Annotated in this window: 55 protein-coding genes and 1 other RNA gene (1 of these 56 cut by a window edge); 19 read left to right on the top strand and 37 right to left on the bottom strand. The window is 63.5% G+C overall.

Annotated features, from left to right (window positions below; all coding sequences use genetic code 11):
- Positions 1 to 195 precede the first annotated feature (195 nt).
- From lpxC to rsmI, 17 genes are all read right to left on the bottom strand, one after another.
- Entirely contained in the window at positions 196 to 1,107 is a 912-nt protein-coding gene (gene lpxC / locus U0O11_RS03660) for a UDP-3-O-acyl-N-acetylglucosamine deacetylase (protein ID WP_054555085.1), read from the bottom strand.
- Between the two features lie 450 nt (positions 1,108 to 1,557).
- Complete coding sequence (gene ftsZ, locus U0O11_RS03655) at positions 1,558 to 2,724, bottom strand: cell division protein FtsZ (RefSeq protein ID WP_043332494.1); 1,167 nt, start codon at positions 2,722 to 2,724, stop codon at positions 1,558 to 1,560.
- Between the two features lie 40 nt (positions 2,725 to 2,764).
- Positions 2,765 to 4,045: a cell division protein FtsA gene (gene ftsA, locus U0O11_RS03650; RefSeq protein ID WP_043332496.1), complete on the bottom strand. Its 1,281-nt coding sequence runs from the start codon at positions 4,043 to 4,045 to the stop codon at positions 2,765 to 2,767.
- A gap of 289 nt (positions 4,046 to 4,334) precedes the next feature.
- A complete protein-coding gene (locus U0O11_RS03645) occupies positions 4,335 to 5,063 on the bottom strand; it encodes a cell division protein FtsQ/DivIB (protein ID WP_043332498.1) in 729 nt (242 codons plus the stop codon).
- A 3-nt stretch (positions 5,064 to 5,066) separates the two neighbouring features.
- Positions 5,067 to 6,068 (bottom strand): D-alanine--D-alanine ligase, encoded by a 1,002-nt coding sequence (locus tag U0O11_RS03640; protein ID WP_324691708.1) that lies wholly within the window; start codon positions 6,066 to 6,068, stop codon positions 5,067 to 5,069.
- Positions 6,065 to 7,477: a UDP-N-acetylmuramate--L-alanine ligase gene (gene murC, locus U0O11_RS03635; protein WP_216059803.1), complete on the bottom strand. Its 1,413-nt coding sequence runs from the start codon at positions 7,475 to 7,477 to the stop codon at positions 6,065 to 6,067. Before murC ends, U0O11_RS03640 begins: the two co-directional genes overlap by 4 nt.
- Positions 7,478 to 7,499: 22 nt before the next feature.
- Positions 7,500 to 8,576: an undecaprenyldiphospho-muramoylpentapeptide beta-N-acetylglucosaminyltransferase gene (gene murG, locus U0O11_RS03630; protein WP_324692491.1), complete on the bottom strand. Its 1,077-nt coding sequence runs from the start codon at positions 8,574 to 8,576 to the stop codon at positions 7,500 to 7,502.
- A 77-nt stretch (positions 8,577 to 8,653) separates the two neighbouring features.
- Positions 8,654 to 9,883: a putative lipid II flippase FtsW gene (ftsW, locus tag U0O11_RS03625; protein WP_054555086.1), complete on the bottom strand. Its 1,230-nt coding sequence runs from the start codon at positions 9,881 to 9,883 to the stop codon at positions 8,654 to 8,656.
- Positions 9,876 to 11,387, bottom strand: a complete 1,512-nt coding sequence (murD, locus tag U0O11_RS03620; RefSeq protein WP_324691705.1) for a UDP-N-acetylmuramoyl-L-alanine--D-glutamate ligase — start codon at positions 11,385 to 11,387, stop codon at positions 9,876 to 9,878. The genes ftsW and murD overlap by 8 nt, the downstream gene beginning before the upstream one ends.
- Positions 11,388 to 11,400: 13 nt before the next feature.
- A complete protein-coding gene (gene mraY / locus U0O11_RS03615; protein ID WP_043332504.1) occupies positions 11,401 to 12,483 on the bottom strand; it encodes a phospho-N-acetylmuramoyl-pentapeptide-transferase in 1,083 nt (360 codons plus the stop codon).
- Positions 12,484 to 12,492: 9 nt separating this feature from the next.
- A complete protein-coding gene (locus U0O11_RS03610; protein ID WP_324691703.1) occupies positions 12,493 to 13,956 on the bottom strand; it encodes a UDP-N-acetylmuramoyl-tripeptide--D-alanyl-D-alanine ligase in 1,464 nt (487 codons plus the stop codon).
- Positions 13,953 to 15,551 carry a UDP-N-acetylmuramoyl-L-alanyl-D-glutamate--2,6-diaminopimelate ligase gene (locus U0O11_RS03605; RefSeq protein WP_324691701.1) on the bottom strand — a complete coding sequence of 533 codons (1,599 nt, stop codon included), beginning with the start codon at positions 15,549 to 15,551 and terminating at the stop codon, positions 13,953 to 13,955. The genes U0O11_RS03610 and U0O11_RS03605 overlap by 4 nt, the downstream gene beginning before the upstream one ends.
- Positions 15,552 to 15,656: 105 nt before the next feature.
- Positions 15,657 to 17,318, bottom strand: a complete 1,662-nt coding sequence (locus U0O11_RS03600) for a peptidoglycan D,D-transpeptidase FtsI family protein (protein WP_054555193.1) — start codon at positions 17,316 to 17,318, stop codon at positions 15,657 to 15,659.
- Between the two features lie 116 nt (positions 17,319 to 17,434).
- Entirely contained in the window at positions 17,435 to 17,755 is a 321-nt protein-coding gene (ftsL, locus tag U0O11_RS03595) for a cell division protein FtsL (protein ID WP_043332508.1), read from the bottom strand.
- A 250-nt stretch (positions 17,756 to 18,005) separates the two neighbouring features.
- Complete coding sequence (gene rsmH, locus U0O11_RS03590; protein ID WP_324691698.1) at positions 18,006 to 18,992, bottom strand: 16S rRNA (cytosine(1402)-N(4))-methyltransferase RsmH; 987 nt, start codon at positions 18,990 to 18,992, stop codon at positions 18,006 to 18,008.
- A 285-nt stretch (positions 18,993 to 19,277) separates the two neighbouring features.
- Positions 19,278 to 19,630: RNase P RNA component class A (gene rnpB / locus U0O11_RS03585), an RNA gene on the bottom strand.
- A gap of 102 nt (positions 19,631 to 19,732) precedes the next feature.
- Entirely contained in the window at positions 19,733 to 20,596 is an 864-nt protein-coding gene (rsmI, locus tag U0O11_RS03580; protein WP_043332510.1) for a 16S rRNA (cytidine(1402)-2'-O)-methyltransferase, read from the bottom strand.
- 196 nt (positions 20,597 to 20,792) lie between these two features.
- Here rsmI and U0O11_RS03575 point away from each other — a divergent pair, with 196 nt between their 5' ends.
- Genes U0O11_RS03575 through U0O11_RS03560 form a run of 4 tightly spaced genes read left to right on the top strand, consistent with a single transcriptional unit; the run spans position 20,793 to position 24,328 of the window.
- Positions 20,793 to 22,694: a penicillin-binding protein activator gene (locus U0O11_RS03575; protein WP_082388134.1), complete on the top strand. Its 1,902-nt coding sequence runs from the start codon at positions 20,793 to 20,795 to the stop codon at positions 22,692 to 22,694.
- Between the two features lies 1 nt (position 22,695).
- Positions 22,696 to 23,097: a YraN family protein gene (locus U0O11_RS03570; protein WP_052384397.1), complete on the top strand. Its 402-nt coding sequence runs from the start codon at positions 22,696 to 22,698 to the stop codon at positions 23,095 to 23,097.
- A gap of 21 nt (positions 23,098 to 23,118) precedes the next feature.
- Positions 23,119 to 23,712, top strand: a complete 594-nt coding sequence (locus U0O11_RS03565) for a phosphoheptose isomerase (RefSeq protein WP_043332512.1) — start codon at positions 23,119 to 23,121, stop codon at positions 23,710 to 23,712.
- A gap of 37 nt (positions 23,713 to 23,749) precedes the next feature.
- Positions 23,750 to 24,328, top strand: coding sequence for a BON domain-containing protein (locus tag U0O11_RS03560; protein ID WP_054555092.1), 579 nt, complete (start codon positions 23,750 to 23,752; stop codon positions 24,326 to 24,328).
- 199 nt (positions 24,329 to 24,527) lie between these two features.
- On the opposite strand, the gene U0O11_RS03555 is transcribed toward U0O11_RS03560, so the two are convergent.
- From U0O11_RS03555 to zapE, 8 genes are all read right to left on the bottom strand, one after another.
- A complete protein-coding gene (locus U0O11_RS03555; RefSeq protein ID WP_131431375.1) occupies positions 24,528 to 25,124 on the bottom strand; it encodes a ClpXP protease specificity-enhancing factor in 597 nt (198 codons plus the stop codon).
- 167 nt (positions 25,125 to 25,291) lie between these two features.
- Positions 25,292 to 25,918 carry a stringent starvation protein SspA gene (gene sspA / locus U0O11_RS03550; RefSeq protein WP_043332516.1) on the bottom strand — a complete coding sequence of 209 codons (627 nt, stop codon included), beginning with the start codon at positions 25,916 to 25,918 and terminating at the stop codon, positions 25,292 to 25,294.
- 215 nt (positions 25,919 to 26,133) lie between these two features.
- Entirely contained in the window at positions 26,134 to 26,934 is an 801-nt protein-coding gene (locus U0O11_RS03545; protein ID WP_324691695.1) for a cytochrome c1, read from the bottom strand.
- Positions 26,935 to 26,942: 8 nt separating this feature from the next.
- Positions 26,943 to 28,205: a cytochrome b gene (locus U0O11_RS03540; RefSeq protein ID WP_324691693.1), complete on the bottom strand. Its 1,263-nt coding sequence runs from the start codon at positions 28,203 to 28,205 to the stop codon at positions 26,943 to 26,945.
- Positions 28,205 to 28,801 (bottom strand): ubiquinol-cytochrome c reductase iron-sulfur subunit, encoded by a 597-nt coding sequence (gene petA / locus U0O11_RS03535; protein ID WP_043332520.1) that lies wholly within the window; start codon positions 28,799 to 28,801, stop codon positions 28,205 to 28,207. The genes U0O11_RS03540 and petA overlap by 1 nt, the downstream gene beginning before the upstream one ends.
- Before the next feature lie 217 nt (positions 28,802 to 29,018).
- Complete coding sequence (rpsI, locus tag U0O11_RS03530) at positions 29,019 to 29,408, bottom strand: 30S ribosomal protein S9 (RefSeq protein WP_043332522.1); 390 nt, start codon at positions 29,406 to 29,408, stop codon at positions 29,019 to 29,021.
- A 13-nt stretch (positions 29,409 to 29,421) separates the two neighbouring features.
- A complete protein-coding gene (gene rplM / locus U0O11_RS03525) occupies positions 29,422 to 29,850 on the bottom strand; it encodes a 50S ribosomal protein L13 (RefSeq protein WP_043332524.1) in 429 nt (142 codons plus the stop codon).
- Positions 29,851 to 30,101: 251 nt separating this feature from the next.
- A complete protein-coding gene (gene zapE, locus U0O11_RS03520; RefSeq protein ID WP_324691690.1) occupies positions 30,102 to 31,259 on the bottom strand; it encodes a cell division protein ZapE in 1,158 nt (385 codons plus the stop codon).
- Between the two features lie 498 nt (positions 31,260 to 31,757).
- Between zapE and U0O11_RS03515 the strand changes: the two genes are divergently transcribed.
- Positions 31,758 to 32,210, top strand: coding sequence for a YhcB family protein (locus tag U0O11_RS03515; RefSeq protein ID WP_043332529.1), 453 nt, complete (start codon positions 31,758 to 31,760; stop codon positions 32,208 to 32,210).
- A 100-nt stretch (positions 32,211 to 32,310) separates the two neighbouring features.
- On the opposite strand, the gene U0O11_RS03510 is transcribed toward U0O11_RS03515, so the two are convergent.
- On the bottom strand, positions 32,311 to 33,078 hold the full coding sequence (locus U0O11_RS03510; protein ID WP_248379510.1) for a Nif3-like dinuclear metal center hexameric protein: 768 nt from the start codon (positions 33,076 to 33,078) through the stop codon (positions 32,311 to 32,313).
- Between the two features lie 186 nt (positions 33,079 to 33,264).
- On the opposite strand from U0O11_RS03510, the gene U0O11_RS03505 reads away from it, so the two are divergent.
- On the top strand, positions 33,265 to 34,581 hold the full coding sequence (locus tag U0O11_RS03505; RefSeq protein WP_324691686.1) for a S1C family serine protease: 1,317 nt from the start codon (positions 33,265 to 33,267) through the stop codon (positions 34,579 to 34,581).
- A 141-nt stretch (positions 34,582 to 34,722) separates the two neighbouring features.
- On the opposite strand, the gene hisD is transcribed toward U0O11_RS03505, so the two are convergent.
- From hisD to U0O11_RS03460, 9 genes are all read right to left on the bottom strand, one after another.
- Positions 34,723 to 36,027: a histidinol dehydrogenase gene (gene hisD, locus U0O11_RS03500; protein ID WP_324691685.1), complete on the bottom strand. Its 1,305-nt coding sequence runs from the start codon at positions 36,025 to 36,027 to the stop codon at positions 34,723 to 34,725.
- A 191-nt stretch (positions 36,028 to 36,218) separates the two neighbouring features.
- The gene (gene hisG / locus U0O11_RS03495) at positions 36,219 to 36,863 is read right to left on the bottom strand and encodes an ATP phosphoribosyltransferase (RefSeq protein ID WP_131431369.1); all 645 of its coding nucleotides are present in this window, start codon (positions 36,861 to 36,863) and stop codon (positions 36,219 to 36,221) included.
- 83 nt (positions 36,864 to 36,946) lie between these two features.
- Entirely contained in the window at positions 36,947 to 38,212 is a 1,266-nt protein-coding gene (gene murA, locus U0O11_RS03490) for a UDP-N-acetylglucosamine 1-carboxyvinyltransferase (protein ID WP_043332539.1), read from the bottom strand.
- Between the two features lie 12 nt (positions 38,213 to 38,224).
- Positions 38,225 to 38,479 carry a BolA family protein gene (locus tag U0O11_RS03485; RefSeq protein ID WP_043332541.1) on the bottom strand — a complete coding sequence of 85 codons (255 nt, stop codon included), beginning with the start codon at positions 38,477 to 38,479 and terminating at the stop codon, positions 38,225 to 38,227.
- 223 nt (positions 38,480 to 38,702) lie between these two features.
- The gene (locus U0O11_RS03480) at positions 38,703 to 39,074 is read right to left on the bottom strand and encodes an STAS domain-containing protein (protein WP_166019174.1); all 372 of its coding nucleotides are present in this window, start codon (positions 39,072 to 39,074) and stop codon (positions 38,703 to 38,705) included.
- A 14-nt stretch (positions 39,075 to 39,088) separates the two neighbouring features.
- Complete coding sequence (locus U0O11_RS03475) at positions 39,089 to 39,751, bottom strand: MlaC/ttg2D family ABC transporter substrate-binding protein (protein ID WP_043332543.1); 663 nt, start codon at positions 39,749 to 39,751, stop codon at positions 39,089 to 39,091.
- 139 nt (positions 39,752 to 39,890) lie between these two features.
- Positions 39,891 to 40,355: an outer membrane lipid asymmetry maintenance protein MlaD gene (gene mlaD / locus U0O11_RS03470; protein ID WP_043332545.1), complete on the bottom strand. Its 465-nt coding sequence runs from the start codon at positions 40,353 to 40,355 to the stop codon at positions 39,891 to 39,893.
- Positions 40,355 to 41,155, bottom strand: a complete 801-nt coding sequence (gene mlaE / locus U0O11_RS03465) for a lipid asymmetry maintenance ABC transporter permease subunit MlaE (RefSeq protein ID WP_043332547.1) — start codon at positions 41,153 to 41,155, stop codon at positions 40,355 to 40,357. The genes mlaD and mlaE overlap by 1 nt, the downstream gene beginning before the upstream one ends.
- On the bottom strand, positions 41,152 to 42,072 hold the full coding sequence (locus tag U0O11_RS03460; protein WP_082388135.1) for an ABC transporter ATP-binding protein: 921 nt from the start codon (positions 42,070 to 42,072) through the stop codon (positions 41,152 to 41,154). The genes mlaE and U0O11_RS03460 overlap by 4 nt, the downstream gene beginning before the upstream one ends.
- Before the next feature lie 315 nt (positions 42,073 to 42,387).
- On the opposite strand from U0O11_RS03460, the gene U0O11_RS03455 reads away from it, so the two are divergent.
- From U0O11_RS03455 to mgtE, 12 genes are all read left to right on the top strand, one after another.
- Positions 42,388 to 43,332 carry a calcium/sodium antiporter gene (locus tag U0O11_RS03455; protein WP_043332549.1) on the top strand — a complete coding sequence of 315 codons (945 nt, stop codon included), beginning with the start codon at positions 42,388 to 42,390 and terminating at the stop codon, positions 43,330 to 43,332.
- A 99-nt stretch (positions 43,333 to 43,431) separates the two neighbouring features.
- A complete protein-coding gene (locus U0O11_RS03450; protein ID WP_324691679.1) occupies positions 43,432 to 44,499 on the top strand; it encodes a KpsF/GutQ family sugar-phosphate isomerase in 1,068 nt (355 codons plus the stop codon).
- A 126-nt stretch (positions 44,500 to 44,625) separates the two neighbouring features.
- A complete protein-coding gene (locus U0O11_RS03445; protein ID WP_052384400.1) occupies positions 44,626 to 45,195 on the top strand; it encodes a KdsC family phosphatase in 570 nt (189 codons plus the stop codon).
- Positions 45,195 to 45,878, top strand: coding sequence for an LPS export ABC transporter periplasmic protein LptC (gene lptC / locus U0O11_RS03440; protein ID WP_324691677.1), 684 nt, complete (start codon positions 45,195 to 45,197; stop codon positions 45,876 to 45,878). The genes U0O11_RS03445 and lptC overlap by 1 nt, the downstream gene beginning before the upstream one ends.
- A 108-nt stretch (positions 45,879 to 45,986) precedes the next feature.
- Positions 45,987 to 46,565: a lipopolysaccharide transport periplasmic protein LptA gene (gene lptA / locus U0O11_RS03435; protein WP_225347607.1), complete on the top strand. Its 579-nt coding sequence runs from the start codon at positions 45,987 to 45,989 to the stop codon at positions 46,563 to 46,565.
- Between the two features lie 3 nt (positions 46,566 to 46,568).
- Positions 46,569 to 47,306, top strand: a complete 738-nt coding sequence (gene lptB, locus U0O11_RS03430; protein WP_225347606.1) for an LPS export ABC transporter ATP-binding protein — start codon at positions 46,569 to 46,571, stop codon at positions 47,304 to 47,306.
- Between the two features lie 233 nt (positions 47,307 to 47,539).
- On the top strand, positions 47,540 to 48,988 hold the full coding sequence (locus tag U0O11_RS03425; protein ID WP_054555105.1) for an RNA polymerase factor sigma-54: 1,449 nt from the start codon (positions 47,540 to 47,542) through the stop codon (positions 48,986 to 48,988).
- 662 nt (positions 48,989 to 49,650) lie between these two features.
- A complete protein-coding gene (hpf, locus tag U0O11_RS03420; RefSeq protein ID WP_043332555.1) occupies positions 49,651 to 49,959 on the top strand; it encodes a ribosome hibernation-promoting factor, HPF/YfiA family in 309 nt (102 codons plus the stop codon).
- A gap of 9 nt (positions 49,960 to 49,968) precedes the next feature.
- Positions 49,969 to 50,439 (top strand): PTS sugar transporter subunit IIA, encoded by a 471-nt coding sequence (locus tag U0O11_RS03415; protein WP_043332557.1) that lies wholly within the window; start codon positions 49,969 to 49,971, stop codon positions 50,437 to 50,439.
- Positions 50,440 to 50,576: 137 nt separating this feature from the next.
- Positions 50,577 to 51,512, top strand: coding sequence for an RNase adapter RapZ (gene rapZ, locus U0O11_RS03410; RefSeq protein WP_324691674.1), 936 nt, complete (start codon positions 50,577 to 50,579; stop codon positions 51,510 to 51,512).
- Positions 51,499 to 51,768, top strand: a complete 270-nt coding sequence (locus U0O11_RS03405) for an HPr family phosphocarrier protein (RefSeq protein WP_043332560.1) — start codon at positions 51,499 to 51,501, stop codon at positions 51,766 to 51,768. The genes rapZ and U0O11_RS03405 overlap by 14 nt, the downstream gene beginning before the upstream one ends.
- 383 nt (positions 51,769 to 52,151) lie before the next feature.
- Entirely contained in the window at positions 52,152 to 53,507 is a 1,356-nt protein-coding gene (mgtE, locus tag U0O11_RS03400) for a magnesium transporter (RefSeq protein WP_324691672.1), read from the top strand.
- A 105-nt stretch (positions 53,508 to 53,612) separates the two neighbouring features.
- Here the strand turns inward: mgtE and pmbA are convergent, their stop codons facing one another.
- Positions 53,613 to 54,983, bottom strand: coding sequence for a metalloprotease PmbA (pmbA, locus tag U0O11_RS03395; protein WP_279831714.1), 1,371 nt, complete (start codon positions 54,981 to 54,983; stop codon positions 53,613 to 53,615).
- 76 nt (positions 54,984 to 55,059) lie between these two features.
- On the opposite strand from pmbA, the gene yjgA reads away from it, so the two are divergent.
- Positions 55,060 to 55,563 carry a ribosome biogenesis factor YjgA gene (gene yjgA / locus U0O11_RS03390; protein WP_043332563.1) on the top strand — a complete coding sequence of 168 codons (504 nt, stop codon included), beginning with the start codon at positions 55,060 to 55,062 and terminating at the stop codon, positions 55,561 to 55,563.
- A gap of 136 nt (positions 55,564 to 55,699) precedes the next feature.
- Here the strand turns inward: yjgA and tldD are convergent, their stop codons facing one another.
- A protein-coding gene (gene tldD, locus U0O11_RS03385) for a metalloprotease TldD (protein ID WP_324691669.1) crosses the window boundary here: on the bottom strand, positions 55,700 to 56,601 show its 3' portion. Its footprint extends 559 nt past the window's final position; the window shows 902 of its 1,461 coding nt (coding positions 560-1,461); the start codon falls outside the window, past its right edge; its stop codon occupies positions 55,700 to 55,702.

Genomic DNA, 56,601 nt, shown 5'->3' with positions numbered 1-56,601 from the left:
CTTGCATGCAAACAGCCGCGCCGCCCAAAAGGGCGGCGCGGCTGTTGTCGTTTCCATCTCCGGCTGGCTAAGGCCGGAGCAGTGCTGTCAGGCTGGACGGGCTAGGTCACAGTGTTCTGCTCGTACTGTCTCTCTGAGTGCTTTTCTTCTGAAATACCTCGTCTTGCAGCTTTCGCAGATGTCATTGGCCTCGACTCAGACGGCAAGCGCCGGAGAGGCATAGGAAATCGGCATCGCATCGGAGTTCTCGAAGGTGACGATCTCGTAGCTGTCGGCATTTTCCAGCAGCGCGCGGCACAGCATGTTGTTGAGGCCATGACCGGACTTGTAGCCACGGAACTCACCGATGATGCTGTGACCCAGCTGGTAGAGGTCACCGATGGCGTCCAGCACCTTGTGCTTGACGAACTCATCGTCGTAACGCAGGCCTTCATCGTTGAGGATGCGATAGTCATCGACGACGATGGCGTTGTCGAGGCTTCCGCCCAGCGCGAGGTTCTGGGAGCGCAGGAACTCGAGATCACGCATGAAACCGAAGGTACGCGCGCGAGACACTTCCTTGACGAAGGAGGTGGTAGAGAAGTCGACCGTGGTGGTCTGCTTCTGCTGCTCGAACACCGGGTGATCGAAGTCGATGGCGAAGGACACCTTGAAACCGTTGTGCGGCAGGAAGGTCGCGACCTTGTCACCATCACGCACTTCGATCTCGCGCTTGATGCGGATGAACTTCTTGAGCGACGACTGCTCCTGGATACCAGCGGACTGGATCAGGAAGACAAACGGACCCGCACTGCCGTCCATAATCGGCACTTCCGGCGCGGACAGCTCGACGAAGCAGTTGTCGATGCCCAGGCCTGCGAAGGCGGACATCAGGTGCTCGACGGTCGTCACCTTGGCTTCACCGTTGGAGACGGCGGTGCACATGGTGGTGTCACGGACGCTCATCGCATCGGCACGGATATGAGCCTGCGGCTCGAGATCGGTACGGATGAAGACGATGCCGGTGTTGACCGGAGCGGGACGCAGCGTCAGGTAAACCTTGTCACCTGAGTGCAGACCAACGCCTGTGGCGCGGATCGTATTCTGGAGTGTTTTTTGTCGAATCATAGGGAGATAGCCAGTCAGCCTGAATTTGGAAACAGTGTTCATGATAACAGCAATGCAGGAATTCAACAAATTGTCACCTGCCGCTGTTAGGGAAATTCAACATTGCCTTTCGAGCACCATTGAGGCTGACCCGCGCGCCTGCTGGCCTCGTGCTGAGTATGAACACGCAATCACCAAACAGTTCTCACTCGCACTGCCATAAAACGATAATCAATGTGCAAGACAGCTTGAAGTCCTCCCTTCCTTACGCGCCCACGGCACTGGCGGATGCACCCGTGACGCACAGGCAGCGCCCCGCGCCGGCGGCAAAAGCCCCTTTTGTCTGCCCCGGAAACGACTTCACCCACCCGGGAAGCCCCGGATGGGTGAAGTCAGACTCATGATGAGCCGTGTCATCTCAGCCTCGTGCCGATTGGCACATGAACGTCAATGACGTGTCAGCAGTGCGCATCAGTCAGCCTGGCGACGCAGGAAGGCCGGGATATCGAGATAGTCATCCATATCACGCGACTTGCGCGGCTCCGACTTCTTGGCTGCCGCTTCCTGCTCTTCCTTGGCCTGACGGGTGACCGTCGGCGTCTGCAGGCTGCGGTAATCCGCCGGCTTCTCGACGGTACGCTTGGCCGGTGCCGTTTCACGCGCCGCCGGCTTCTCGACGCGACCGTCGAGACCCGCCGCCACGACAGTGACACGCAGCTCGTCGGTCATGTCCATGTCGATGGACGTCCCGACCACGATGGTGGCGTCCGGAGAAGCGAACTCCTGCACGGTGGCACCCACATCGTTGAATTCACCGATGGAGAGGTCCGGGCCCGCCGTGATGTTGACCAGGATACCGCGCGCGCCGTGCAGATCGATGTCTTCGAGCAGCGGGCTGCGAATAGCCTTCTCGGCGGCTTCACGAGCACGGTTCTCGCCGATGGCGTCACCGGTCCCCATCATCGCCATGCCCATCTCGGACATGACAGTGCGCACGTCGGCGAAATCGACGTTGATGATGCCCGGGCTGGTGATCAGCTCCGCGATCCCCTGCACGGCACCCAGCAACACGTCGTTGGCGGCGCTGAAGGCGCTCAGCAGGCTGGCGCTTTTGCCCAGCACTGACAGCAGCTTCTCGTTGGGGATGGTGATCAGGGAGTCGACGTGCTCGGAGAGCTCCTTCATGCCCTGCTCTGCCGCCTTCTGACGACGCGGCCCTTCGAACGGGAACGGACGCGTGACGACGGCCACGGTCAGGATGCCCAGCTCCTTGGCGACCTGCGCCACGACAGGAGCACCGCCGGTACCGGTACCGCCCCCCATGCCAGCCGTGATGAAGACCATGTCGGCGCCTTGCAGCAGCTCGACGATACGCTCACGGTCTTCCATCGCCGCCTGGCGGCCCACTTCCGGGTTGGCGCCAGCGCCAAGCCCCTTGGTGATTTCACTGCCCAGCTGCAGGACAGTCTTGGCGGCCACGCGCTTGAGCGCCTGAGCATCGGTGTTGGCGCAGATGAACTCGACGCCTTCGATGTTGCTCTCGACCATGTGATTGACGGCGTTACCACCGCCGCCGCCAACACCGATCACCTTGATGACCGCGCTGCTGGAGGGTGCGTTATCTACCAGTTCGAACATATGCCCTGTCTCCTGGATCACAGTCTTTCTGTAATCCCTGTCAGAAATTTCCCTTGAACCAGCCCTTGATCCGCTCCAGCGTGGAGGTGTCGTGCTCTTGGCCGTGAACGCGTCGCGCGGCAGATTCCTCTCTGCGCACCGCGACGGTCGTCGACGATGGCGTGTGCCGCTCCTGTTTCATCCCATAATGTAGCAAACCCACACCCGTGGAATAAATCGGATTGCGGACCACATCCGCCAGTCCACGCACATTTTGCGGGCAAGCGATGCGAACCGGCATGTGGAAGATCTCCTCCGCCAGCTCAACGACACCTTCCATGCGTGACGTTCCACCCGTCAGAACCACGCCCGCAGCCACGAGATCTTCATAGCCACTGCGACGCAATTCATCGCGGACCAGGGTGAACAGTTCCTCATACCTGGGCTCGACCACTTCGGCCAACGCTTGACGGGACAGATCACGTGCCGGTCGGTCACCGACACTCGGCACCTTGATCGTCTCGTCGCTGGAGGCCAGCTGGGTCAGAGCACAGGCATACTTGACCTTGATTTCTTCTGCATATTGCGTCGGTGTGCGCAGCGCCATGGCGATGTCATTCGTGACCTGATCACCCGCGATGGGGATCACAGCCGTATGACGAATGGCACCTTCGGTGAAGACGGCGATATCCGTGGTACCACCGCCGATATCCACCATGCACACACCCAATTCACGCTCATCCTCGGTCAGAACCGCATGACTCGAGGCGAGCTGCTCGAGAATGATGTCGTCGACTTCGAGCCCGCAGCGACGCACGCACTTCTCGATATTCTGCACGGCATTCAGTGCGGCAGTGACCAGGTGAACGCGCGCCTCAAGACGCACCCCGGACATGCCCAACGGCTCGCGAATACCTTCCTGACGGTCAATGGCATATTCCTGCGGCAGCACGTGAAGAATGCGCTGACCTTCAGAAATCGCTCGAGCGCGCGCCGAGTCGATCACGCGTTCGATATCAGACGGCGTCACTTCGCGATCCTTGATCGCCACGACACCATCGGAATTCATCGAACTGATATGACTGCCGGCGATGCCCACATATACCGAGTGGATATCGCAGCCGGCCATCAACTCAGCCTCCTCCACTGCGCGCTGAATCGACTGTACGGTCGATTCGATGTTGATCACCACACCCTTCTTCATGCCACGTGAAGGGTGGGAGCCAATTCCCGCAATTTCGATACCGCCATCATCGGTCGGCTGACCCACGATCGCGACTACCTTGGAGGTTCCGATGTCCAGCCCGACCACCATATCCTGTGATTTGGAATGTCCTGCCATAGGTCGGGCCAGCTCCTTGATTCTGGTTCATCATGAAAATAATTGCGCGCTTTGACAGACAACATGTCTGCCGCACCACCCAAAACGGGTTTACGTTCCGTTTAACCCGTACAGAGGGATTTGACTTCACAGTATAGGAGCAGCCACTTGGGGCATACCAGCCTAAAATACCGAGGGGCGCAAATCCCCGCTAGAATAGGCGGGATTGACGACAAATGAAACTGGCGATATCGCCATTTTGCTAATACTCACACGCAAATGAAGCATGTAGTGAGTGTCGCCATTTGCCTCAACTGTCCTTGCCTTCTTCGGGTGCCGTCGTCTCCCCATGCCACGCCACTGCCACTCCGTTGGGGTAACGCAGATCAATGTAGCGGATCTGCGACGCCTCATCACCCAGACGCCGCTGCCAGGCCGCCATGAAACGCGCTAGACGTGCCTCTCGATCATTGCGACCCAGCATCACCCACACCGAATCATTGACCTGAAAGCGCCAGGCGCCGCGTGGCTCCAATCGCAACTGGGAGACATTGAGCCCCAGCCCGCCCAACTGGCTCTGCAGCGCGTCAAGCTCGGCCAGCACTTCGGATCCACTGCCCTTGGGCCCCGCCAGATTGGGCAGATTGCCCAGCTGTGTGACCGGGCCCGCCTGGAAGGCATCGCCGCGCACATTGAGCAATTCGCCATCATTCCAGTAGGCCACCGGCTGCTGTTCAAACAGCTCGAATTCGAGTGTATCCGGCCAGCGACGCGAGATGCTGACCTCACTCAGCCAATCGATCGCCAACGCGCGACGCCGAACCTCGCCCAATGGGACGGAGAGCCAGCTCTGGCCACGAATCAACGGCGCGATATGGCGCTGAAGGTAGGCAGCACTGACATGATCGAAGTCACCCTTGATGGTGACTCGCTCAATGGGACGGTCAAGCCAGGTCCACAATGCCTGTCCGCCCGCGACCAGCAGCGCAAGACCGAGAACGAGGCCGAAGATTGCGCCGGTAGTGCTACGCGCCGCCATCGATCAATAACCACTCTGCTGAGCGACTGACGCGTCGTTTGCGTCCCGCTCGGCGAGAGTCGTGTCGAGAATACGCAGCACCAGGGTGGCGAAATCGAGCCCGACATGCGCCGCGGACTGCGGCACCAGGCTGTGATCGGTCATGCCCGGCGAGGTGTTGACTTCCAGCAGCCAGAAGGCGCCGTCCGCATCTTCCATCACATCGACACGGCCCCAACCCTCGCAGCCCAGCACGTTGAATGCCTTGAGCGAGATCTCGGCCAATTCCGCCTCGCGCGCAGCGCTCAGACCACAAGGCAGCAGATAGCGCGTGGTATTGGCGATGTATTTGGCATCATAATCGTAGAAACCACTATCGGCTTCGATGCGAATGGCCGGCAGGACTTCGCCGTCCAACACCGACACCGTGTATTCCGGCCCCTTGATGAAACGCTCGGCCATCACCACCGCATCGAAGCGGCTGGCATCCGTCCAGGCATCCTGGAGCGCCTGGGCGTCCTCGACAATATGGATGCCGAGTGTCGACCCCTCATGCACCGGCTTGACCACCACCGGGGTACCGAGCGTCTCGAGCACCGACTGCCAGTCCGTGTCCGCCGCCAGGCGACAGGAACGCGGCGTCGGCAAGCCTTCGATATCCCAGAGCTTCTTGGTGCGCAGCTTGTCCATGCCCAGTGCAGAGGCCAGTACGCCGCTGCCGGTGTAGGGGATGCCCAGCAATTCCAGCGCCCCCTGCAAGGTGCCATCTTCGCCGCCGCGACCGTGCATGGCGATGAAGACACGGTCGGGGCGCAATGCCTCGAGACCGGCCAGCCCATGCGCCATGTCATAGCCCTGCACATCGACACCTGCGCCCTGCAGGGCCGCCAGCACCGCCTCACCGCTCTTGAGCGACACCTCGCGCTCGGCGCTCAGGCCACCGAACAGCACCACGACACGTCCATAGCGCGTGGCCAGCTCAGGATTCACGCCTGTCGACCCGGATGGGGAGGAAGAGACGGTCATAGCGTCACCTCGTCAAGCTTGAGGTCGGCCCCCGCCAGTGCCAGCGCAATGCCACCGACATCGCCCGCCCCCTGGGTAATCAGGATATCGCCCGGACGCAGCACGTTCTTGAGCAAGTCCGGCAGCGCACGCTTGTGCTCGACGAACAGCGGGTCCACCTGACCGCGCTGACGGATCGAGCCCGCCAGCGAGCGGCCATCGGCGCCCGGAATCATCGCTTCCCCGGCACTGTAGACATCCAGCAGCAACAGGGTGTCGACTTCAGACAGCACACGCACGAAGTCTTCATAGAGATCATGGGTGCGCGAATAACGGTGCGGCTGGTAGGCCATCACCAGACGGCGCTGCGGCCAGCCGGCGCGCACGGCGCGAATCACCATCTCCACTTCGCGCGGGTGGTGGCCATAATCGTCCACCAGCATCACGCTCTGCTCACCATTGGGTGCCGCGAATTCTCCGTGCACCTGGAAGCGACGACCGACACCGGCAAAGCTTGCCAGTGCGCGGGCGATGGCCTCATCGCTGACACCGACATCGGTGGCGATGGCGATCGCCGCCAGGGCGTTGAGCGCATTGTGCTCACCCGGCATCGCCAGGGTGATCTCGAGCGGTGCATGGCCTTCCGGACGCAGCGCCGTGAAGCTGAGCTGACCGCCACCCTGGCGGAAATCGCTGATGCGGTAATCGGCATCGTCGCTGAAGCCGTAGGTCACGAACTGACGCTGAACACGCGGCAGCAGCTCACGCACGTTGGCATCATCGATACACAGCACCGCCAGACCGTAGAACGGCAGGTTGTGCAGGAATTCGATGAAGGTGTCCTTGAGGCGATTGAAGTCGCCCTCATAGGTGGCCATGTGATCGGCATCGACGTTGGTCACCACCGAGATCAACGGCTGCAGATGCAGGAAGGAGGCATCGGACTCGTCCGCCTCGGCGACCAGATACTCACCCTCGCCCAGACGGGCGTTGGTGCCCGCACTGGTCAGCTTGCCGCCGATGACGAAGGTCGGGTCCATGCCACCTTCCGCGAGCAGGGTCGCGGTCAGGCTGGTGGTGGTGGTCTTGCCGTGGGTGCCGGCAATCGCGATGCCCTGGCGGAAGCGCATCAGCTCGGCGAGCATCTCGGCGCGACGCACGACGGGGATGCGATGCTCCCGCGCCCAGGCCACTTCCGGGTTGGTGGTGTCCACCGCGGTCGAGACCACGACCACATCCGCGCCTTCGGCATTGATGGCCGCATGACCGATGGCGACACGCACGCCGCACTCACGCAGATGCGCCGTGACGGCCGATTCCTTGAGGTCACTGCCGCTGACCTCATAGCCCATGTTGCCCAGTACTTCGGCGATACCACACATGCCCACACCGCCGATGCCGACGAAGTGGATACGACGGATGCGGCGCATACCTGCACCGCGATCAGAATTGCTAGCGTTCAAGGCGAGTCTCCATGCAGCCTGCCAGCATGGTCGCTACCGCATCGAGTTCCGCACTATTGCGGGCGCGAGCGGCCATGCCAGTGAGTATCTTGGGGTCGAGCAATTCTGCCAGCGTCTCGGCGAGGCGCTCGGCAGTCAACGTATTCTGGGGAATCAGGCGCGCGGCATCCGCCTTGACCAATACCGCGGCATTGACGGTCTGGTGGTCATCCACAGCGTGGGGGAACGGCACCAGCACCGCAGGCCGACCTGCCGCGGCCAGCTCGGCCACGGTCAGGGCGCCGGCGCGACAGACCACGAGGTCTGCCCAGGCGTAGGCCTCGGCCATGTCACCGATGAACTCGCTGACCTCAGCCGTAACGCCGGCTGCCTGATAGGCGGCAAGGGTCGCCTCCTGCTTGTCACGTCCGGCCTGATGGCGCACCACGGGGCGCGAGGCTTCCGGCAGCAGAGCCAGCGCCGGCGCGAGCGTCTCGTTGAGCGCCTGAGCGCCCAGCGAGCCGCCCATCACCAGCAGATGCAACGCACGCGACTCGCCTGCCGTCTCGACAGCAGACTCGGACGCATGCCCGGCGGCACCGACATCGGCGATCTCATCACGCACCGGATTGCCCACCACCTGAGCCCCGCGGGCCGGCGGGAAGGCGCCCGGGAAGGCGGCGTAGACACGCGTCGCCATCCGAGCCAGCACCTTGTTGGTCAGGCCCGCGATGGCGTTCTGCTCATGTATGATCAGCGGAATGCCTTCAAGGCGCGCCGCGAGCCCGCCCGGACCACTGGCGAAGCCACCGAGGCCTACCACCAGCACCGGCTTGAGCTCACGAATCACGCGCCGCGCCTGCAGGACGGCGCGCGCGAGACGAAACGGGATCGCCGCATAGCCCGCCAGCCCCTTGCCGCGCAGGCCCGCGACCTCGACCCGATGCAGCGGGTAGCCGGCGTCAGGCACCAGGCGATTCTCGATGCCGCGCGAGCTGCCCAGCCAATGGATCTCGTGACCGGCCGCCGCGAGGGCACGCGCCAGCGACAGCGCCGGGATCACATGCCCTCCCGTGCCGCCGGCCATCATCAGCACGACGCCTTTGGAGACAGTGTCTACCGAGTCGACCGCCCCCTCAGGAGCGATGGTAGAAGAAGATGACGTCATGCCTGTGCTCCTTGCGGTGTCTCGGTCGGCTTCTTGGCCTTGCGCCGGGGCGCGGCGGCATTTCCTGTCGGTGTGCGGGTCAGCTTGCGAGTCTCGGCATCGATACGCAGCAGTATCGCGATCTGCACGCAACTGACGATCAGGCTGGAACCGCCATAACTCATCAGGGGCAGGGTCAGCCCCTTGGTGGGCAGCAGTCCGCTGGCCACACCGATGTTGATGAAGGCCTGCGCCCCCAGCACGAGGGCGATACCGTAGCCGAGGTAGGCGCTGAACGGCAAGCCGGCGAGTTCAGCGCGGCGACCGATCTTGAAGGCGCGGTAGATCAGCAGTCCGAACAGCGCCACCACGGCTGTCGCCCCGATCAAGCCCAGCTCTTCAGCCAGCACGGCGAACACGAAATCGGTATGCGCTTCCGGCAGATAGAACAGCTTCTGCACGCTGTTGCCCAGCCCCATGCCACTCAGGTGGCCACGACCGAAGGCGATCAACGCCTGGGTCAGCTGGTAGCCACTGTCATACATGTTGGCCCACGGGTCGGTATACGTGGTCAGACGCTCCCAGCGATAGGGTTCGGCGATCGCCAACAGCCAACCACCACCGCCGGCCAGGCCCAGCAAGACGATGAAGCCCCACCAGGCGACGCCCGCCATCAGCAGCATGCCCATCACGGCGCCGCCCATCACCACGATGGAGCCAAAGTCAGGCTCCAGCGCCAGCAGCACGATCATCAGCAACAAGGGAACGCAGGGCAGAATGAGGCCGTTGACGACGCTGGCGCGCACCTTGTCGAGGCGGCGGTCCAGATAGCCGGCCAGCCAGATCATCAGACACAGCTTGGCGATCTCTGAGGCCTGCACCCCGCCGACCAATGGCAGCGGTATCCAGCGCTTGGCGCCGTTGATCTCGCGCCCGACCACCAACACGACCACCAGCAGCACGAAGCCCAGCATCAGCATCGCGAAGCTGCGCTGCTGCCAGGCAGACATCGGCACGCGCAGCGTACAGATCGCGGCCACCAGGCCGATCACGATGAAGATGCCGTGACGCATGCTGTAGTAGAAGGCATTGCCATCGAAGCGCTCGCTCGAGATCTCGCTGGAGGCAGACGTCACCATCACCCAGCCGATACACAGGATCGCCAGCGCGCAGAACAGCAGCCAGCCGTCGACGGGCTGACGCTCTGCCGTCAGGGTGTCATGGACTCGCCGAGCCTTGTTACGCATCGCAGGCTTCCTTGTCGCTGCCGCCAGGGCCAGAATTGCAGTCTGCACCGGGCATGATGTGCTGCGTGACCCAGTCACGGAACGCGTCGCCGCGCGCCATGTAATTGGGGAACTGATCGAGACTGGCGCAGGCCGGTGACAGCAGTACGCAGTCCCCCACCTGAGCGATCTGTCGAGCATGACGCATGGCCTCCAACAGCGTCATGACTGGCGTCACGGTAACGCCATCGGCCAGGGCTTGCGTCAATAGCGGCGCATCCTGTCCGAACACCACCGCCTCACGGGCGTAACGGGCCAGTGGCGCCGCCAGCGGCGTGAAATCCGCGCCCTTGCCCTGGCCGCCGGCCAGCAATATCAGCTTGCCCTCGAGCGTCGGGCCGAGACCGGCAATCGCCGCCAGCGTCGCCCCGACATTGGTGCCCTTGGAATCATTGATCCAGCGCACGCCCGCCACCTCGGCGATCAGCTCGCCGCGATGCGGCAAGCCCGCGAAGCTTGCTAGCTCGGCGACCATCGCCGTCTCGTCGAGGCCGATCGCCGTGCCCATCGCGAGTGCCGCCAGCGCATTGGCCTGGTTGTGGCGGCCTGCAAGACGCACCTCCGCAGCAGGCATCACGCCGCGCAGCTGGCCAGACTCGACATGACACAGCGACAGCGTGCCGCCCTGCTCCGCCAGGCGCCATTGCGCCTGCCTGGCAGCCTCATCGGTCGACTCATCGGCCGACTCACCGAGCTGCACGCTGAAGCTGACTCGCGCCACCGCATCATTCTCGGCCGGCCAGCTCCAGGCGTCATCGGCATTGATGACCGCAAGGCCTGCGCCGCGGAAGATGCCGCGCTTGGCGGCCTGATAGCCGCGCATGCCATCGTGGCGATCAAGATGATCTTCAGAGAGATTCAGGAAGCAGGCGACATCGGCCTTGAGCTCAGGTGTGGTCTCGAGCTGGAAGGAAGACAGCTCCAGCACGTAGAGTTCGGCATCAGGCTGCTCACGCAACAAGGTCAGCGCGGCGGTGCCCAGATTGCCGCCGACCGCCACGTCACGACCGGCACGCGCGGCCATCTGCGCGATCAGCGTGGTCACGGTGGACTTGGCGTTCGAGCCGGTGATCGCGACCAGCGTGGGCCGCTTGCCCTGCGCATCGCGGGCCTGACGCTCGTCCAGCGCACGCACGAAGAGTGCGATCTCGCCGACCAGTCGCTCGCGAACCCCATCGAACACCGCCTGACGCGGGTCAATGCCCGGACTGAGCACCACCTCGCCGAAGCGTGACAGATCCAGCGATTCCAGTGGGCCGAGATGCACCTCGGCCTGCGGCGCATGCTCGCGCAGGCTCTCGAGGCCCGGCGGTGCGCTGCGGGTATCGGCGACGGCAAAGTCGATGCCGCGATCACTCAGATGGCGAGCGATCGCCTGTCCGGAGACACCAAGACCGACCACCAGGGTCGGTCCTTTGGCAGGCACCGGCGAGGCCGGTGCTTGGGAGGTGACAGAGAGGGTCATCGCGAATGCGTCCTCAGCGAACCTTGAGTGTGGCCAGGCCAAGCAGCACCAGCACGACGGTGATGATCCAGAAGCGCACGATGACGCGCGGCTCCGGCCAGCCTTTCAGCTCGAAGTGGTGATGCAGCGGCGCCATGCGGAAGATGCGTCGCCCGGTCAGCTTGTAGGAGCCGACCTGCAGGATCACCGAGACGGTTTCCATCACGAAGACGCCGCCCATGATGAACAGCACGATTTCCTGACGCACGATGACCGCCACGACCCCCAGTGCCGCGCCGAGTGCCAGCGCGCCCACATCACCCATGAAGACCTGGGCGGGATAGGTGTTGAACCACAGGAAACCGAGGCCGGCACCCGCGATGGTGGCGCAGAACACCGCCAGCTCGCCGGAACCGGCGATGAAGGGAATGTGCAGATACTCGGCGAACTTCAGGTTGCCCGAGGCGTAGGCGAAGATGGCCAGGCCCATGGCGACCAGCACGGTCGGCATGATCGCCAGACCATCGAGGCCATCGGTCAGGTTGACCGCATTGGAGCTGCCGACGATCACGAAGTAGGTCAGCACCATGTAGAACACGCCCAGCGGGATGACGACGTCCTTGAAGAACGGCACCAGCAGGCCCGTCTCGGCCGGCGTGCTCGCCGTCAGATACAGCACCACGGCGGCGCCGATGCCCACCACCGACTGCCAGAAGTACTTCCAGCGCGCCGGCAGGCCACGCGGATTCTTCTCCACCACCTTGCGGTAGTCATCGACCCAGCCGACGGCGCCGAAGCCCAGCGTGACGGCCAGCACCACCCAGACATACAGGTTGGTCAGGTCGCCCCACAGCAGGGTGGAGACGGCCATCGACAGCAGGATCATCACGCCGCCCATGGTCGGCGTACCGGCCTTGGAAAGGTGAGACTTGGGGCCATCGTCGCGCACGGCCTGGCCGATCTGGCCATCGACGAGCTTGCGTATGACCCAGGGACCCAGCCATAGACACAGCAACAGTGCCGTCAACGTGGCCAATACCACGCGCAGGGTCAGATAATTGAAAACCGTAAAGGCGCCATTGAATTGGGCCAGAAACTCAGCAAGCAGCAGCAGCATGACTCACATTCACCTTGATGCGTCGACCTTGAGCGCGGCAACGACATTCTCCATGCCAGCGCTGCGAGACCCCTTGACCAGAACACTGGCCCCGGTGGGTAGATGGTTACGGGCGTAAGCTTCCAGCTCTGCCCGCTCGATAAAGTGCTTGCCACCGGCCCCGAAGGCCTCGGCAGTCGCCTGAGCGCCCTCGCCGCAGGTGGCAATGAAATCTATGCCCAGCTTGCGGGCGTAATCGCCCACCTCGGCATGCAGACGTTCGGCGTCGGCTCCGAGTTCGCCCATGGCGCCCATCAGGCACCAGCGCGGCGCAGGCAGTGTCGCCAGCAGATCCAGCGCCGCCAGCATGGCGCCGGGGTTGGCGTTGTAGCTGTCATCCAGCAGACGCGAACCGTTGATGCCTGCCACAACCCCCAGCCTGCCGGGTACGCTCTCGGCGCTCTCGAGCCCGGTGATCACCAGATCACTGTCGATGCCCAGTGCCAGGCACGCCGCGGCAGCCGCCAGCGCATTGGCCACGTTGTGACGCCCCAGCAACGCCAGTTGGACACGACCGAGCGAGCGGCCATCAAACGTCAGTTCGAAAGCATAACGCCCGAGTTCATCCGCGCCTAGCTCACGTGCCTGCAGGCGTGCCGGGCGATCACCGCTATCCGCGCTGCCATCCACGCCGCCATCCGCAACACTGAAGTCGATGACATCGACCGCCTGGCCGGTTGCGGCCAGCGCCTGCCATAGCGAGAAGTAGGCGTCATCACGGTTGAGCACCGCGACCGGACGTCGCCCTCCCAACGGGCTCAAGCCCGCCAGAATCTCGCCCTTGGCCTGGGCGATCTGCCCCATGCCGCCGAATTCGCCGACATGGGCGCCGGTGACATTGGTGATCACCGCCACTTGCGGGCGCGCCAGGGCTGTCGTCCAGGCGATCTCGCCGAGATGATTGGCGCCCAGTTCGACCACGCCGTGCTGGTGGGCGTTGCTCAAGCGCAGCAACGTCATCGGCAGGCCGAAATCGTTGTTGAGGTTGCCATGATTGGCGAGGCTTTCGGCCTCGAAACGCGCGGCATCCCGCACTAGGATGGCATGCACCAGGCCCTTGACGCTGGTCTTGCCGCTGTTGCCGGTCACCGCGATCAGCGGCCTCCCCCAGGCACGGCGACGCGCCGCCGCCAGCAGCCCGAAGGCCAGGCGGGTATCCGCGATGACGATCTGCGGCAGCGGATCATCCACTGCCCGCTCGACCAGCGCTGCGACGGCGCCATTGGCACGAGCCTGGGCGAGGAAGTCATGGGCATCGAAGCGCTCACCCTTCAGCGCCACGAACAGCGGTGCGGCCTGCTCGCCAAGCTTGCGGGTGTCCGTCTCGATAGCGCCCAGTGCCTGACCGCGCAATGCCTGTGGCAGCTGCGCCCCGAGCACCGCGGCCAGTTCCTCGAAGGTGCCCAGAGCGACGGGCTGTTCAGGCGCACTCATGCGTCACGCTCCTGACCTTCCAGCATCGAGAGCTCACGACGCTCCAGCGCCGCGACCACATGGGCTACATCGGAAAACGGCAGTCGCTGACCATCGATTTCCTGATAGTCCTCGTGCCCCTTGCCGGCGATCAGGATGACATCATGCTCACCGGCATCGCGGATGACCTGAGCAATGGCTTCGCCACGCTCGGCGATATCCAGCACGCGCTCGCGGGCATGGATGCCGGTCATCATCTGCTGACGGATGGCAGCGGCATTCTCGGTGCGCGGATTGTCATCGGTGATCACGACACGGTCGGCGCCCTGTTCGGCGGCCGTGGCCATCAGCGGGCGCTTGCCGCTGTCGCGATCGCCACCACAGCCGAGTACACACCACAGGCGCGCATCATCCCGCGCCGGCAGGTGGGCACGCAGCGCGGTCAGCGCCGTCTCGACGGCCTCCGGCGTGTGGGCGTAGTCGACCACCACCACCGGTGCGCCATCACGACTCAGGCGCTGCATGCGGCCCGGCACCGGCGTCAGACGCGGCGCGGCAGCAAACAGCCCCTCGAACGAATAGTCGAGGCCATGTAGGATCAGCATTGCCAGCAAGGCGTTGTCGAGATTGAAGCGCCCCATCAGATTGAGGCCCAGCTCACGCTCGCCATCCGGCGTCGCGATCACGGCAACCTGGCCCAGCGGCTCGGGGAAGACATCCAGCACGCGCAGGGTCGCGACATCATCACGCCCCATCGCCAGCACGCGCACGCCGCGCTGCATGCCGGCCAGCATCAGACGCGCCAGCGCATCGTCGGCATTGAGCACCGCAAGCTTGAGTTCGGGACGCTTGAACAGCTTCGCCTTGGCCGCCGCATAGGCCGCCATGCTGCCGTGATAGTCGAGGTGGTCCCGCGAAAGATTGGTATAGCCCGCGACGGTGAAGCGACAGCCATTGACGCGCCCTTGATCCAGCGCATGCGAGGAGACTTCCATCGCGATCAGCTCGGCACCGGCCAGGCTCAGGCCCTTGAGCGCCGCCTGCACGGCCAGGGCATCAGGCGTGGTGCGCTCGCCCGCGACCAGCGCGCCGGGACGCCCGATGCCGAGCGTGCCGATCATGCCGGCGGGCGTGCCCATCGCTTCGGCCAGCTCGGCAATGTAATGGGTGACGGAAGACTTGCCATTGGTGCCCGTGACCCCGACCAGCGTCAGCGACTCGGGCACGCGGAAGGCCTGGCGGCCCAGCTCACCGAGCTGCTCGCCCAGATTCTCGAGCCAGACGACTCTGGCATCGTCTGAATGCAGTGCGAGACGTGCATCCCCGCCTGCGGGTCTTTCGGCCAGCACCAGCTCGGCACCGCCCTCAAGCGCCGCGGCGATATAGTCGCGGCCATCGCTGGCGATGCCGGGGATGGCGATGAAGAGGGAACCCTGCGCGGCACTGCGACTGTCGATCGTCAGGTGCCAGTCATCGCGCGCGGCAAGCCGTGCACGGCAATCGTCATTGAGGCCGCCTGGCCACAGCGCCAGCAACGCTGCCAGCATGTCTGTCGCCGTGGCCAGCGGGCGCGCCAGAAACTCGCCCAGGCGTCTGGAATCGTGCGGTGAAGTCATGTCGGAAGACCTTCCTTGTTCCCGATGTCCCGGAACGTATTCACTACATGAGAAAAAAGACGCAGTCGCCCGCCCGAGGCCGACGACCGTGCCACATGAAAAGCGTTACTCACCGACCTTGCTGTCCGGCGGCACATCCAGCAGGCGCAATGCCTTGCCCACCACGCGCCCGAACACGGGCGCCGCCACCAGACCGCCGTAATATTCTTCCCCTTTGGGGTTCTCGATCATCACCACGGTCACGATACGCGGATCAGACACCGGTGCCACACCCGCGAACAACGAACGATACGCGGTCTTCTGATAGCCACCGGCCGTCACCTTGCGTACGGTGCCCGTCTTGCCGGCGATGCGATAGCCTTCGACCACCGCCCGCTTGGCAGGCCCGTTCGGCTGCACGATCTTCTCCATCATGCCGAGCAAGGCGTGCGCGTTGTCCGATGAGATCACCTGGTCACCCACCGGCGGCGTCTTGACCTTGAGCAGCGACGGCGGCACACGACGGCCGTCGTTGGCGAGCGCGGTGTAGGCACTGGCCAGCTGCAGCGCCGAGACGCTGATACCGTAACCGTAGGAGATGGAGGCCCGCTTGCTGCGCGACCAGTTGGTCGGCGGCGGCAGCACGCCGGTCGTCTCGCCCGGGAAGCCGGTGCCCGGCGCCTGGCCGAGGCCCAGCTCATAGTAGCGATTCCACACCGCATCATCCTCGAGACTCAGCGCCATGCGGCTCATGCCGATATTCGAGGAATGATAGAGAATGCCCGCCATGTCGAGCTTGCCGTAGTTGCGGAAGTCACGAATGGTGAACTGGTCGACCCGCATGTAACCCGGCGTGGTATCGATCACCGAGTCCGGCTGATACTTGCTGGAGGCAAGGCCAGCGCTCATCGACAGCGGCTTCATCACCGAGCCGGGTTCGAAGGCATCGGTGATCGCGCGGTTACGCAGCCCGGCGGGATCAAGCCCGGCGCGGTTGTTCGGGTTATAGGACTTCTGATTGACCATCGCCAGCACTTCGCCGGTGCGCGCATCCATCATCACCAGAGTGCCGCCATCGGCGCGGTGCTCCGCCACGGCCGCCTTGAGCTCGCGGTAGGCCATGTATTGCAGACGCAGGTCGATGGAGAGGGTCAGGTCGCCACCGGGCTTGGCTTCGCTGATCAGATGCAGGTCACGCACCAGGCGCCCCTTGCGATCCTTGAGCACGCGCCGCTTGCCCGGCGTACCGGAAAGGTAGGAATTGTAGGCAAGCTCGAGCCCCTCCTGGCCCTTGTCATCGACGTTGGTCACGCCGATCAACTGGGCGGAGACTTCTCCGGAGGGGTAATAGCGCTTGTATTCCTGCTTGTGGCTGACGCCCGGAATATCGAGGTCAATGGCAGGCTGGGCCTGCGGCGGGGTCATCTGACGCTTGATGTACATGAAGCCCTTGCCGGCATCACGATAGCGGCGGACGCGTGCGATCAGGTCATCCGGCTTCTGCCCCAGCGCGCGCGCCAGCAATGACAGCCGCACGGGGTCGTCGGGCACCTTGCGCGGGTCGGCCCACAGGGTGATGACCGGTGTGGAGATCGCCAGCGGCTCACCGGTGCGATCGGTGATCATGCCGCGGTGAGCATTGATGCTGTCGACACGCAGGGTGCGTGCGTCGCCCTGATCCTGCAGGAACTGCTGATCGAAGAGCTGGAGATAGCCGATGCGGCCGACCAGAGCGACGAGCCCGGCCAGCACGATGAAGAGCATGATGCGATAGCGGGCTGGCCCCATGGCCGCGCGCGCGCTCTTGCGGGCACCGCTTGCGGCCTTGGTACGAGCGGGCGTCTCAGCGCCGGCGGCTTTGCGCGGGTTGCGCGGGCGAGACGAAGGCGGGCGACGCGTGGCCATCAGCGAATGACCTCGACATCGTGGACATCCGGGACACGCATCTCGAGTCGCTCGATGCTGATGCTTTCGATACGCGCCGGTGCCGACCAGGCGCTTTCTTCCAGCAGCAGGCGGCCCCAGCGTGCACGCGCATCATCGCGCGCCGCTTCCAGCTTCTGCAGCTGGGCATATTGGCCGCGCGAGAGGTGGGAGCTGATCACGACAGCAGCGGCAGAGCCGAGCAGACTGAGCATCAGCACCGCGAAACACAGGTGACGCCAACGCATCTGCACCTTGATCGGCCAGTTACCCGTCCAGCCATCCTGTCTCCGTCCCGCCATGCCGACTCCCTAATCACTCTGAACGTGATGCCCCGCATCACGAATATCCTTGCAGACTGCCAACGTGCAGGCGCGATGTTCGCTCACTTGTTTGAAGCGCCCGGCGCATTATGTCAGCAAGTGGCGTTAGCCGCTAAGAGTTGCAGCACGGCAACACTTGTGTCGTCCTTTCACCACAGCCCACTTGCGCGCGCGCCTGCCGGTAGGCAGGCGCAGAAAGAGGCACGATTCCCCAGAGGGAGCACTGACGCTATTTGAGCTTTTCGGCAATGCGCATCACGGCACTGCGCGAACGGACATTGGCATCGACTTCGCTTTGCGAGGCCTTCTGCGCCTTGCCCACCAGCTTGAGACGCTTGTTGAGCTGGTCTTCGCGGATCGGCATGCCACGCGGCGCCTGATCCCCCCGCGCCTTGTCACGCATGAAGCGCTTGACGATGCGATCTTCCAGCGAGTGGAAGCTGATCACGACCAGACGACCGCCGGGCTTGAGCGCCTCGAGACCGGCATCCAGCGCGCGGGTCAGCTCATCCAGCTCACCATTGATGTGAATGCGGATCGCCTGGAAGACACGCGTCGCCGGGTGCTTGTGCTTCTCCCAGTTGGGGTGGGCATCCTTGATCAGGCTGGCGAAGTCGCCGGTGCGCATGATGGGTCGCTCGGCGCGACGCTCCACCACGGCGCGTGCCAGACGCTTGGCATAACGCTCCTCACCATAGGTCTTGAAGACCCAGGCCATGTCCTCGGCACTGGCACGCGACAGCCACTCGGCGGCGCTCTCGCCACTGGTGGGGTCCATGCGCATGTCCAGCGGGCCATCATTCATGAAGCTGAAGCCACGCTCGGCATCATCCAGCTGCGGGGATGACACGCCGATATCGAGCAGGATGCCATCCAGCTGGCCATGCACGCCCTCACGCTCGGCATACTCGCCAAGACGCGCGAATTCACCGGCATGGATACTGAAGCGCTCGTCATCGATGGTCGCGGCTTCCGCCAGCGCCTGGGGGTCACGATCACAGGCGATCAGACGCCCCTCGGGCGCCAGGCGCGACAGGATCAGACGCGAATGGCCACCGCGACCGAAGGTACCGTCGAAGTAGACGCCGGCCGTGTCCTGAATCAGGCCATCGACCGCGCCATCGAGCATGACACTGACATGCGCGAAGCGATCAGCCACTTCGACGGACTCGGTATCGGCAGACTCGGTAACGGAAGGAGCGCTGGGCTTGGACATGACGAAACTCTGGACCTTGGCACGCAATGCGAGCAGTGAAAGCCGGTGGCAAAGGGCACCGACAGCATAAGAGCGGAGACAGCGCCTGCGTGCAGCAGGCAAGCAGCTGAAACACGAATTCAAGTGCCATAACCGACAACCGGCGCCTGTCACGGCAGCGTGTTCGTTGCCATCCAACTGCAATGGTCATTCACGAAACACGCAGCGGACGGCGCCGGTCATGCGAATTCAAGGTGTGCTGCCATCGCTCGCATCGCGAAGGCTGGCAGCACACTGACGTTATAAGGCGGGAGATGGCCGATAAGCCGGGTCTTGTCGTGGACAGTCATTCATCTAGGCCCTGAATCACTTCAGGGCTCAAGCAACCAACCCGCCCCCACTGCGGGCAGCAGCATAGGGGGCCTATTTGGTCTTGCTCCAGGTGGGGTTTACCTCGCCGCGAACTGTTACCAGCCGCGCGGTGCGCTCTTACCGCACCCTTTCACCCTTACCGGTCAGCCGAAGCTGACGTAGGCGGTCTTCTCTCTGCTGCACTTGCCGTCGGCTCGCGCCGCCCAGACGTTATCTGGCACCTTGCCCTATGGAGCCCGGACTTTCCTCCCCCAGCTTGCGCTGGCGGCGACTGTCTGGCCGTCTCCCAAGCGCGCAAGACTACCAGTGTCATGGGCCTTTCACAAGACGAAGCCCGTGCAGCCCGAACAATGGCAGCGGCAAAAAAGTCTGGCGTGACAGAGGTTTGCTTATTCCTCTGCCGCGTCCTTCATGGCTTGCGCCTTGGCATACCAGGCTTTCTTGCGCCCGCCCACCAGACGTGTGGCGATGGCGGCCATCTGCTTGACGCCCACACCCTCCTCGAACAACACCTGCAACAGGGCGTCGCCTTCGACACTGGCCGCCTCATCGCCGTCACGTGCCGGCGCTCCTTCGATCATGACCACGAACTCGCCGCGAGTCTGATCACTGTCAGCGTCCATCTGCGCCAGCAGCTCGGCTGCCGTGCCATCGAGGAAGGTCTCGAAGGTCTTAGTCAGCTCACGGGCCAGCACGACCCGGCGCTCACCCAGCACCTCGCGGATATCGCCGAGCAGCGCCTGGATACGGTGCGGAGACTCATACAGCACATGGGTGGCGCTATCGTCGCGCAGCGCGGCAAGGCGTGCCTGACGCGGGCCGCCCTTGTGGGCCAGAAAGCCTTCGAAGGTGAAGCGATCCGTCGGCAGACCCGCCGCACTGAGGGCGGTGATCAACGCGCACGGCCCCGGCAGCGGCACTACCTTGAAGCCACGCTCGCGCAGGGCGCGCACGACGATGAAGCCGGGATCGGAGATCAGCGGCGTGCCGGCATCGGAGACCAGCGCGACGCGTCGGCCTGCCTCCAGCGCCTGACACAGCTGGTCGACACGACCACGTTCATTGTGATCGTGCAGGGACATCATGGGCACTTCCAGGCCCAGGTGACGCAGCAACCGCGCACTGTGGCGGGTATCCTCGGCTGCGATCAGGTCCACTTCTCCCAGCACCCGCGCGGCGCGGGGACTGAGATCATCGAGGTTACCAATCGGCGTGGCGACCACGTACAATACGCCTTCAGAAGACTCGGACATTCAATGCTTCGACTCGTTGAACTCAATGGTAGAAATGGTCGTCAGACACAGGCAGATTGCCTTGGGACATTTCATCCGAAGGACGCTGCATGCGTGGCCCTGATCGACCGAGTGCCATGATGCCTTTCACCCTTCATCACAGTAGGCGGCGATGCAGTCCTGACCACATCGCCCATCAGCCAAGGGACCGTCGTACATGCGCCAGACATGGAATCGTGCATCAGCCAATACGCTGGGCACTTCGTCAGCCATCCGGCAGGAGGCCGCGCGCCGTTCACGTTCCGGCCTGCGCACGCTGGCGGGCCTCGCCGCCTCCGCCCTGCTGCTGGCAGGGTGTGCCGGACAGTCACCGCTTTCCAGCGGCCCCGGGGCCGATGCCCTGCTCGCTCAGGCCGAGCAGCAACAGGGTCAGCAAGCGGCCAGTACGCGCCTGCAAGCTGCGGACATCCTAGCACGCAGCGGCGACAACGCGCAGGCGATCACCATCGCATCCGACATCGACCCGACAAGCCTCGAGCCGCAGGAGCGCGTGCAATGGGCCCTGCTGCTGTCGCGTATCGCGCTTGAGCAGCAGGACGGCTGGAACACGATCCTGGCCACCTCGGTACTCGAGGACAACATCCAGATGTCCGGCGATGACCAGCGCACACTGCGCAAGCGTCGCGGCCTGGCACTCGGCATGGTCGGCGAACCCCTGGCCAGTGCCCAGACCCTGATCGCCCTGCAGGCCGATAGCGATGACCTGAGCATCAACGACACCCTGTGGGAGCAGCTCACGCGCCTCTCGCCCAGTCAACTCAACGAGCTGGCCAGTGCCAGCCCCACCGCCAGTGGCTGGACGGACCTGCTGCGCCTGCAGCGTCGCTTCGGTGGCAACATCGACCAGATGTTCTCCGCCATCAACGACTGGTCGGACGCCAACCCGCAGCATCCCGCCGCACGCCAGATGCCGCAGGGCATCCTCGACCTGCGCGAGCTCTCCGGCCAGGAAGTGCGCAAGATTGCCGTCTTCCTGCCCGAGTCCGGCTCGCTCAAGCGGATCGCCCAGGCCATCCGTGAAGGCATCGAGGCGCGCCATCGCAGCGCCATCGACAATGCCGAGGCCACGCCGCAGCTGAGCTTCTATGACACCTCGAGCGCGGACCTCAAGACCCTGTATGCCCGTGCCACCATGGATGGCGCCCAGGTCGTGCTCGGCCCGCTGGACAAGAAGCTGGTCAGTCAGCTCGAGACCCAGAACAGCCTGCCGCTGCCGACACTGGCCCTCAACTACGGCACCCATGACAGCAATCGCGCTGACAACCTGTTCCAGTACGGCCTGTCCGCCGAGGACGAAGCCCGCCAGGTCGCCATGCGCGCCGCGCTTGATGGCCATCGTGGCGCCGCCGCACTGGTGCCCAACAATGCCTGGGGTCAGCGCGTCTACAGCGCCTTCCGCGACCGCTTCGAGCAGGAAGGCGGCGACATCGTCTCCGTCGAGCGCTACAACCCCAAGGGCGCTGTCAGCTCAGCCGTCAAGGACCTGCTGTCGGTCTCGAGCCAGGATCAGGCGCGCATGAAGTCCGCCAAGAAATCCGGCAGCAAATACGGCCGCGCCCACTCCGGCAACATCGACATGATCTTCCTGCTGGCGCTGCCGAGCTATGCGCGTCAGGTGCCGCCGATGCTGGACTTCTACTACGCGGGCGACCTGCCGATCTACGGCACCTCCCATCTCTATGACGGCGCACCGCAGCCCGATCAGGATGGCGACCTCAATGGCGTCGACTTCGTGGACATTCCCTGGGAAGTGCCGGAGGCCTCCTCCGGCGGCAAGGCGTCCCTGCCGGAAGTCGACACCTACCGCGCCCTGTCCGATGCTTCACCGCGCATGCTCAAGCTCAACGCCATGGGGGTCGATGCCTATCGTCTGGCCCAGCGCGTACCGCTGATGCTGGCCGGTGCGGGCGGCGAACTCTTCGGCGCCACCGGCAGCCTCTTCCCGCGCCACGATGGCCGCATCGAGCGCACGCTGCCCTGGGCTGAATTCAGAGGTGGCGTACCGCGTCCGCCATTGAAAGGCGCCAACAGCCGCACCGTCGAAGCCTACACGCCCTGACATGACACGCGCCGACTCGCCCTCTGGCAAGGCGCACCCGCCTCCCCAGCGTCGCGCCCGAGCGCGCGGCGCCGTCATCGAGGCGGAGGTAGAACAATGGCTGGCAGCGCGTGGCCTGACACCCGTCACGCGCAACCAGCATGCCAAGGGCGGCGAGATCGACCTGATCATGCGTGACGCCGAGACCTTGGTCTTCATCGAGGTGCGCTACCGGGCCAACTCCCGCTTCGGCAGCGCACTGGAAAGCGTGACCCATACCAAGCAACGCCGGCTGATCACTGCCGCGCGTTTTTATCTGGCCCAGCACGGGCTATCATGTTCCTGCCGCTTCGACGTGGTAGGCGTGGAGGGGACCTCCCCTCGTTCCATTCACTGGATTCGCCACGCCTTCGAAGCGTTCTGAAGCCAACGACCAAGAGCCATCATGGATTTCCAATCGCGTATTCTCGGCCACTTCAACGCCAGCATTGACACCAAGACCTACGCCAGCGAAGTGCTGCCGCCCTTCATCGAAGCGGCCAGCCAGATGATGGTCCAGAGCCTGGTCAATGACGGCAAGATCCTGGCCTGCGGCAACGGCGGCAGCGCCGGCGACAGCCAGCATTTCTCCTCCGAGCTGCTCAACCGCTTCGAGCGTGAGCGCCCGAGCCTGCCGGCCATCGCGCTGACCACCGATACCTCCACGCTGACGTCCATCGCCAACGACTACAGCTACAACGAGGTGTTCTCCAAGCAGATCCGCGCCCTGGGTCAGCCCGGCGACATCCTGCTGGCCATCTCCACCAGCGGCAACTCCGCCAACGTGGTGCAGGCCATCCAGGCGGCTCACGACCGTGACATGCGCGTCGTCGCCTTGACCGGCCGTGACGGTGGCGACATGGCGTCACTGCTGGGCAGCGAAGACTGCGAGATTCGTGTTCCCGCCACCTCTACGGCACGCATCCAGGAAGTCCACCTGCTGGCCATCCACTGCCTGTGCGACCTGATTGATCATCAGCTGTTCGGCAGCAACGAGTAATCCGCGCGCCCCACGGCATTCACCAGGAGAAAACGGCATGACGCCCAAGAACCTGCTTTCCCTCATGGCCACCGCCGGCTTCCTGACGCTAGCCGGCTGCACCACCGTCGCCGACCTGACCAACAGCGGCCCGATCGACGAAGACTATGGCGATCGCACCCTGGGCGCCCAGGTGGAAGACGAGAGCATCGAGACCAAGATCGAGGTCAATCTCGGCAAGACCGATGCACGCTTCAATGATGCCCACGTCAACGTGAACTCCTACAACGGCATGGTGCTGCTGACCGGCCAGGTCGCCAGCGACGAGCTGAAGCAGAAGGCCACGGACATCGCCAAGGATGTGCGTCGCGTTCGCCAGGTGCACAACGCGCTGGAAATCAGCGCCAATGCCCCAGCCAGCCAGCGCGTGCAGGACACCTGGCTGACCACGCGCGTCAAGGCCACGCTGGCGGCGGATGCCAACATCGACTCCGGCCGCATCCTGGTTCTCACCGAGAATGCCAGCGTCTACCTGATGGGTATCGTGACCCGCGCCGAAGCCGACCAGATCGTCAGCAAGGTCTCTGAAGTCGGCGGCATCCAGCGTATCGCCAAGGTCTTCGAGTACCTCGACTGATCGAGGTGGCGCACTTGCATGCCTGACATGCAAAGTGCGCTGAACGAAAAGCGCCCTGAACGAAAAGTGCCCTGATTAAATAGTGCCCAGAATGAAAAATGCCCCGCAGGCCGAAGCCTGCGGGGCATTTTTCATGACAGGAGCGACATCAGGCGGACAATGGCCAACCCTCATCCATCGCTCCCACCTGCCGACGTGATTACTTGATCACGCGCAGCGAAGGACGACCCTTGCGCGGCGGCTTGGGCTGATCATTGTCATCAGCACCCTGCTCGTCGCTGGCCGAGTCCGACGCCTGCTCTTCATCGGCGGCTTCGGCATCAGCGCCTGAGCTTGTCTCGACGGACGCATCCGCTGATTCCGAGGCAGGCACCTCTTCCTCGACGGGCGCACTGCCGACACTGGCCAGCGTCGGGCGCGCTGCGGCGGCCGGCTCGGCATCTGGCGCGGCTTCACCGAATGTCATCTCATCGGCACCCGGCATCACCGGCTCGTGACCGAAGACCATACCGACACCGTTTTCACGCGAATACAGCGCGACCAGGGCCGCCGTCGGCACGCTGACGTGCATCGGCTGACCACCGAAGCGGGCATTGAAGCTGACCCCTTCATTGGCGATCAACAGATCACGCACCGCACCGGGTGCGATATTGAGCACGATCTGGCCGTTCTGGACGTGTTGACGCGGCACCTGGACACCTTCCTGCTCGGCGTCCACCACGATGTACGGCGTATTGTCGTTATCCAGCAGCCACTCGTAGAGTGCGCGTGCCAGATAAGGGCGACTGGAAAGCATGGGAGAACCTCTTGAACTGCAATGAGTGTCAGCGACGACCGAAGTCCATTCCGCCAACGGGCCAACGCCCCGCACATCGCTCACATCCATCATCCACAGACTGATGAGCGAGGACGAAAGCCCGAATGCGTGACCGATCGATCAGTGACCGAAGGATCACGCACGGATCAGATGCGCATCTCGCGCTCGGCCTCGGACAGCGACGCCTTGAAGGCATCACGCCCGAACAACCGCTCCATGTAGGTCAGCAGCGGCTTGACCTGCTTCTCCGGCAGCTCGATTCCCAGTGTCGGCAAGCGCCACAGGATCGGGGCAATGCAGGTGTCCACCAGCGAGAACTCGTCGCTCATGAAGAACGGCATGTCGTCGAAGATCGGGGAAATGCCGATCAGGCTTTCACGCAATTCCTTGCGTGCCTTGTCGGCTTCCTTCTTGGTGCCTGTCTGGATGGTTTCCATCATCGGCACCCATTCGCGCTCGATGCGATGCATCCACAGACGGCTCTGGGCGCGCGCCACCGGATACACCGGCAACAGCGGCGGATGCGGGAAACGCTCGTCCAGATATTCCATCATGACCTTGGACTCGTAGAGCACCAGGTCGCGATCCAGCAGCGTCGGCACACTGTTGTACGGGTTCAGGTCGGCCAGTTCGGCCGGACGGCTGTCATCATCCACATCAATGATATCGACTGCCACACCCTTCTCGGCCAGCACGATCCGTACACGGTGGCTGAAGTGGTCGTCACCACCGGAGTAGAAGGTCATCGATGAACGCTTGGCCACAACACCCATGAAACTGTCCTCGCATCTGTTCGAGACATGCCCGTGTCAGCTTTTGGCCTGACAAACGGGGATAAGTTTCCTCTGGCCTGCCCTTGTCACAACGGGCCCTGCCAGAGGGTCAGCCTGCGCCACCTCGAGGCGACGCAAGCGGGCGCGCGACTGATCAGCCGCGCGCCCGTCACTGCCGGCTCGCCATTATCACTGAGACCCCGCCCCGGGGGCCATCAATGAATGTCGCGCCAGTATTCCTTCTTGAGAAGATACGCCAGCAAGGTAAAGATCAGAATGAATATTAACACCTTGGGGGCCATGCTCTCAGCCTTGAGTCGCGAAGGCTCGCCGACATAGGCCAGAAAATTGGTCAGATCCCACATCGCTTGATCAAACTCCCCTGCCGTCATGCTGCCAGGCTGGGTGATCTCTAGAATATCACAGGACGCATAACGCCCCGTGTCGGGATCGATCTCCGCCCCCGCTACCGACAGGTCACTCTGTCCACAGACCTTTTCCTGCACGCCCTGCAGCGATTCCAGCACATGCGGCATGCCGACCTGGGGGAAGACCGCATTGTTCACGCCCCACGGACGTGACGCATCGCGATAGAAGCTCTTCAGATAGGTGTAAATCCAGTCCGTGCCGCGCAGACGCGCCTCGAGCGACAGATCCGGTGGCGGCGTGCCGAACCAGCCGGCCGCGTCATCTTTCTGCATGCCCGTGCGCATGGTGTCATTGATCTTGAGCGCTGGCGAGAGAATCAGATATTGCTCGACCAGGTCCTCGGGCATCCCCAGGTCCTCTGCGGCACGCGAGTAACGCTGATACTGCAGGCTATGACAGCCGAGGCAGTAATTGGTGTAAAGCTGCATGCCTCGCTGCAGCGAGGGCTGATCGTGCAGATCCGGCTCCATCGTCTCCAGCGGCACCGCGCTGCTCGCCGCGCTCACCATGCCCGACCCCATCAGGCTCACTACGGCCAGCAACCCTGCTGCCAGCCCGCGTTTGAGCCACTCCCTTGACCCACTCATCAGCGCGCTCATCGGCCCGTCACCCTGTCAGGCACCGCTCGCGTCGTCTCGAAGCGCGTATACAGCGGCATCAGTATGAAGAAGGCGAAATATGCCACGGTCGCCAGCTGCGCGATGATCGTGCGCTCCTGCGTGGGCGGCATCACCCCCAGCACGCCCAGCGTCACGAAACTCACCACGAAGATGACGATGGCGATACGCGACAGCCAGCCCTTGTAGCGGATCGAGCGCACCGCCGAGCGATCCAGCCACGGCAGCACGAACAGGATGGCGATCGCCAGCCCCATGACCACCACGCCCCAGAACTTGGCATCCACGCCGAACAGCGGGTAATTGACCGCGCGCAACATGGCGTAGAACGGCGTGAAGTACCACACCGGCGCGATGTGCTCGGGCGTCTTGAGCGAATTGGCCGGCTCGAAGTTCGGCGTCTCCAGGAAGTAGCCGCCGCCTTCGGGGAAGTAGAAGATCACCGCACAGAACACGAACAGGAAGACGCCGACGCCGACGAGGTCCTTCACCGTGTAATAGGGATGGAAGGGAATGCCATCCAGCGGCTGCCCCGCCTCATCCTTCCTGTCCTTGATCTCGATGCCATCGGGGTTGTTCGAGCCCACCTCGTGCAACGCCACCAGATGCAGCACCACCAGCCCGACGATCACCAGCGGCAAGGCAATGACATGCAGCGCAAAGAAGCGGTTCAGGGTGATTCCCGAGATCAGGTAGTCGCCACGTATCATCTGCGCCAGGTCTGCCCCGATGACCGGAATCGCCGTGAACAGCGAGATGATCACCTGCGCACCCCAGTAGGACATCTGACCCCAGGGTAGCAGATAGCCCATGAAGGCCTCGGCCATCAGCGCCAGATAGATGCACATGCCGAAGATCCATACCAGCTCGCGAGGCGCACGGTAGGAGCCATACAGCAGGCCACGGAACATGTGCAGATAGATGACAACAAAGAAGGCCGAGGCGCCGGTGGAATGCATGTAGCGGATCAGCCAGCCGTACTCCACATCGCGCATGATGTACTCGATGGAGGCAAAGGCCCCCTCGGCACTCGGCGTATAGCTCATCGTCAGCCAGATGCCGGTCAATATCTGATTGACCAGCACCAGCAAGGCCAGCGAGCCGAAGAAGTAGAAGAAGTTGAAATTCTTCGGCGCGTAGTAGCCGGTCAGATGGTCCTGCAGAAACTGGGTGGCCGGCAGGCGGTCATCGATCCAGCGCATGATGCCGCGTGGCGCCTTGGCACGGTTTGGATTCCCCATCAGGCAGCCTCCTCGTCGACACCCACCACCAGCACCTGCTCACTCTCATAGCGATGCGGCGGCACCTCCAGATTCGAAGGCGCCGGCACTCCGGTGAAGACTCGCCCGGCGAGATCGAACTTGGACCCATGACAGGCACACAGATAGCCGCCCGGCCAGTCCGCACCGAGATCCGCCGCGCCGATCTCGGGACGATAGCCAGGCGAGCAGCCCAGGTGCGTGCAGATACCCACCAACACCACATATTCCGGCTTGATGGAACGCAGCACGGCATCGACATAAGGGGGCTGCTGGGGGCGCAGAGACTCGGGGTCCTGCAGCTCTGCGGGGGGGATGGCGCGGATATCGGCGATCATCTCGGGGGTGCGACGCACCACCCACACCGGTTTGCCGCGCCATTCGATGGTCATCTGCTGCCCGGGTGCCAGCCGCGAGATATCCGCCGTGACAGGCGCACCTGCCGCACGGGCACGCGCACTTGGCTGCCAGGACGCCAGGAAGGGCGTTGCGATACCGACCACCCCTACCGCCCCGACCACGGTGGTTGCGCTGACGAGGAAGCGGCGTCGCCCTCGGTTCACAGCTTGATCTGACATTTTATTGTTATCTCCCAAACACTACCGCTTGATGCTGGGCCATCCACTTGCCGAGCACTTGATGCTTGCTTGTATTAAAGGGCAAGAACAGAGCGCTCACAACTCAAGAAAGCCACCTTGACCAAAGCCGCTTTCGTCAATCGTGCAGCGAGACCGCAAAAAAAACGTCCAGCACCCTTGCGGGCACTGGACGTTCTTGTGGTCGACGCGAGTTCTCTTAACGCTTGGAGAACTGCGGACGACGACGGGCCTTGCGCAGGCCGACTTTCTTACGCTCGACTTCACGGGCGTCACGAGTGACGTAACCGGCGGCGCGGAGGGCCGGACGGAAGTCTTCGTTGTAAGCCATCAGGGCACGAGTGATGCCGTGACGGATAGCGCCGGCTTGAGCAGAACCACCACCACCAGCAACAGTGACGTAGACGTCGAACTGTTCGGTAGTTTCGGTCAGCTCGAGCGGCTGACGGACAACCATGCGGCCTGTCACACGACCGAAGTAGTCGTTCAGGTCACGCTGGTTGACGGTGATTTTGCCGGTGCCCGGCTTCAGGAAGACGCGCGCGGTAGAAGTCTTGCGGCGCCCGGTACCGTAGTGCTGCTGTGTCATGGCGATGCTTCCCTCAGATGTTCAGTTCTTGCGGCTGCTGCGCAGCGTGCGGATGCTCGGAGCCAGCATAGACTTTCAACTTGGACTGCATGGCACGACCCAGCGGGCCCTTCGGCAGCATGCCCTTGACAGCCAGTTCGATCACGCGCTCAGGCTTGTGCTCGATCATCTGGTTGAAGTTCATGGAGCGCAGGCCGCCCGGGTAACCGGTGTGACGGTAGTAGGTCTTGGCTTCTGCCTTGCGACCAGTCACAGCGACTTTCTCGGCATTGATGACGACGATGTAATCGCCAGTATCAACGTGCGGAGTGTACTCGGCTTTATGCTTGCCGCGCAGGCGACGAGCAATTTCGGTAGCCATACGGCCCAGCGTCTTGCCGGCTGCGTCGACGACGAACCAGTCACGCTGGACGGACTGCGGCTTAGCAGTAAACGTCTTCATGGATGAATCACCTATAGTCGGGTCTTGCACTTGTGTGCGCGACCAATCCCTATTTTTCTTGGTTGTCCGACGTCTGGCAGCGAGCGGCGTGCTGCTTGCGCAGTCACTGTCCCCTCATCTCCAGACTGCCCTCGCCCATCAGGAGTGAATGACTCAGGATGGCTCGAGAACCGGTCAACAGTTCGAGCGAGCGCGCATTGTACATGTCATGCCCGCCTACCACAAAGGCTATTTTGCCCTTGCCGCAGGTCTCACGGCTTGTGCGGCAGCGCGAGATACTCACGGGATTGCATTTCCTGCAGACGTGACAGCGTGCGCTGGAATTCGAAATCCAGGTTGCCGCTGGTATAGAGGTCCTCGACGGGCGTCGCGGCGCTCATCAGCAGCTTGACGCCCCGGTCATAGAACTCATCGACCATGTTGATGAAACGACGCACCTGGTCGTCGCTGTCGCGCCCCATCTGCGGCACCTCGGACACCAGCACGGTGTGGAATTCACGCGCGAGCTCGATGTAGTCATTCTGGCTACGCGGACCATCACACAGCTCATCAAAGTGGAACCACACCACGTCCTCATGGCGACGCAGGGCGTGCAGCACGCGATGATTGATGCTCAGACCTTCATCGGCATGGCCTTCGGCACCGGCGATGGAGCGGAATTCCCGCGCCAGCCGCGCGGCACTGTCATCGCCCAGCGGGCTATGGAAGAGCTCGGCGTGCTCCAGCGCGCGCAGGCGATAGTCGATGCCGGAATCGACGTTGACCACCGTGCAGTGACGCTTGACCAGGTCGATCGCCGGCAGGAAGCGCGCCCGCTGCAGGCCGTCCTTGTAAAGATCATCCGGCACGATATTGGAGGTCGCGACCAGCACCACGCCCTGCTTGAACAGCTCTTCGAACAGGGTGGCGAGAATCATCGCATCGGTGATGTCCTTGACGAAGAATTCGTCAAAGCAGATCACGCGTGCCTCGACGGCGAACTTGGCCGCTACCAGAGTCAGCGGATTCTTCTCGCCCTTGTAGTGGCCGAGCTCATTGTGGACACGCTGCATGAAGCGGTGGAAGTGCGTGCGCATCTTGTCGGCAAACGGCAGGCTCTCGTAGAAGGTATCGACGAGATAGGTCTTGCCGCGCCCCACACCGCCCCAGAAGTAGAGACCCATGATCTCGGGCGCTTCATCGACAGGCGCCGTGCGTGACGGCTTGCCGAACAGACGACGCACCTTGGAGCCCAGCCCGCCGCCACCCGTCGCGTCGGACACCTTGTCGGGCGTCTGGCGCGGCGTGCGCACGAGGTCGTCGTAGAGACGCTGCAGATGGCGAACCGCATCTTCCTGGGCGGCATCGTAGGCAAAGTCATCACGCTTGAGGTCTGCCTGGTACTTCTCGAGAGGCGTCGGTGCTGGCATTGAGAAACCCGCTGCAGGTCAGGCGCTACGGACTGGCGCATGCCTGACATGAAAAGAACAAGATCACGCCTGACCCGACACGGCGGGCAGGCAAGGACGAAATTGCGCGGCATTATACGCCTTGATGGCCACTTTACCCACTCACCAGCCAGCAATCGGCTGCGCGACGTGACTTTCGCCGCGCGCATCACTCGCAGGGCGTGAGCTGGCATCCGCCCACACCCCGCCGGCTGCGCCGACAGGCGACCAAGGTCGCGCGCCGCGTGAATTGACGCATCGCTGCACCACACCGATATAATGGCGCGTGGACGCTTTTGAAACGCAAACTGCACGAAAGACTGACGCAAGAAGGACAGCGGCAAGCGGCGCTGACCTGCTGGACACCAGACCGATCCCGAGATCGGCGTGATGGAACATCATTGAATACCGGCATCGTATCTCAGCGCTACCATGCCCCAGCGGTGACGATCACCGCAGTCGTGACACAAGGAGAGCGACGTGAACGAGAGCAACATTGACTGGATCCTGGCCATTGCCTGTTTTCTGGCTGGCATCGGTATCGGCGCCTTGTGCTACCACCTGCTGAATGCCAACGTGGCCCGCAATCAGAAGACCCGCCAGAAGCTGGCTGAGCGCGAGCTGGAGCTGACCCAGTTCCGCGATGCCCTCAACGACCACTTCTCCAAGGCCAGCGACCTGACCGACCAGATCCAACGCGCCGGCAATGAGCTGCGCCAGCATCTGGCCACTGGCGCCACCGCGCTGTGCGATGACAGCCAGCTCAAGCGCCGCCTGCTGGACACTGACACCACGCCGGACGACAGCGAGACCGACAAGGTCGACCTGCCGCGTGATTACGCCGACAACCGTGGCACCCTGTCAGAGGACTTCGGCCTCAAGCCGCAACCGAGCGAAGGCGAGACACCGGCTACCAACCCGCCGCGTATCTGATCGTCCTGCTGTCGTGAACCACTCACGGCATCTGAAAACGACAGCGACAACGACAACGGCCACCTCTCGAGGTGGCCGTTGTCGTTTCCGGCATCAGATGTCACGCCGGATTGTCGATATCCACGAAGCGGTGCTCCACACCATGTTCGGCGGCCAGCCACTCGCCGAGGGCCCGCACACCGTCACGCTCGGTCGCATGATGGCCCGCCGCGAAGTAGGTCACTCCCTCTTCACGGGCACTATGGGTGGTGCGCTCGGAAATCTCGCCCGAGAGGAAGGCATCGACACCGGCCTCGATGGCCAGACCGATATAGTCCTGAGCGCCGCCGGTGCACCAGGCAATGCGCTTGATGGGACGATCATGACCGGCCACGACCAGCACCTCACGCCCGAGACGCCGACTGAACTCGGCCCCCAGCGCGGTGCTGTCCAGCCCTTCCACCTCAGCGGCCAGACGCCCGACATGCACCAGGCCACGCCCGGGCACGCCATCCAGACAGCCTTCACTGACCAGCCCCAGACGCTCGGCCAGCTGGGCATTGTTGCCCAGGGTCGGATGCGCATCCAACGGCAGGTGATAGGCCGCCAGATTGATGTCATTGGCCAGCAAGGTCTTGAGGCGCCGACGCTTCATGCCGGTGATCTGGGCCGGCTCGTTCTTCCAGAAGTAACCGTGGTGCACCAGCACCAGGTCGGCCTGCCAGGCGAGCGCCTCATCAAGCAGCGCCTGACTGGCCGTCACACCGGTCATCACGCGGCGCACCTCACGGCGCCCCTCCACCTGCAAGCCATTGACGGTATAGTCCTTGAAGGCCTGCGCCTCCAGACAGCCATCCAGCACCTTCATCAGCGTGTCACGATCAGCCATTGGGCCTCCAGCAGTCAGAGTCATCGAGTGTTACACTGGCGAGCATTGTAACGGCGCATCGGCGCCATGTAAGCGTGTCGCGCCTTGACCGGGGCCATCCCTTCGCGTGGCACGTGGATCTTCAGGCTATTCATCTTCATGTCCGCAGCATCGCGTCGGTGCGCGGACTTTTTATCAGGTAATCCGATGCCCCGTTCTCTTCGCAGCACACTGCTCCCGCTACTGTGGCCCGTCGTCACCGGCGTCCTGCTGGCCGTCGTCGTGCTGGATCGCTTTCCGACGCTGGGCCTGGGCGAGCCCGCCCCGCAGCAGAACGAGCAGGCAGGCAACACCCCCTACCCGAGCCCGTCACAGAACTCTGCCGCCAATCAGCAGGTGCTGCCGCCTCCGAGCCTGACGCTGTCAGCGGCGCAGCGCGAAGAGTCGGCAGACCCTGTACTGCGTGAAGCACCGCCGCTGCAGCGCAACAGCGGTCCGGCCAGCTATCAGGCCGCGGTGGACGCCGCCGCACCGGCGGTGGTCAATATCTACTCCTCGCGCGAGATCAAGGACGACAGCAAGCATCCGCTGATGTCCGACCCCTTCTTCAATCAGTTCTACGGGGAAGACGCTCTGCGCAGCCAGCGCATGCTGTCGAGCCTTGGCTCCGGTGTCATTCTCTCCAGTGACGGCTATATCCTGACCAACAACCACGTCATCCAGGGTGCCGACCAGATTCAGGTCGCCCTGCGCGATGGCCGCGAGACATTCGCCAAGGTCGTGGGCGTTGACCCGGAATCCGACCTCGCGGCACTCAAGATCGACCTCGACAACCTGCCCACCGTGGCGATCGCCGATTCCACCCAGGTCCACGTCGGCGATGTCTCGCTGGCGATCGGCAACCCCTTCGGGGTCGGCCAGACGGTCACCATGGGCATCATCTCGGCCACCGGACGCAACCATCTTGGTCTGAACGCCTATGAAGACTTCATCCAGACCGATGCCGCGATCAACCCCGGCAATTCCGGCGGCGCGCTGATCAACACCGACGGCTCACTGGTCGGCATCAATACCGCCATCTATTCGCGCTCCGGCGGCTCGCAGGGCATCGGCTTTGCCATCCCCGCCAACCTGGCGCGCGACATCCTCGAATCGCTGGTCGACCACGGTCGCGTGATTCGAGGCTGGCTGGGCCTGGAAGTGCAGGAGCTGACGCCGTCGCTGGCGCACTCCTTCGGCCTGAGCGCCCCGCAAGGCGTGGTGGTAGCCGCCGTGCTGCGTGATGGCCCTGCCGCGCGTGCCGGCCTGCAACCGGGGGATATCCTGACCGCCATCGGCGGCAAGCGCCTACTGGATGCTCGCCTGGCCATGGCCGACATCGCCGCAGTCAAACCCGGCAATGCGCTGGAGTTGCGCCTGCTGCGTGACGGCAAGACGCTGGACATCGACGTCAAGGTCGGCGAGCGCCCGATTCCCGACAACACGCCGGCGGCCGTCGAGCCATCCTTGCAGGACAAGGGCTGAAGCGGAGCCATCGGCACGACGCCTTGAGTAGAACACCCGCCCCATGATGACAAAAGCCCCGCGACGGAGACCGTCGCGGGGCTTTTTTTACTGACCAGACAGGGCTCAGTCTCAGTTTCTGGCTCAGGCTCAGGCTCAGGCTCAGTCGAGAATGCGATTCTCGGCACTGCGCGCGTGCGCCGTCAGCGACTCGCCGCGTGCCAGTACCGAGGCAGTACGCCCAAGCACTGACGCGCCCTCTGGCGTGCACTGGATCAGCGAGGAGCGCTTCTGAAAGTCATAGACGCCCAGCGGCGAGGAGAAGCGCGCGGTGCCGGAGGTCGGCAGCACGTGATTCGGCCCGGCGCAGTAATCGCCCAACGCCTCGGAGGTGTGCGAGCCCATGAAGATGGCGCCGGCGTGACGCACGCCCTCGACCCACTCTTCCGGATTCGCCACCGAGAGCTCCAGGTGCTCCGGCGCGATGCGGTTGGTCAGCTCCAGCGCCTGCTCCGGTCCGCTGACGCGAATCAGGGCGCCGCGCTCACGCAGCGAGGTCAGGATGATCTCGGCACGCTCCATGGTCGGCGCCAGACGCTCGATGGAGGCCTCGACGGCGGCCAGGTGCTCGTCATCCCACCCGATCAGGATCGCCTGGGCATCTTCGTCGTGCTCGGCCTGGGAGAACAGGTCCATCGCCAGCCAGTCCGGGTCGGTCACGCCGTCGCTGACCACCAGAATCTCGGAAGGCCCGGCGATCATGTCGATACCGACCTGACCGAACACCGCACGCTTGGCAGTCGCCACGTAGATGTTGCCGGGGCCGACGATCTTGTCGACGCGCGGCACGGTCTCGGTGCCATAGGCCAGTGCCGCCACGGCCTGGGCGCCGCCGATGGTGAAGACACGATCGATACCCGCCAGGTGCGCCGCGGCCAGCACCAGCTCATTGACCACGCCGTCCGGCGTCGGCACGACCATGATGATCTCGCGCACGCCCGCGACATGCGCCGGAATCGCGTTCATCAGCACGGAAGACGGATAGGCCGCCTTGCCGCCCGGCACGTAGATCCCGGCGCGGTCCAGCGGCGTGACCTTCTGGCCCAGCAGGCTGCCGTGCTCGTCCTTGAAGGACCAGCTTTCCGGCTTCTGATGCTCGTGGTAGACACGCACACGCTCAGCAGCCACGGCCAGCGCCTCGCGCTGATCCGCCGGCAGGTCGGCATAGGCCTGGGCCAGACGCTCGGCACCGATGACCAGCTCGGCCATGCTCGAGACATTCAGGCGGTCGAAGCGGTTGGAGAACTCCACCAGCGCCGCATCGCCTTCCTGCTTGACGCGCGCGAGGATGTCGGTGACACGATGCTGTACCTCGGCATCGGACACGCCCTCCCATGACAGCAAGCGGTCCAGGCGGGCAGTAAAATCGGTATCACGGCTATCAAGCCGGTTGATCAAGGTATCCATGCGAACCTCTTTTCTCATTGCTTGGCAGAGAAGGCTGAACCGGACGGGCTCTGTCCAGCGCCTGCCCGCATCATCTTGATAAGCATCGTGATGAGCAGGGGCGGCAGCTTGCGTTTCGAGAGTCATCTTCTGCCACGGTCATCTATGCGACCTTGGGTATCCAGCGGGTCGAGGCCGACAGCCCGCGGCCATCACGCCTCGCGGCGGACTTCCACGGCCTGACGCAGGCGATCGATCAGCGGCTTGAGGCGATCGTGCTTCATGGTCATGGCGGCCTTGTTGACCACCAGACGCGTGCTGATGTCGGTGATCAGCTCGCGCGGCTCCATGCCGTTGGCACGCAGGGTATTGCCGGTGTCGACGATATCGACGATCTCGTCGGCCAGATTCATCAGCGGGGCCAGTTCCATCGCGCCGTAGAGCTTGATGACTTCGGCCTGGATACCCTGCTCGGCGTAATAGCGACGCGCGACATCGACGAACTTGGTCGCGACACGACGGCGAGCGCCCTGCTGCTGCTGACCGACGACACCGGCAGTCATCAGGCGGCACTTGGCGATTTCCAGGTCCAGCGGCTCGTACAGGCCTTCGGCACCATGCTCGAGCAGCACGTCCTTGCCGGCGATACCGAGATCGGCGGCGCCCAGCTGCACGTAGGTCGGCACGTCGGTGGCACGGATGATGACCAGCTTGACGTCCGGCAGATTGGTATCGAAGAGCAGCTTGCGGCTCTTGTCGAGATCTTCCAGCGGCTCGATGCCAGCGTCAGCCAGCAGCGGCAGGGTTTCCTTGAGGATACGCCCCTTGGAGAGGGCGACGACCAGTTGCTTGCTCATGGGGTATTCGCCCGTGCTTGTACGTAGGAATTCGGCACGCGCTGCCGGTCAATCAAGACCGACAGCGCGAGGTGGGGCACTGATCAGCCGGCGGAGCGACGGATGATCACGTTCAGCCCGGACAGCTTCTCTTCGATGCACTCGTAACCGCGGTCGATGTGATAGATGCGGTCGACCATGGTCTCGCCGTCGGCGACGATCGCCGCGATCACCAGCGAGGCAGAGGCGCGCAGGTCCGTCGCCATCACCGGCGCACCGGACAGGCGCTCGGTGCCGGTCACGACCGCGGTGTTGCCCTCGAGGGCGATGTGGGCGCCCATGCGGTTGAGCTCCTGCACGTGCATGAAGCGGTTCTCGAAGATGGTCTCGATCACGGTGCTGGTGCCTTCCGCGACCGCATTCATCGCCACGAACTGGGCCTGCATGTCGGTGGGGAATGCCGGGTACGGCGCCGTGCGAATATTGACCGCCTTCGGCCGCTTGCCGTGCATGTCAAGCTCGATCCAGTCATCACCGGTGGTGATGGTGGCGCCGGCTTCTTCCAGCTTGGCCAGTACGGCGTCCAGGGTGTCGGCGCGCGTACGCGTGACACGCACCTTGCCGCGCGAGGCAGCCGCCGCGACCAGGAAGGTGCCGGTCTCGATGCGGTCCGGCATGACGGAGTATTCACAGCCGTGCAGCTTCTCGACACCGTCGATGACGATGGTGTCGGAGCCCTGGCCCGTGATCCTGGCGCCCATGGCGATCAGGCACTCGGCCAGATCGACGACTTCCGGCTCACGCGCGGCGTTTTCCAGCACGGTGCGGCCGTCGGCCAGGGTCGCGGCCATCAGCAGGTTCTCGGTGCCGGTGACGGTCACGACGTCAAAGACGATGCGCGCGCCCTTCAGGCGGCCACCCGGCGCCTTGGCGCGGATGTAGCCGTTCTCGACCGTGATCTCGGCCCCCATCGCCTCCAGGCCACGGATGTGCAGATCCACCGGACGCGAGCCGATGGCGCAGCCTCCCGGCAGCGAGACTTCGGCACTGCCGAAGTGCGCCAGCAGCGGGCCCAGCACCAGAATCGAGGCACGCATCTTCTTGACCAGGTCATAGGGCGCGTGACAATGCTCGACCTTGGAGCCATCCAGCTGCACGGTCATGTTGTCGCCCATCACCGGCTCGACGCCCATGCGTCCGAGCAGCTCGAGGCTGGTCGTGATGTCCTGCAGATGCGGCAGGTTGCTGATGGTCACGGGACCTTCCGACAGCAGCGTGGCTGCCAGAATGGGCAGTGCCGAATTCTTGGCGCCACTGGCCCAGACTTCCCCGTTGACCGGCCCGTTGCCAGTGATGATCAGCTTATCCATGAAATGTTCCGGTCAACCCTGAGCGTTGCCGGCGGCAGCTTCGAACTGCGCCGGGGTATAGGTACGAATGCTGATGGCATGCAGCGCGCCAGAGCGGATCTCGTCATTGAGTGCGGAGTAGACCAGCTGCTGGGCCTTGACGCGGCTCAGCTCGGCAAAGACATCCCCCACGGCGACGACCTGGAAATTGCAGCCTTCACCCTGGATATGAAAATCGACGTTCTCGATACGAGCCTCGAGCAGGGCCTTGACATCATTCGGTTGCATGACGGGCGGTGACTCCTTCGCGGTACATGTCGGGATCGTGGCAGGGAATCCTTGCGCGACGATCGATGCGATATGACCGCACATGGTAATCAAAAGCGCGCGGGAACGCGATTGGCAGTCAATCGCTGCCTCCACGTTGCCGCGCGCATGAATGGCGATACGGACAAGCCTCGAGCCTCCAGCAGAGCGGTGCGGCCTGACAGACGGTCAGGCCGCCGCTGACTCAGGACGTCTCGAGTGACAGCGGGGGCTCGGCGCTGATCTCAGCGACATTCAGCCCCGGCAGCAGGTTTTCCAGTCCGGAGACTGCCGCCAGTCGGCTCAATGCGGGAGACAGCGCGAGGTGAGCGACATGCCCACCATGCTCCGCCAGATGGCGCTGCCACTCGAGCAGTACGCTCAGGGTGGCGGTACTGGCGCTATCCACGCCGCACAGATCGATGGAAACCCCATCCTCGCGGCGCCCCAGCCATTTCCTGCCGGAATCCGCCAGCTCTGCGGCATTGTCGAAATCCGGCTGGCCACTCAGGCTCAGCCGTGCGTCACCGGCTTGCAGCGTGACGCCCTCGCGATCGAAGAGAGTTTTCATGGTCATGGCGACGACAGGGCTCAGCTGTTGCCCTGATCCCCCTCACCCTTCTCGAGGTCGACATCCGGCTGCCAGCCCTTGATGACGGCGTCGATGTCGCGGCCGTTGTCACGCATGGCCTGATCGAACTGGTTGCGGAAGGTCAGGCCCAGATTGACGCCATTGACGATCACGTTGACCACCTTCCACTCGTCGTTGCGCAGACGCATGGAATAGGCCACCGGGTAGACCTTGCCCTTGGTATCGACCACGTCCATGTAGACGGTGTCCTGGTCTTCATAGCGACGCTCGCCTTCGCTGTCCTTCACGTCCAACCTGGCGTAATCGAAGCTCACCAGACCCTTGGCGTAGGTGCCGATCAGGGTGTCATGGAAGACCTTGGAGAATTCGGTGCGCTGCTCAGGAGAGGCGCCCTTGAAGTACTTGCCCATCACGCTGGCGGCGATGTAGCGATAATCCACCACCGGCTTCAGCGCGGAATCCACCAGGGTTTCCAGCTCGTCGACGTTGTCCTTGTAGTAGCTCTCGCGGCTATCGATCTTGGTCGTCAGGCCCTCGACCGTGTCGCGCAGCAGCACGTCCGGCTCCTGCGGGGCGGCCATGGCCAGCGGGCTCAGCGCCATCAGGGCGGACAGGCTCAGCACGCTCAACGGACGAATCAGCTTCTTGAGGCTAGAGGTCATCAGGGTTGCTCCTTGAAAATGTGCATCGTGCTCGAACGTGAAACCGCAGGCACCGAGTCAGGTCTTCCGGTGCATCACACGCGTGCGCCGGATGCCTGCACTTGGATGAACAGCGCATCCAGAATCAACGCTACGAGAATCAGCTCTTCGAAAAATTGGACACGAACTGCTGGATCAACTCTTCCAGCACCAGTGCAGACTGGGTATCGCGAATGGTATCGCCATCCTCCAGCACGTCCGGATCTCCCCCGGTGCTCAGGCCGATGTACTGCTCGCCCAGCAGGCCGGACGTCAGGATGGCGGCGGTGGTGTCCTTGCTCAGCTTGCCACGCAGGCTGCTGTCGAGCTTCATCGTGACACGGGCGTCAAACCACTTAGGGTCCAGCTCGATCTTCTCGACGCTGCCGACGGCAACACCTGCCATCGTGACCTTTGACCGCGCCTTGAGGCTTCCGATCCCTGAGAAGTTGGCATTGAGCACGAAGGTGTCATCGGCCTGCTGGAACGTGACGCCGCTGACACGTAGTCCCAGGAAGACCATTCCCAGGAAACCAGCGAGTATGAACAGGCCCACGCCGAACTCGAGCATGCGGGTACGTTTCATCAAATCTCTCCGAACATGACGGCCGTGAGGACAAAGTCGAGTCCCAGCACCGCCAAAGATGAATAAACCACGGTACGCGTGGTGGCGCGCGAAATGCCTTCCGAGGTCGGGATCAGGTCATAGCCCTGGAAGACGGCGATCCAGCTGACCACCAGCCCGAAGACCAGTGACTTGATGACGCCATTCATGACATCACCGATGAAATCGACGTTCGACTGCATGCTGCTCCAGTAGGCGCCCTCGTAGATGCCCAGCCAGTCGACCCCCACCAGCTTGCCGCCCCAGATGCCGACGACACTGAAGCCGATGGTCAGCAGTGGCAGCGAGACGAAACCGGCCCACAGGCGCGGCGCGACGATGCGCTTGAGCGGATCGACGCCGATCATCTCCATGCTGGTCAACTGCTCGGTCGCCTTCATCAGGCCGATCTCCGCCGTCAGCGCCGATCCCGCGCGCCCGGCAAACAGCAAGGCCGCGACCACAGGCGCCAGCTCGCGCAGCAGTGACAGCGACACCATCTGCCCCAGCGCCTCCTCGGCGCCGAAACCGACCAGAATGGTGTAGCCCTGCAGTGCCAGCACCATGCCGATGAACAGCCCCGAGACCAGCACGATGGCCAGCGACAGCACACCGACGAAGTGCATCTGCCGCACCCACAGGCCGATGCCCTCACGGGACGGAATGCCGATACCGGCCTGCACCAGCAGCATGCCGGCACGCCCGATGGCCGCGATCACATCGATGCTGCTGCGGCCCAGTGACGTGATGGCCCCGAGCGGGCCACGATTCAGACCACTCATGACTCTCTCCTGCGGGTTGCCGATTCGCGACCATCGAGAATGTCGCCGGCGAAGTCCGGGGCGGGGTAATGGAAGGGCACCGGGCCATCCGGCTTGCCGTGGATGAACTGGGCCACACGCGGGTCCGATTCGGCGTTCAGCGCCTCGGGGGTGCCCTGCGCCATCACCTTGCCATCGGCGATCACATAGACGTAATCGGCGATGGTCAGCGTTTCCTTGATGTCGTGCGAGACCACCAGCGCCGTCATGCCCAGCGCATCGTTGAGGCGCCGGATCAGATTGACCAGCACGCCCATCGAGATGGGGTCCTGCCCGGCAAAGGGCTCGTCGTACATGATGAGGTCCGGGTCCAGCGCGATGGCTCGCGCCAGTGCCACACGCCGCGTCATGCCGCCGGAGAGTTCGGCCGGCATCAATTCACGCGCGCCGCGCAGCCCGACGGACTCGAGCTTGATCAGCACGATGTCACGAATCATCGCATCGGGGAGATCGGTGTGGACGCGCAGCGGGAAGGCGACGTTCTCGAACACGCTCAGATCGGAGAACAGGGCACCGCTCTGAAACAGCATGCCCATGCGACGGCGCATGCGAAACAGCTCGCGCCGCGACAGGCCATGCACGTGCAAGCCGGCGATCTCGACGCGCCCTGCCGAGGGCGTCAACTGGCCGCCGATCAACTTGAGCAGTGTCGTCTTGCCGGTACCGGAAGGCCCCATGATGGCGGTTATCTTGCCGCGCGGGATCTTGAGGTCGATGCCGGAGAATATCTCGCGTTCTCCACGGGTGAACCGCAGGCCTTCGACACGAATCAGGGCGTCATCGAGATTGATCTCGCCTGCCGCGCCGCGTGAAGAAGCCTGCGCATCCTGGCCGTCCGCACCCGTCCGGGTTGCGGTCTGACCGGGCAAATCAGTCATAGAAGCATCCGCTGTGAGGGACCTTCGCCGTAACGAGCCACACGCAGTCGGCTCGCGAACAGGTCGAATGTCCGAGTCATGGGATCCAAGGATCAAGTTAGTTAGCGAACATCGTATCCGAACCCACCCCTGTGCCGCCAGTCTCATCAAGGCAACAGAGCCGTGCCGCGGGTGGTGACGCGCTCAACAAAGCGCTCGGCAACACGCTTGACAATGGGAACATGGCCACTGTCTTGCAAAGGATTGGGGGGATGCGTTTAATGGCGCGGTTCCCGGCGATACGCCACCGCCCTGCCCCCTGCCCCGAGAGTTCTGATGCTATATCCCATCCTTGCAGTCGTCATCGGCCTGATTGGTCTTGTCTGGAGTGCTGATCGCTTCGTCGAAGGAGCCGCGGCCACTGCGTGGCGCGCCGGGATGAGCAAGCTGCTGATCGGGATGACGATCGTCTCCGTCGGCACCTCTGCCCCCGAGATCGTCGTCTCCATCATGGCCTCTCTTGATGGCACTCCGGATATTGCGACCGGCAATGCGCTGGGTTCCAACATCGCCAATATCGGCCTGGTGCTCGGCGTCACGGCGCTGATCGCCCCGATTCCGGTGCATTTCGGGCTGGTGCGCCGCGAGCTGCCGCTGCTGCTGGCGGCCACGGCGCTGGGCGGTTATGCGCTGTCCAACAGCGGGCTCGAGCGTCTCGATGGCATCCTGCTGCTGGCCCTGCTGGTCTTCACGCTGGTGTGGCTGTTCAAGGTCGATTCGCCGAGCGAGGCGGAAAGCCAGGATGACGTGCCCGAGATGAGCACCGGACGCGCCATCTTCTGGCTGCTGGTCGGGCTGGCGGTGCTGATCGCCAGCTCGCGTGCGCTGGTGTGGGGAGCGACCGACATCGCCCAGGCACTCGGCGTGCCGGAATTGATCATCGGCCTGACCGTGATCGCCATCGGTACCAGCCTGCCGGAGCTGGCCGCCAGCGTGGCCAGCGCCCTCAAGCGCCATCACGACATCGCCATCGGCAACGTCATCGGTTCCAACCTGTTCAACATCCTCGCCGTGCTGCCCGTGCCAGGCCTGCTGGCGCCGGGTCCGGTGGATGGCAGCGCCATCAGCCGTGACTATCCGGTGATGCTGGGGCTGACGCTGCTGCTGGCCGCGCTGCTCATCTGGCAGCGCCGTGGGCGCATCGGCCGCGGTCCAGGTGTTATCCTGCTCGCCTGCTATCTGGCCTACACGGCCTGGCTTGCCATCAGCCTGACTCGCTGACGGCAGCGTCTTCATCATCGTTTGCCACGCCGCCGCGCGGGATGACACGCCCTTTCCGCGCGGCATGAGCCCTGGCCAACCACAGGCAACAATTCGATCATGACCGAGCCTTCCAGCACCCCGCACGCCACCGCGCCTGGCGCTTCTGCTTCAAGTCAGTCCGCCGCCAGCCAGTCCGCCGCCGATGAGACTCCGGCCAGCCAGGCGGATTTTCGCGCCAGCGCCCGTCGCACCTTCGCCATTGAGGAAGCGGCCATCGCCGCGCTCGAAAGCCATCTCGATGATGACTTCGACCGCGCCTGTCAGCTGATGCTGGCCACCAAGGGCCGCGTCATCGTGACCGGCATGGGCAAATCCGGCCATGTCGCCAGCAAGATCGCCGCCACCCTGGCCAGCACCGGCACGCCGGCCTTCTTCGTCCATCCCGGTGAAGCCAGCCATGGCGATCTGGGCATGATCACGCCGGCCGATGTGGTGCTGGCGCTGTCCAACTCCGGGGAGACCGCCGAGGTCACGGCGCTGCTGCCGCTATTGAAGCGCATGGGCACCCCGCTGGTCTCGATGACCGGCAAGCCCGGCTCGACCCTGGCGCGTGACGCCGAGGCGCATCTGGACACCAGCGTCGCCCAGGAAGCCTGCCCGCTGAATCTGGCACCCACCGCCTCGACCACCGCCGCGCTGGTGATGGGCGACGCCCTGGCGGTGGCACTGCTGGAGGCCCGCGGCTTCACTGCCGAGGAATTCGCGCTTTCCCACCCGGGTGGCAGCCTGGGCCGACGCCTGCTGCTGCGGGTTCAGGACGTGATGCACCACGGCGATGCCCTGCCGCGCGTGGCACTCGGCAGCCCGCTGCGCGATGCGCTGCTCGAGATCACGCGTCAGGGCATGGGCTTCACCTGCGTGATCGATGATGACGACCACCTGGTCGGCGTCTATACCGATGGTGACCTGCGCCGCACCCTCGACCAGCATGGCGATCTGCGCGCGCTGAAGGTCGATGATGTCATGACCCGTGGCGGCAAGACCGTGCGCGCCAGCATGCTGGCCGCCGAAGCGGTGCGCATCATGGAAGAAAACCGCATCAGCGTTCTGGTAGTCTGTGACGAGGATGAGCACCCCATCGGAGCCATCCATATGCACGGCCTGCTGGCCAGCGGCGTGATCTGAACTCCCGCGGGCGTTCGCTGTCTCTGTTCGACGGCAGATCGTCCCGGCAAGACGCCACCGCTCAACGCCCATCAGCGCCGTTCACAGGACAGCGTCAAGCATGCACGGAGTGCGAGGAGAAAGACCATGAGCGACACGAATTCCCTGAGCGAAGAATATCCGCAGGACATCATCGACCGCGCACGCCGCGTGCGTCTGCTGGCGCTGGATGTCGATGGCGTGCTCACCGACAACCGCCTGCACTACGATGCCAACGGTGTCGAGACCAAGTCCTTCCATGTCCAGGATGGCCATGGCCTCAAGCTGGTGCTGCGCAGTGGCGTTCGCGTCGCGCTGATCACCGGCCGCAGCTCGCCGATGGTCGAGCGTCGCGCCAAGGAACTGGGCATTCAGGATGTCATCCAGGGCCGTGAAGACAAGCTGGTCGCGCTGACCGACCTGTGCCGCGAGCACGGGATCGAGCTGGAAGAGGTCGCCTATTGTGGCGATGACCTGCCGGACCGCGAGGCCATTCGTCGTGTCGGTCTCGGCGTCAGCGTACCCAACGCCATGGCCTACGTGATGAGCGAGGCCAACTGGGTCACCTCACGCCAGGGCGGCGATGGCGCCGTGCGCGAGCTCTGTGACCTGCTACTCAAGGCACAGGGCCACTGGGCCTCGGTGCTGGATACTTACCTGCAGGAGTCGCGTCCCTGATGTTACGTCTGCCCCGCCCTTCTCCGCGTCTCTGGCTGATGCTGCTGTTGCTGCTCGTCGGTGGCGTGCTGGCGCTGATCGAGCAGCGCAACAGCCTGGAATCGACCGTCAACGTCGAGGTCGACAGCAGTGAGCCGGATTACTATCTCGACGGGGCAGACATGACACGCTTCGATGCGCGCGGCGTGGCGATCCAGTCCATGACCTCGCCGCATATCGAGCACACGCCAGGCGATGACGTGACCCGGGCGCAGACCCCGAAGATTCGCACCAACGACAGTGAAGACCGCCGCTGGTATGCCACGGGTGACAGTGGCGTGTTGAGCGCCGGCGGCGACACCTTCACCCTCGAGGGCAATGCCAGACTGCGCCAGCCCGATGACCGCTGGACCCTCGATACCGATGTCCTGCACTACAGCCGTGATCAGAATCGCGCCTGGAGTGACGTGCCGGTCGTGATCACCCAGAATGGCCAGCATGTCGAAAGCGACAGCTTCAGCGCCGACCTCTCCCAGGACTCCGCCGTGCTGCAGGGCCGTGTTCGCAGCGTCCTGCAACCCGGCACAGACCAGAGCGAGGCCAGCAAGGAAGCCGAGCGCATCGACTCGGGCGCCGACAGCACCACCTCCGATGATGGGCGCGTCAACAGCACCTTCGAGGCAGCGCCTGCCAGCAGTGAATGAACCCGCCGGGCTGGCCGTCACGCCATGACCCGCGCCGCAACACCTTCTTCTCTGCCGCTCGATGGCATCATTGCTCGGGCGGCGACCCCGTCATGCCAAGGAGCCACCATGACTTCCACGACTCGCAAGCCCTTGACGGCCTGTCGCCAGACCCTCAACAGCGGTGTCATGGCGCTCTGCCTGGCACTGGGCATGTCCACCTTCGCCCCGGCCGCCATGGCGCTGGACAGCGATGCCAGCCAGCCGATCAACATCGCCGCGGACGCCCTGTCACTCGATGACAAGGCCGGTACCGCCACCTACACCGGCCAGGTGGAAATGCGCCAGGGCAGCATGAAACTCGATGCCAGCCGCGTCGATATCAGCCGCGCCGGCAGCGGCGAGATCTCGCTGGTCAAGGCCACCGGCAAGCGTGCCTACCTGGAACAGCAGCCCGCGCCCGACGAGAAACTGGTCAAGGGCTGGGCCGACACTATCCGCTACCATGCACTGGAGCGCCGCGTGGAGCTGGTCGGCAACGCGCGTCTCGAGAAAGGCGATGACACCTTCGAAGGCGGCTACGTGGAGTACTTCCTCGACAAGCGCCAGGTGAACGCCAACAACAGCAAGACGGCACAGCAGACCGAAGGCGGTCGCGTGCACATGACTCTGACGCCGCGCGGCGCCAATGCCAGCAAGGAAAACTGAGTCATGACTGCTACTCCGCGTACGCTGAGCGCTCGCCATCTGGCCAAGGCCTACAAGGGCCGCAAGGTGGTCAAGGACATCTCGCTGGAGATCCGCCAGGGCGACATCGTCGGCCTGCTGGGCCCCAACGGCGCCGGCAAGACGACCTCGTTCTACATGATCGTCGGGCTGGTGCGCGCCGATGCCGGCAACGTCTCCATCGATGACAAGGACCTCTCCGCTGCCGCCATGCATCAGCGCGCACGCGCCGGCATCGGCTATCTGCCGCAGGAGGCGTCGATCTTCCGCAAGCTGTCGGTGGCCGACAACATCATGGCGATCCTGGAGACCCGCAAGGACCTGGATCGCAATGGCCGCAAGGCACGCCTTGAAGAGTTACTCGAGGAATTCAGCATCACGCACATCCGCGCCAGCGCCGGCATGAGCCTGTCCGGCGGGGAGCGTCGTCGGGTCGAGATCGCCCGTGCACTGGCCACCGAGCCGGACTTCGTGCTGCTCGATGAGCCCTTCGCCGGCGTCGACCCCATCTCGGTGGGCGAGATCAAGAGCATCGTGCGCCAACTGCGCGATCGTGGCATCGGCGTGCTGATCACCGACCACAACGTGCGCGAGACACTCGATATCTGTGATACCGCCTATATCGTCGGCGATGGCCAGATCATCGCCCACGGTGATGCGGACTCCATCCTGGCCAACCAGCAGGTGCGCGACGTCTACCTGGGCCACGAGTTCACGCTCTAGGGTCAGCGGCTGCGCTGAGTCCACCGGAGGCGAAAGCTTCAAAAGCCGCTGCGTGATTTTATCGCGTAGCGGCTTTTTCATGTCTGACATCAGACGCATGCATGACGTCCATACCACCTTGGTGGAAACATGGCATGCAAGTTGCTTGAATATTCACGGCAACCACTTGTCAGTGCCCCGAGTCACGGTATAGCGTAGTAAGCACGTTCCTTTGCCGTGAATTGACTGACTCCATGAAACCCACCCTGCAACTCCGCCTCGGCACCTCGCTGACCATGACGCCGCAGCTCCAGCAAGCGATCCAGCTGCTGCAGCTGTCGACGCTCGACCTGCGTCAGGAGATTCAGCAAGCCCTCGAGTCCAACCCCATGTTGGAGCTCGACGAGGACTACGAGTCGCTGGATGTCGTCGAGACACAGGATTCGAGCGAGATCTCCACTGCCGACTCCTCGAGCGAGATTCCCGAGGAATACCCCCTCGACAGTGACTGGTCGGACCTCTACCAGGACCACGCCGGTAGCCTGACCAGCTCCGGCAGTGGCAGCGGGAGCGAAGAAGGGCCGGACTTCGATCGCAATACCAGTGTCGAGAGCCTGCAGGACCACCTGCGCTGGCAGCTGGCGATGACCGACCTCGATGGCCGTGAACGCCAGATGGCAGAGAGCCTGATCGATGCCGTCGACGGTGCCGGCTATCTGAGCCTGTCACTCGACGAACTGGTCGATGGCCTGCGCGGCCAGGGCCTGCCCGGCCTCAAGGCCTCCGAGCTCGAGCAGGTATTGCTGCGTCTGCAGCAGTTCGACCCGACCGGCGTCTTCGCTCGTGACCTGCGCGAATGCCTGCTGCTGCAACTGGCACTGCTGCCGGATGATCTGCCGCTGCTGGCGCAGGCGCGCCGCCTGGTACGTCAATTCCTCGAGGCACTGGGCAACGATGACCGCAAGCTGCTCAAGCGGCGCCTGAGCCTTGACGATGACGAGCTGGACCACGTCATCCGCCTGGTGCGCGCGCTCGATCCGCGTCCGGCATCCGCCTGGGGCGAGCCCGCCAGCGATTACGTGATCCCTGATCTGCTGGTGCGCCATACCCGCCACGGCTGGCAGGTCGAGCTCAACCCGGAAGCACTGCCCAAGCTGCGCATCCAGCCGGAATACGCCGCGCTGATCAAGCGTGCCGACAAGTCCGCCGACAACACCTTCCTCAAGGACAACCTGCAGGAAGCGCGCTGGCTGATGAAGAGCCTGTCATCGCGCAATGACACCCTGCTCAAGGTCGGCCGCGAGATCATGGCGCGTCAGATCGACTTCCTCGAGCAAGGCGAGGAAGGGATGAAGCCGCTGATTCTGGCCAACATCGCCGAAGTGGTCGAGATGCACGAATCGACCATCTCGCGGGTCACGACCCAGAAGTACATCCACACCCCGCGCGGCGTCTTCGAGCTCAAGTTCTTCTTCTCGAGCCAGGTCGGTGGCAGCGGCAGTGGCGACGCCCACTCAAGCACCGCCATTCGTGCCCGCATCCGCAAGCTGATCGCGGAAGAGCCGGCCCGCAAGCCTCTCTCCGACTCACGGCTGGTCGATCTGCTTGCCAGCGATGGCATCGAAGTCGCACGCCGTACCGTGGCCAAGTATCGCGAAGCGATGGGCATCCCCTCCTCCAGCGAGCGCAAGCGTCTGGCCTGACGCGTCACCTGCGGCTGCCATGCCCCCTGCTCTCACCTCTACAATGGCAGCCGCCGCCAACCTCAAGCGCTGGATTGTCCGCTCATCAGCCTCTGACTTCGCGGGCAGTGGTGCGCCTGTCGCGTGCCCTGTAATCCCGGCAACCACTCGTCAATTACCCGTCATGGCCCATGACGGCGCGCAGAATGATGGTAAAAAACCGCCTTTCCGGCAGCGTCATTTACCGTCAATCGCATGTTTTTAAAGTCACTTTTGCGCGTATTGCACCTGGATGACACCCGAAGAACCTCCCGGAACGCCGCTTGCTCCACGCAATCGAAGCGCCTGAAAGGCGACGTACATGCAGGCATTGGCGACGAAAACCCGCCTTCTTGCGCGTCTTTCACGCACCACCCACCAGACGTGCCCTTGAAGTCCACTCCGATACCCCTCACTGAGTTGAAGACAAGCACTGAGCCACGATGCAGCGCAGCGTTGATCTTTGCGCAAAGCTTGGGCATTGTCGGTACAGACGCTCACGACATCTGATGCCACTGGCAAGGGTGCGAAAACATCGCCAGACGGTGGCCGTCAAGCCTGTTGCAGAGCGTCCGATCAGGGTTTGCTCGTAGTCAAAAAGGGTTACAATTGAATGGCAACCCGCTGGATAAAGGAGCGTGTCCATGCAAGTGAATATCACCGGGCATCATGTGGAACTTACCGATCCTCTCCGCGATTACGTCAACGAGAAGCTCGCTCGCCTCGAACGGCATTACGACAACATCACCAATGTTCAGGTGACACTGTCGATCGAGAAGGAGCGCCAGCAGGCTGCCTGCACCTTGCACGCGGCAGGCGCTGACCTCCACGCCCTGGCAGAAGACCCCAACATGTACGCTGCCATCGACGCGCTCGCCGACAAGCTGGATCGCCAGCTGGTCAAACACAAGGAAAAGTCCCAGGCTCGCTCTCAGGGCACCGGGACCCGTTGACCTTCCGCCATGACACTTGATCAGATCCTTCCCCCCGAGCGCACGCTGTACGGTGTCCCCGGGGGGAGCAAGAAGCGGGTGCTTGAATTCTTCAGCACCTTCATCGCACAGAACATTCCCAGCCTGGATAGCCAGGAAGTCTTCTCGCGCCTGATCGGGCGCGAGAGACTGGGGTCGACCGGCATTGGCCACGGTGTGGCCGTGCCCCATGCACGCAGCCCGCATTGCAAGACGCCAATCGCTGCGTTTCTGAAGCTCGGTGAACCCATCGACTTCGATGCCATCGACGGAGAACCCATCGATCTGCTGTTCGTGCTGCTGGTGCCTGAGGAAGCGGATGAGACCCATCTGACGCTGCTCGGGCAGGTCGCGGAATTGCTCAATTCCCCGACCAATCGCTCGGCCCTGCGCCAGGCAGACAGCCAGCGTGCACTCTTTGAGGCATTGACCCAAGCCATCGCCGAATTACCGGCGCGCTGAATGACAGGCCCGGACATCGTCCGGGCTTTCGTCTTGCTGGCCTCCCATCGGCCGATGTACAGCGCACTGATAGCGGGCAGCCTTCTGCCCCACCCCTGCATTCTTTCGACGTTGACCTCGCCCTTGGAGAGCACTTCATGAAGATCGTGATCATCAGCGGCCGCTCCGGCTCCGGGAAATCCATCGCTCTCCAGGCGCTGGAAGACATTGGCTACTATGCCATCGACAATCTGCCCGGCATGCTGCTGGCGCCACTGGTCGATCAGCTCGAAAAGGACAGCCCGGCGCGCCGGCGCATCGCGGTCTCCATCGATGCCCGCAACCTGCCGGAAGCCTTGACCCGCTTCCCCGAATTGCTCGACAACGTTCGCCAGAGCGGCATGGACGTGCAGGTCGTCTACCTGACCACCGATTCGCGAGTGCTGCTGGAACGCTACTCGGCGACCCGTCGTCGTCACCCTCTGACGCGCGACAACGACCATACCCTGGCCGAGGCCATCGAGATCGAGCAGAAGACGCTCGCTCCCATTCGCCAGAAGGCCGACCTGGTCATCGACTCGACCAACCTGAGCGTGCACGACCTGCGCTCGCGGATCACCGAGCAGGTCGCCCAGCACAGCTCCCGCCACCTGACGCTGACCTTTGAATCCTTCGGCTTCAAGCATGGCGTGCCGACCGACGCCGACATGGTGTTCGATGCCCGCTGCCTGCCCAACCCGTACTGGGACATCAATCTGCGCGGCGATACCGGTCGCGACGACAGCGTGGCCGAATTCCTGCAGCGCTACCCCACCGTCCAGGCGATGCATGACGATATCGCCGGCTGGCTGGAACGCTGGCTTCCCGCCTATCAGGACAGCAACCGCAGCTACCTGACGGTCTCCGTGGGCTGCACCGGCGGCCAGCATCGCAGCGTCTACCTGTGCGAGCAGCTGGCAAGCTACTTTGCCGAGCGCCTGCCTGAGGTACGCCTGCGTCACCGCGAGCTGGGCATTCATACCGCGCTGAGCAACGCGGGTGAGACGATTGGTCAGCAAGAGCATCAGCAGGAGCATCGCGATGGCCTCTCGTGAGCTGACGCTGACCAACCGCCGCGGGCTGCACGCCCGCGCTGCCACCAAGCTGGTCAATTGCTGTGCGCCCTATTGCGCAACAGTGATGGTCAGCCATGGCGAGCGACGCGCCAATGCAGCCAATGTGATGGCATTGCTGATGCTGGCCGCGCCCTGCGGCACCACGCTGCTGATCGATGTCGAGGGCGAACAGGCCGATGAGGCGATGCTGGCCATCGAGGCGCTGTTCGAGGCGCGTTTCGAGGAAGACGAATAACCGCCACTGACAGCGCTGTGCATTTGCGCTGTGCGCTCAGCCTTCCTCCCTCAGCCAGCTCGCTTCTTGGTCAACTATCTTTTCGGCCCGCTCTCTTATCGGCCAGCCCCCTCTGGCGGCCCCCTGGCAACACCATTAACTGCTCGCGCAGGATGCCTAGCGCCTGTTCCTGCACCGGTTCCTGCACCTGTCCTTGCGCCTACCCTTACACCAATCCCAACACCTATCCTTGCGCCTGGCAGCCATGCAACGCTGCTTTTTCGCCAGTAGCGGGACGCGGATTGTCCTTTCGATAAGAAACACTGTTTTCTTTTGTCGACGCGCCCCCCTACGCCAATGGTAGAATCAGCGCTGTCCTTCATGTCGACAGGGGAAGCCGACAGATGAGCAAGACGTCTCGTAAACTCAAGCCAAGACTTGATCGCCTGTCACAGGCGCTGGAAAGCGGCGAGCTGGAACAGGCAAGACGCATGCTCAATCGCGGCCTCGCGCCAGTGGACGTGGCCCACCTTCTGGAATCCTCGCCCCCCAAGGAGCGTAATCTGCTCTGGGAGCTGGTCGATGCCGATCTGCAGGGCGATGTCCTTCAATACCTTGGCGAAGACATCCAGACCGACTTCCTCAAGGACATGGACGCCGTCGACGTTCTCGCCGCCACCGAGAACCTGGAACCGGATGATGTCGCCGACATTCTGCAGCGCCTGCCGAATGCGGTGATTCTCGAAGTCCTCGACTCCATGGAGGCGCAAGAGCGCCTGCGCGTCGAAACGGTACTGTCCTTCCCGGAGGACACCGCCGGCGGCCTGATGAACACGGACACCATCACCATTCGTCCGGACATCACCCTGGACGTGGTGCTGCGCTACATCCGCCGCCACGAGCGCCTGCCCGACTCCACCGATACCCTGCTGGTCGTCTCGCGCCGCGATGAATTCATCGGTGCCCTGCCCATCAATCGCCTGCTGGTCTCTGACCCCGGCGTCACGGTGCGCGAAGTGATGGACACCGACAGCGTGGTGATTCCGGCCCTGATGCCGGAAACCGAAGTCGCCTCGCTGTTCGAGAAGCACGACCTGATCTCGGCACCCGTGGTCGGCGGCGATGGCAACCTGCTGGGTCGTATCACCATCGATGACGTGGTCGACGTCATCCGTGGTGACGCCGAGCACCAGGTGATGTCGATGGCGGGGATGGATGAGGACGAAGACACCTTCTCTCCCGTGATGCGCACCTCGTGGCGCCGCGCCGTCTGGCTCGGCATCAACCTGCTGACCGCCTTCATGGCCTCCGCCGTGATCGGCATGTTCGAAGGCACCATCCAGAAGATCACCGCGCTGGCCGTACTGATGCCCATCGTCGCCAGCATGGGCGGCATCGCGGGCTCTCAGGCACTCACCGTCCTGATTCGCGGTATCGCGCTGGGGCACGTCAAGAGTGGCAATGTCCGCTGGCTACTCAAGCGCGAGGTCATCGTCGCGGGGCTCAACGGCCTGTTATGGGCCGTGGTGGTGGCAGGCATCGCCATCGTGTGGTTCGGGGATGTCCAGCTAGGGGCCATCATCGGCGCCGCGATCATGATCAATCTGTTGATCGCCGCCGTGACAGGCACGCTGCTGCCGGTACTGCTCAAGAAGCTCAATATCGATCCTGCCCTCTCCGGCAGCGTGATATTGACCACCGTGACCGACGTGATCGGCTTCATGGCCTTCCTCGGGCTGGCGACCTGGCTCTATCTGTAACACCCCCGACGGGTTCCAGTGACTGCTTTAGAAACAACACGGCCGCTCCCATGGGAGCGGCCGTGTTGTTTCTCGCCTGTCGCGCGATCAGAGAAGCCTCAGCGATCAGCCTTCCAGCTCTTCGTCTTCGCCTTCGGTCATGCCGGCGACGGTCATGCCATCGATCAGCCAGCTACCGCTGTGGATGCTGCCACGCGTATCGACATCATCGCCGACCGCCAGCAGATTGGCCGCCATGTCGCGCAGGTTGCCGGCAATGGTGAATTCCTCGACCGCATGCTGGATCTCGCCGTTCTCGACCCAGAAACCGGAGGCGCCGCGAGAGTAGTCACCGGTGACGCCATTGACGCCCTGGCCCATCAGCTCGGTCACCAGCACGCCGGTGCCCATCTGCTTGAGCATCTCATCGAGCGAGGTCAGCGGCGCGGTGATGCGCACGTTGCGCGCGCCGCCAGCGTTGCCAGTGGTCTGCATGTTCAGGCGACGGGCGCTGTAAGCGCTCAGCATGTAGCTCTGCACCTTGCCGTCGGCAAAGTAGACATTGTCACGCGTCGCGACGCCATCGTTGTCGAAGGCGGCGCTGGACATGCCACCGACTTCCCGCGGCTTCTCACCCAGCGTGAACCAGTCGGGGAACAGCGGCTGACCCAGGCTATCGCACAGGAAGCTGGACTCACGGTACAGCGAGCCGCCGGCGATGGCAGACAGGTAGTGACCGACCAGCCCGGCCGACATCTGCGGGTCGAACAGCACCGGCATGCGACCCGTCGCCACCTTGCGCGCATTCAGGCGCGCCAGCGTACGGCGAGCGGCTTCACGCCCCACCGACTCGGGAGAGCGCAGGTCTGCCGGATTGCGCACGCTGGTGTAGTCATAGTCACGCTGCATGCCCTGTGCATCCTTGGCGATCAGCATGCATGACATCGAGTGGCGGCTGCCGCACTGGCTGGCCAGGAAGCCATGGCTGTTGCCATAGACCTGCACGCCTTCGCCACTGGAGAAGCTGGCGCCCTCGGACTGCGCGATGCCCTCCACTTCAAGCCCGGCACGCTCACAGGCCAGCGCCAGGTCAGTCGCTTCATCGACGCTGATCGCCCAGGGGTGATGCGCCTGGAGATCAGGGAAGTCGGTGGCCATCAGCTCGGCCGGCGCCAGACCGGCAAAGCTGTCTTCGCCGGTATAGTGCGCGATGGAGACCGCCTTCTCGACCGCGGCACGAATCGAGTCGCTGCCGGCATCGGAAGATGTCGCGCTGCCCTTGCGATTGCCGAGATAGACGGTCACGCCGATGCCCTGGTCACGTGACAGTTCGACCGTCTCGACTTCGCCGTCACGCACCGAGATGCTGACGCCCTGATCGACGCTGGCACCGACCTCACAGGCGTCGGCACCCAGGCTGCGGGCAAGCTCGAGAGCTTCGCTGACGCGACGCTCGAGCAGTTGTTGCTGAGCAACGGCATCAAAGGCCTGGCTCATGTTGTTCTCCTTCTGAGGAGACGGGGGCCCGGCAGTGCTATACTGCCGCAAATTTCCCCGACTCATTGGAATTGGCATGCGTAAAGAAAGACCCGAGGAGCTCGTCGAGCGCCCCAGCAAGTCCCAGTTGAAGCGCGAGATGATCGAGCTGCAGGCGCTGGGCAAGAAGATCATCGATCTGCCGGAAGGCCAGCGCGCCAAGTTCCCGCTCTCTGACGACATGCTGGCCGCCATCGAGGAGACCCATCGCATTCGTAGTCACGAAGGCCTGCGTCGCCACATGCAGTACGTCGGCAAGCTGATGCGCAAGGAAGACCTGGACGCCGTGCGTGCCGTCTTCGAAGCCATGGAGCAGCAGAACGTGCGTCGCGATGCTTCCTTCCAGCGTCTCGAACGCTGGCGCGATCGCCTGCTGGACGACGATGAAGCCTTCGTGATCTTCGTCGAGGATTATCCTCACGTGGACCGTCAGGCCCTGCGTCAGCTGATCCGCAATGCGCGTGCCGAACGTGACGCCGGCAAACAGCCCAACAGCGCCAAGAAGCTCTTCAAGCTGCTGCGGGCCGAACTCGACCTCTGACACGGGGTCTGCCGCTCACGTGCTGCTCTGACGTACAGCTTCTGACGAGCTGATCCTCAAGCGCTTCCTCGACACCGCCATGGCCCTGCCATGGCGGTGTCGTCGTATTCATCGCTTCATTGTGAACGCGACCCGCTCAGGATTGCGTGCCGCCGACCGTCAACTCATCGAGCTTCAGCGTCGGCTGACCGACCCCGACGGGCACGGACTGGCCGTCCTTGCCACACACGCCGACACCGGTATCCAGCTCCAGGTCGTTGCCGATCATCGAGACGTGGCCCATGGCTTCCGGCCCGTTGCCGATCAGGGTCGCGCCCTTGACCGGCGTGGTCACCTTGCCGTCTTCGATCAGATAGGCTTCGCTTGCGGAGAACACGAAACGCCCGGAGGTGATGTCGACCTGGCCACCGCCGAAGCTGACCGCATATATGCCACGCTTGACGCTCTTGATGATCTCCTGCGGGTCGCGATCGCCACCCAGCATGTAGGTATTGGTCATGCGCGGCATCGGCAGGTGCGCGAAGGACTCACGACGCGCATTGCCTGTCGGCGCCATGCCCATCAGGCGGGCATTGAGCTTGTCCTGCATGTAGCCGGTGAGGATGCCATCCTCGATCAGCGGCGTGTACTGCCCCGGGGTGCCTTCATCATCGACGGACAGCGAGCCACGGCGATCGGCCAGGGTCGCGTCATCGACCACGGTGACGCCGCGTGCCGCGACCTGCTCGCCCATGCGGCCCGAGAAGGCAGAGCTGCCCTTGCGGTTGAAGTCACCTTCCAGACCATGACCGACCGCCTCGTGCAGCAGCACGCCCGGCCAGCCATTGCCCAGCACCACCGGCATCTGACCGGCCGGTGCATCGATCGCCTCGAGATTGACCAGCGCCTGACGCACGGCTTCACGCGCGTAACGCTCGGCGACATTCTCATCGCGCAGACGGGTCAGCGGGAAACGACCACCGCCACCGGCACTGCCTCGCTCGCGACGGCCATTGCGCACCGCGATCACGCTGATGTTGAAACGCACCAGCGGACGCA

The organism is Cobetia sp. D5 (assembly GCF_035666195.1).
GTDB classification, from domain to species: Bacteria; Pseudomonadota; Gammaproteobacteria; order Pseudomonadales; family Halomonadaceae; genus Cobetia; species Cobetia amphilecti.
This window is presented reverse-complemented; position numbering and strand designations above follow the sequence as displayed.

Bases quoted from the DNA above. Each gene is read 5' to 3' on its own strand.
- lpxC (WP_054555085.1), bottom strand. From the start codon at position 1,107: ATGATTCGACAAAAAACACTCCAGAATACGATCCGCGCCACAGGCGTT.
- ftsZ (WP_043332494.1), bottom strand. From the start codon at position 2,724: ATGTTCGAACTGGTAGATAACGCACCCTCCAGCAGCGCGGTCATCAAG.
- ftsA (WP_043332496.1), bottom strand. From the start codon at position 4,045: ATGGCAGGACATTCCAAATCACAGGATATGGTGGTCGGGCTGGACATC.
- U0O11_RS03645 (WP_043332498.1), bottom strand. From the start codon at position 5,063: ATGGCGGCGCGTAGCACTACCGGCGCAATCTTCGGCCTCGTTCTCGGT.
- U0O11_RS03640 (WP_324691708.1), bottom strand. From the start codon at position 6,068: ATGACCGTCTCTTCCTCCCCATCCGGGTCGACAGGCGTGAATCCTGAG.
- murC (WP_216059803.1), bottom strand. From the start codon at position 7,477: ATGCGCCGCATCCGTCGTATCCACTTCGTCGGCATCGGCGGTGTGGGC.
- murG (WP_324692491.1), bottom strand. From the start codon at position 8,576: ATGGCCGGCGGCACGGGAGGGCATGTGATCCCGGCGCTGTCGCTGGCG.
- ftsW (WP_054555086.1), bottom strand. From the start codon at position 9,883: ATGCGTAACAAGGCTCGGCGAGTCCATGACACCCTGACGGCAGAGCGT.
- murD (WP_324691705.1), bottom strand. From the start codon at position 11,387: ATGACCCTCTCTGTCACCTCCCAAGCACCGGCCTCGCCGGTGCCTGCC.
- mraY (WP_043332504.1), bottom strand. From the start codon at position 12,483: ATGCTGCTGCTGCTTGCTGAGTTTCTGGCCCAATTCAATGGCGCCTTT.
- U0O11_RS03610 (WP_324691703.1), bottom strand. From the start codon at position 13,956: ATGAGTGCGCCTGAACAGCCCGTCGCTCTGGGCACCTTCGAGGAACTG.
- U0O11_RS03605 (WP_324691701.1), bottom strand. From the start codon at position 15,551: ATGACTTCACCGCACGATTCCAGACGCCTGGGCGAGTTTCTGGCGCGC.
- U0O11_RS03600 (WP_054555193.1), bottom strand. From the start codon at position 17,318: ATGGGGCCAGCCCGCTATCGCATCATGCTCTTCATCGTGCTGGCCGGG.
- ftsL (WP_043332508.1), bottom strand. From the start codon at position 17,755: ATGGCGGGACGGAGACAGGATGGCTGGACGGGTAACTGGCCGATCAAG.
- rsmH (WP_324691698.1), bottom strand. From the start codon at position 18,992: ATGTCCAAGCCCAGCGCTCCTTCCGTTACCGAGTCTGCCGATACCGAG.
- rsmI (WP_043332510.1), bottom strand. From the start codon at position 20,596: ATGTCCGAGTCTTCTGAAGGCGTATTGTACGTGGTCGCCACGCCGATT.
- U0O11_RS03575 (WP_082388134.1), top strand. From the start codon at position 20,793: ATGCGCCAGACATGGAATCGTGCATCAGCCAATACGCTGGGCACTTCG.
- U0O11_RS03570 (WP_052384397.1), top strand. From the start codon at position 22,696: ATGACACGCGCCGACTCGCCCTCTGGCAAGGCGCACCCGCCTCCCCAG.
- U0O11_RS03565 (WP_043332512.1), top strand. From the start codon at position 23,119: ATGGATTTCCAATCGCGTATTCTCGGCCACTTCAACGCCAGCATTGAC.
- U0O11_RS03560 (WP_054555092.1), top strand. From the start codon at position 23,750: ATGACGCCCAAGAACCTGCTTTCCCTCATGGCCACCGCCGGCTTCCTG.
- U0O11_RS03555 (WP_131431375.1), bottom strand. From the start codon at position 25,124: ATGCTTTCCAGTCGCCCTTATCTGGCACGCGCACTCTACGAGTGGCTG.
- sspA (WP_043332516.1), bottom strand. From the start codon at position 25,918: ATGGGTGTTGTGGCCAAGCGTTCATCGATGACCTTCTACTCCGGTGGT.
- U0O11_RS03545 (WP_324691695.1), bottom strand. From the start codon at position 26,934: ATGAGTGGGTCAAGGGAGTGGCTCAAACGCGGGCTGGCAGCAGGGTTG.
- U0O11_RS03540 (WP_324691693.1), bottom strand. From the start codon at position 28,205: ATGGGGAATCCAAACCGTGCCAAGGCGCCACGCGGCATCATGCGCTGG.
- petA (WP_043332520.1), bottom strand. From the start codon at position 28,801: ATGTCAGATCAAGCTGTGAACCGAGGGCGACGCCGCTTCCTCGTCAGC.
- rpsI (WP_043332522.1), bottom strand. From the start codon at position 29,408: ATGACACAGCAGCACTACGGTACCGGGCGCCGCAAGACTTCTACCGCG.
- rplM (WP_043332524.1), bottom strand. From the start codon at position 29,850: ATGAAGACGTTTACTGCTAAGCCGCAGTCCGTCCAGCGTGACTGGTTC.
- zapE (WP_324691690.1), bottom strand. From the start codon at position 31,259: ATGCCAGCACCGACGCCTCTCGAGAAGTACCAGGCAGACCTCAAGCGT.
- U0O11_RS03510 (WP_248379510.1), bottom strand. From the start codon at position 33,078: ATGGCTGATCGTGACACGCTGATGAAGGTGCTGGATGGCTGTCTGGAG.
- U0O11_RS03505 (WP_324691686.1), top strand. From the start codon at position 33,265: ATGCCCCGTTCTCTTCGCAGCACACTGCTCCCGCTACTGTGGCCCGTC.
- hisD (WP_324691685.1), bottom strand. From the start codon at position 36,027: ATGGATACCTTGATCAACCGGCTTGATAGCCGTGATACCGATTTTACT.
- hisG (WP_131431369.1), bottom strand. From the start codon at position 36,863: ATGAGCAAGCAACTGGTCGTCGCCCTCTCCAAGGGGCGTATCCTCAAG.
- murA (WP_043332539.1), bottom strand. From the start codon at position 38,212: ATGGATAAGCTGATCATCACTGGCAACGGGCCGGTCAACGGGGAAGTC.
- U0O11_RS03485 (WP_043332541.1), bottom strand. From the start codon at position 38,479: ATGCAACCGAATGATGTCAAGGCCCTGCTCGAGGCTCGTATCGAGAAC.
- U0O11_RS03480 (WP_166019174.1), bottom strand. From the start codon at position 39,074: ATGACCATGAAAACTCTCTTCGATCGCGAGGGCGTCACGCTGCAAGCC.
- U0O11_RS03475 (WP_043332543.1), bottom strand. From the start codon at position 39,751: ATGACCTCTAGCCTCAAGAAGCTGATTCGTCCGTTGAGCGTGCTGAGC.
- mlaD (WP_043332545.1), bottom strand. From the start codon at position 40,355: ATGAAACGTACCCGCATGCTCGAGTTCGGCGTGGGCCTGTTCATACTC.
- mlaE (WP_043332547.1), bottom strand. From the start codon at position 41,155: ATGAGTGGTCTGAATCGTGGCCCGCTCGGGGCCATCACGTCACTGGGC.
- U0O11_RS03460 (WP_082388135.1), bottom strand. From the start codon at position 42,072: ATGACTGATTTGCCCGGTCAGACCGCAACCCGGACGGGTGCGGACGGC.
- U0O11_RS03455 (WP_043332549.1), top strand. From the start codon at position 42,388: ATGCTATATCCCATCCTTGCAGTCGTCATCGGCCTGATTGGTCTTGTC.
- U0O11_RS03450 (WP_324691679.1), top strand. From the start codon at position 43,432: ATGACCGAGCCTTCCAGCACCCCGCACGCCACCGCGCCTGGCGCTTCT.
- U0O11_RS03445 (WP_052384400.1), top strand. From the start codon at position 44,626: ATGAGCGACACGAATTCCCTGAGCGAAGAATATCCGCAGGACATCATC.
- lptC (WP_324691677.1), top strand. From the start codon at position 45,195: ATGTTACGTCTGCCCCGCCCTTCTCCGCGTCTCTGGCTGATGCTGCTG.
- lptA (WP_225347607.1), top strand. From the start codon at position 45,987: ATGACTTCCACGACTCGCAAGCCCTTGACGGCCTGTCGCCAGACCCTC.
- lptB (WP_225347606.1), top strand. From the start codon at position 46,569: ATGACTGCTACTCCGCGTACGCTGAGCGCTCGCCATCTGGCCAAGGCC.
- U0O11_RS03425 (WP_054555105.1), top strand. From the start codon at position 47,540: ATGAAACCCACCCTGCAACTCCGCCTCGGCACCTCGCTGACCATGACG.
- hpf (WP_043332555.1), top strand. From the start codon at position 49,651: ATGCAAGTGAATATCACCGGGCATCATGTGGAACTTACCGATCCTCTC.
- U0O11_RS03415 (WP_043332557.1), top strand. From the start codon at position 49,969: ATGACACTTGATCAGATCCTTCCCCCCGAGCGCACGCTGTACGGTGTC.
- rapZ (WP_324691674.1), top strand. From the start codon at position 50,577: ATGAAGATCGTGATCATCAGCGGCCGCTCCGGCTCCGGGAAATCCATC.
- U0O11_RS03405 (WP_043332560.1), top strand. From the start codon at position 51,499: ATGGCCTCTCGTGAGCTGACGCTGACCAACCGCCGCGGGCTGCACGCC.
- mgtE (WP_324691672.1), top strand. From the start codon at position 52,152: ATGAGCAAGACGTCTCGTAAACTCAAGCCAAGACTTGATCGCCTGTCA.
- pmbA (WP_279831714.1), bottom strand. From the start codon at position 54,983: ATGAGCCAGGCCTTTGATGCCGTTGCTCAGCAACAACTGCTCGAGCGT.
- yjgA (WP_043332563.1), top strand. From the start codon at position 55,060: ATGCGTAAAGAAAGACCCGAGGAGCTCGTCGAGCGCCCCAGCAAGTCC.